Origin of the sequence: Muribacter muris (genome assembly GCF_004569585.1) — a bacterium.
GTDB lineage: Bacteria > Pseudomonadota > Gammaproteobacteria > Enterobacterales > Pasteurellaceae > Muribacter > Muribacter muris.
This window is the reverse complement of the sequence record NZ_SPPA01000023.1, coordinates 1-50,033: the sequence shown is the minus strand read 5'-3', so window position 1 is coordinate 50,033 and position 50,033 is coordinate 1. Positions and strand designations below refer to the sequence as shown.

Sequence of the window (50,033 nt, the reverse complement as noted above, 5' to 3'; positions counted from 1 at the left end):
CCAAAATAAGAAAATAGTTTCGGCATACATTGCATTTTTTCGGCATACATTGCAAAATAGGCTAAATATCTATTTGAATTTAAATAGAAAATTCTCACCAAGAAAAACGAGTAATTTTTATGCAAAATCTAGAAAAGTGAGTATCTAAAAGGCTTGAACCGCTAAAAACGTGCCGAAAAAACAAGAGATTTCTATAAATTTCTCGTCTTTTTTATCAATAACTTACAAAAAGTTTCGGCACGTTTTTTCGAGATAAAACAGCTAAAAAGCCCTGCGTTACAGGGCTGATTTTAACTTTTTATTTCTTACAACAACACGCCTCGCAGTCGTCTTCTGTCGGGCAGCCGATGTCTTTGAAAGCGGCTTCGGTGAACTCCCATTTCACACACGCACCGGCAGGGAATGTTTTTGCTGCCGTGCCGTCTTTTCCTCTTTCAATTTTCACATCGTTGCCAAATACCGAGACTTTGACAATCTCTGCGCCGGTGCCGTCATTGATGACGAGATAGCTATGCTTGTTGCCCAATCGCTCCGCTAATTCCCTTGCGTTTGTGATAGGCAATAATCCGTCTGTGGCATTCAGTTTTTCGGTGAGGCTGGTACTAAAGCCGTTCAAAAATTTGTAGTTCATTTTAACACTCCAAGCATTCAGTTGAGGTAAAGTAGCCGTTTTCGCTGCTGCCTATTTCGCAAGTGCAGCTATCGACGTGAATCGGTACGCACATTGGTTTGCACCCTGCGATACGGATAATCCCTTGATAACGTCCTTTGCGTGCCGTGTAGATTGCCTCGTCCCACATAAAGGTTACTTGATTTTCATCGCTTTCAAAGGCAGGGTAAGTGATGGTGGTATCGCCGCCGACACGGGTCAGCTCGATAGTGATATTGTCTGTGTTGCCACAGTTATCAATTTGAAAGGTGGTTTTCGCCACTTTTCTATTGATGAGTATTGGTCGCATTGTTGCTCCTTATTAAATGAAAAAACCGCTTACATTGCTGCAAGCGGTCGGTTGGGTTAAAGTTTTTGCGATTGGCAGGTTTTGCCGTCGCAGTCGTGGGTTAAATCAAGATAGTACGCCGAAACAACCACAAAGCCGAGCAGGATATATTTGAGCATTTTTCGTTCCTTTTGCTGAATTTAGGGTGCAACAATCCCCTGCCGGATTTCCTAGGAAATAGCAGTCAGGGGTTTGGGGTTAAACTCTAACGATTGCCCCTAAGCCTTGCGGTTTGTAGTTCCGTAGGGTGTTGAGGGCTTTGTAGTAGTGAGGGTCTTCAAACGGATCGACATTGCAATCTGCTAGCATCGGCTCAACTATCCGTTTAAATACGCCTAATGTCGTTTTATATTCTGTGGAACACCCATAGGTTTGCGGGGCATAGGCTGAACCCAGTGCGTGAAGCGGTTTATACAGTTTAGAAAGTAGCTCCACGCAGTTATACAGGGCATACCACATACTGACTATTCTTAGCGACTGTTGTCTGTCAAGTGCCAACATCTGTACTTTCGGTTCATCAATAATCAACTCCCCTTCCAAGTACACTTTATGAACATACTCTACCGCCATTGGAATTTGTTCCGGCGTAAGTTCGTCAATGTGATTGACATTAAAACGCTGATGAACAAGAGCGTAAGCATCGGAATAGATTAAGCCTTTCTTGCTGACTAATTGACTGACTGCTTGGCGTAAGCCGGTACGTTCGTCCGTAGTGGTTTTGCGTTCGGCTTTGCCCTTAAACCAGTAATCCGCTAGAGCTTTGTAGCACTCTTTTTTGTACATTATCAACGTTTCTCGGATTTCGGGTTTTACCCGTTTCACATCAATGCCAAATAGCCAGCCGTTGAGATAGTCGATAGGGAGGCAAAGAGTTTGTTGTTCTCCACCATTTGAAGGTATGGTTATGATAACCATACCTTGAGAAAGCACTTCATCACGTTTAATTCTTGAGTATTGAGCTTTCCAATCCAAACCTATATTGTCGCAGATTGGCTTCATTGCGGTGTAGAAAATACCGTCTTTTTCAAACGTAACTAAAGATTGGTTATGAAATTGAATAGTAGATAGCTGAGTAGTCATTTTAGAGTTCCTTTTTGATAGGATTTTCCCCTAACTGAATAGGGTGATCGGCGGCTCAAAACTAGCTCTAAATCTAGCGGAGTTATTTCCTTACGGTATTATATTCCTCACACCGCCGACCATAGATTGAAATTATTTATTTTTTGGATCGCAATCTTTGGGTAAAAAGAGAAATTGCAGATACAAAAAAATCACGCTGACGGGGTGAATTTCCGTTTAGAGAAAAGGCTTTTGAGACCTTGGGGGCAAATACTACTCTCTAATTTTTGCTCTGTCAAATCCCCCAAGATAAATTTATCTTGTCTTGCTGTATCCAAAACTATACAATATGGCTAAATAAAAGAGGCGATTATGTATATCATTGAAGAAACCGATATATTTTCCAACTGGTTAGCAAATCTCACCGATGAACTGGCGATAGTAAATATTGTTGCCCGTATCGAGCGCGCCAAGCTAGGCAATTTCGGCGATCATAAATCCGTAGGCGATGGTGTATTTGAAATGCGCATCACAAAAGGAAAAGGTTATCGGCTGTATTATGCACGCAAAGGCGAAATTACTTATCTTTTGCTTTGTGGTGGTGATAAATCAACGCAAGATAAAGATATTTTACAAGCTAAGGCAATATGGACAGAACTCAAACAGGAGCTTAAAAATGACCATTAAAATCCAAGAATTTGATGCCGCACGTTATTTAAAAAATGAAAAAATGATGGCAGCTTATTTAGCAACCGTTCTTGAAGACGGTTCAACCGAAGAATTTATTCAAGCACTCAATACTGTTGCTCGTGCAAAAGGGATGACGGAATTAGCTGAAAAAACAGGTATTGGGCGAGAAAGCCTTTATAAAACGTTATCAAGCGAGAAACCACGCTTTGATAGCATTATGAAAATCATCAATGCACTGGGCTTAAATGTGTCTGTTACGCCTAAAACGATGAGTGCGTAAACAAAAAAGCCCCTTACAGTCAAGGGGCTTAGAAATAAAATTATTTCTTAGAGGATTTATAACTACAAACAGCTTTCAACATATTTTCACCAACAGAATCAGGAATTGGTTCGAAAAATCCAGTAGGATAATTTTGGTTTCTAGCTATAGAGCCATCTTCCTGATAATCTGTACTTTGAACTACATTTAATAAATCATTTTTACAATCTGTTTTAACTTTATATATTGAGTAAGATGTTTTTTCTATATCACCTTGAAGATAAATTGGCTGAGGATAAACATATCTTATCCAAATACCTTGATTAGTAACCCTACCAATATAGACACCAGGGTACTTACTAGGAATCCAATTCGTAGCCATTGAAGCAGAAGAAATACACAATAAAAAACATACTAATAACTTTTTCATAATTAACCTCAACTAATAGCAACCATTCTTCTTACGACAAGGCTTTACACCATAGGAGTCAAATTTTTGTCCTCTAGAGTTTGTACCGTAATAATGAGTTGAGTTACCTTGCCTAACCATTGTTTCATTCCAAGAGTTACCTTTTTTCGATCTGCCTGTGGCATATGTGGTATTACCATAGGTAGAATAGTTAGATGACCATCTAGCCCCTGTTCTACTATTGTAACTACTGACATTTGTATAGTTGCCACTTTTATTAACATAGTGAGTATTTCCATTATTGCTATAACAAACCTTATTAGATTTTGTTCCATAGCATTTTGCATTGGCAATACTTGATAATAAAATGACAGTTAATCCTAAAATTAATTTTTTCATATTAAACTCCCAATAGAATAAGACCTATCTCTATTCTACACCAAGATCCGAAAATAATCGCTAGGGTTGGCAAACAAAATACTTGTATTACAATAAATACATTCTTATAATTTATCAACAATACAGAGAGGATAACATTATGGCATTAACGGTAAGATTACCTAACGAACTTCAACAGCGTTTAGATTATTTAGCTACACAAACAGGGCGAGCCAAATCTTTCTATGTTAAACAAGCATTAGAAGCCTATTTGGAAGATTTGGAAGATTTACTCTTAGCCAATGCGGTTTTAGAGCGAGTTCGTGCAGGTAAAGAAAAAGTATATAGCCTAGAGGACGTTGAAAATGAGCTTAATTTGGGCAATACAGCTCGCTGATACAGCCAAAAAACAACTGACAAAATTAGCAAAGAAAAATCCTCAACAAGCCCAACGTATTCTGAATTACCTGAAAGAACTCCAATCACTCGAAAATCCACGAGACCGAGGCAAAGGCTTAGTCGGCGAACTCTCCGGAATGTGGCGTTATCGTGTCGGTGATTACCGTATTATTTGCCATATTGATAACGGCAAGTTACTCATCACCGCATTAGAACTAGGACATCGGCGAGAGATTTATCACTAATGCCCTCTTGCCTACGTCCACAAATTGTTCGCAAATGCCGGTATGTGGTGGGAATTTAAAGCCCCAAACTGCGCCATATTCATATTGCCTAACGCTGCCCCAATATTACTCAATCCGCCGACGGCATTCGACCAACCTTCATACGGGTTGATTGAACCGGCTGCGGCGGCTGCCTGTTGAGCTGTATGCAAGGCATTAAGGCTATCGGCAATCCGCCCTTGGAACATTGCATTCCATTTGTACATCTCCTCCCGATATTGGCTTTCACGTTGATGTTTGCGTTCTTCCTCCATTCGGATCGCTTGATTGGTTGCCAAGACCGCCGCTCTCGCTTCCGCAGCGTGTAATTGCCGCAATGCAGTGCGGGTTGCACCGACACAGTGGATATGGCTTTCCCGCCGCACCTTATCCCTTGCCCGTGAAAACTCACTGCGGGCGGTCGCAATCGCCCGATTTTTTGCCGTCTCGTAGTCAATTTGGTAGCCCCGTTGTTCACGCTCACTGGCATCATTTAACATTCGGATTTCAATCGGACGGCTGTTGTCGTACCAATGGTTGAAAAATTTATCCGATTTGTCTTTTTGGTTATGCCAAATTTCATCGAACCGACTCTGTGCTTGTTTCGCCACATCGTGCTGTTTGTCGGCAAGGTAAAATGCCGCCGCTTGTTGAATCAGGGCGATAATGAGGTTGTTGCGGGCATTGATTTTCGCCGATTCAAAATATTTACAGGCATAATCCGCCATTGCCTGTGCTCGCATATGTGCCGAACCATCTGACAATTTGGTCTTATCGCCTTGGAATTTAATTTCCTTGCATTGCACGTTATCAAATGCATCCGTTCCCCATAAAATTGCTGCCCCCGCTGCAATCGTGCCAGCGGCGGCAATCAATCCTTCGTCTGCCATCATTCACTCCTTATGTTGTCCTTAATGGTCTTTAATTTTCATTGAAATGGTGTTGGTAGAGATACTCTGCTTTCTCTTTATATTCCATCATTTGGTGAATCAATTCCTCCACAAACTTATCACGTTGTGGAATGGTCTGTTTTTTGTATGCCTGATAAAGCAGCTTTTTGCTGCCGTCTTTATCGGATTGGTCTTTGAGCTTATCAATGACCGGTTTAAACGGGTTTGCCATAAACCTCCTTTGCAAAATTTGGGTAAGAAAAAACCGCTTGCAGTTACCCACAAGCGGTTTTCCATATAAATTTCAATTTACTTTTTATCTCTTCGTAAAAAGGCGACAGCTAGAGAGCCTAGACCTACTGTGGCAATCGCAGTTGCTAGCGTTTCAAAACCTTGCATTGCTGCATAGATTGCCCCAGTTATACTGCCTGCACCGATCAATGTACCCAGTAATAATGCCCCGATACGTTCAATAAAAGTATAATTAATCATCCGGCTATCTTGCTTACGACGATGTTCAGCCTCTTTCTTGGTTTGTTCTACAACAAAATCAACAATATCAGGTCTAAATTGTTGTAAGTGCTCCAAAGACTTCACATCAAGAAGCGGAGTATCCACTTGGCTATGTGAAAGGTGAATTTCGCTACCGGCATTACGAGCCTTAATTTGCGTATTCTTTCCCATAAATTCTCACATTTCGATTAATACCACGTACAACCTCATTACATCCTTTGCAAAGATTTTGGCGATCACGCTCAAAACCGTGGCTAATATCAGGATAATCTGCCGGACTTCTTAAGACGGAAGAAACAATGCTTAAATTAGTTAGCTTTTTCAGTAACGATAACATTTCTATTCCCCTTTTCTTCTAGAACGTGGAACATAGTAAAGTCAAAGGTATTACTTGTCAAATAACCTCTTTTTTGAGCTGTAGCATTTCTACCACAACATCTAACGTAAAGAATATATCTTTTCTGTGCTCTAAAGCAATTTGACCAGAGCTGGTTAAACTCTGTTTAACAGACGACAACAACTCAATCATGTCTTGCACTTTATCTTTTACTTCATCATTAGAGGCTAACGGTAAAATTAATGTACGAACAACCATATCCAAGCCAAGTACACGGTTAAATAAAGCATCATAACGCTGTTCATTACTTTTTAAGAAGTGATTAAATTCAGCTCGTGTAATGTAGTTTTCACCCAATTTCATTTCTGGCATATATAGCTCCTTTGATTTCATATTCTGCAATATATGAACTAAGTTGTAAAGAGACAACCGCACCCGAAGGTGCGGTCTCGGTTACGGCGTTCTGACCGTATGCAAGTCTTGTTGTTTACGCCACTCATAAACCATTTTGCGATGAATACGCTCAATGTTTTGGTTGTAGCGTTGTAAGCGGGTTGCGTAGGTTTCATCACTGATTTTGCCTTTGTCTTTGTTCAACTTCGCTTTCAATTTGCGAAACCGGTTAATTTCACTGTCCGCTTTTTGATTCCACAACACCGCCCGCATTTTTTCCGGTGTCCGCCATTGTGCTAATGTGCCGTTTTCTTTGTGATAGTTAAATTCCTTCATCAATTCCTGTGCTTCGCCTTTATATTCGTAGTACAGGTTAGATGCGCGGTTTTCGCCTTTAATCCCAAAGAAATCCTGCACAATCGGCATTATCGTGCTTTTGCCGTGCATTTCGCGATTAGGATTTTCAATCACTGCACTGGCAAAATCCCCCAATACCCCCATCATTCCCCGATAAGAATCAAAGATATGTTTGTAGGCTTCGGGGTGAGCATCAAAACCGAGATTGTCTTGCATCCATTTTGCCGTCTCCTGCCAAAATTCCGCCGTGGTTGATTTCGATTGCTGTGAGAGCAATTTATCGCCTTGAACAAAGCTCGGTTTAATGCGGTTACCAAACGCATTCCGATCCATCACCCATTGCGTGAGCGATTTAAACATTGTCGGCGTGAGTGTATCCGCCAGCTTCTCAAGCGGGTATTTCGAGGCAGAAATCTCACTCGGTGAAACAGGCATTACACTTTTCGCATTATGCGCCACAATATTGGCAAACGCATCAGCAGCGGTAATCTGATTGTTCATCAATGCAACAAGATTGACGGCTAAGTTATTCACCACCTGCGGTGCACCATAGCCGACCGGCACACGAATATAACGGTCTTTTTCTCCTGTTGGAATCAGTATCTCACGAGACAAATCCCCATTTGCAAACATTCGCTTGCCGGTTTCTTCGTCCTCGTCGTCTAACGACATCAACAGCGACCACACTGCCATTGCCATTGTGGTTCTGCCGGCAAGGTAAAGCCAACCTTGTTTGGTACTCATCATTTGGACAATGTTTTTCCCGCCTTGTAGGGTCGGATTCAAGAACATATACAGCGGTTTGAAGTGTTTCGCCGCCCAACCTTGCTTACGGAAATTGGACAGGTTCAACACTATCGCCGCCGCCCGCTCTGCCGACACACCTTCGGCTTTTAAGGCTCGATAAGCAGCAAGAGAAGAGACATAGTCAAATGTTCCGTTCCACAATGCCACTAAATGCTTCGCACCTTCCACAAAACGCCCTCGCGGGTTGTTGAGCTTCTCAATTTCCGAGACCAAATCCTTTTCGGTACGGGCAAGGTAGGTACTGTAATTCGACACGCCGCCAAGTTTAATCAGCTCTTTCAAATCCCGTTGATATTCATCTTTTGTATTAAGATTTTCCGTATCCCCTTTTGCCAATGCCTTGGTTGCTTTCATCAAGCGGGCCGTTTCTTTCAGGTTATACAGTGCCGAAAAGGTTTTCCGCCCAATCCGATTTTTCGCTTTTTGGGATAAATCCTTACCGTCTGCGCCGATAATTTCACGGGTCGTCAGCAACGCAGATTTTTCCCACACATCACGAATCATATTTTTCGGAGCAAACATCGGTTTGAATTGTGTTACACCTTGAGCGTAGAGTCCCGTCAGGGTTTTAATGCCCGTCAGCGCAAAGAATTTCCCCAATTTATAATCGGTTTCGTTCCGCTGGCTGCCCTTTAAGGCTGTAATCACCGCCTCCGGTAAACGATACTCATAATAGACATTGCCGTATTTGCGAATAAGTACATCATCACTCGGACGGGTTGTGCCTTTGAAAATTGCCCGCTCAATCCCCGTGCGCGCCGCAACGGCTTTCTTTGCCTGTTCATCGGATTTCCCCGCGTCTTTTTCTTCCGATAGTGCCTGCTCGTACACCTCATTGACTTTATTTTTAAACGGCTGCCACGCATAGTTGGCGATGGTTTTATCCAACATCTTATACACCGCGTCAATCGCCCCTTCGGCTTCCGAATTGGTGCGCCCTTTCTGCGCTTTATCCCGTGCGGTATTTACTCCACGCTGACTTGCGCCGCCGATGAAATCATCGTTATCCGCACGGTCAGGGTCGCCGGTCAGCGGTACATAATCCGGGTGTTTACGGTATTCCGCCGCTTGTTCCGCCGTAATTCGGTTGGCCTCCACATTTTTGGCAATGTTCCACGATACCGCTTGGCGAATCGGTTTCGCCGCCTGCTCCATTTCTTGTGCAGAAAAGTGCTTTTCGGCTTCCGCCATAATCGCTTGTGCGTGTGGAATCGACCAGCCCGCCACCCCGACTTTACGTTTTACCACAAAATCGCCGTGTTCATCGGTTTCCCAGTTCTTCAGCTCAATATCGTGTTTTCGGTCAAGGTAACGGCGTTCGGCCCGGCGATAGGCTCGGGTCGCTTCGGCGTAGCGTTTATCACTGCCTTCCTCTGCTAATAAGGCTTCACGCTGCGCCACCTCCATTGCCGTTTTAGCCTCCTCCATCGCCTTTTGTTCACGGGCTAAAATCTGTCGGTTACGGGTAATTGACCATTTCGCCGAAATATAGCTTTCAACAACGTGCTTCGTCCAATCCACCTCTTTTTTATGTTTCTTGGCCAGTGCCGCAATATTTTGCTGCAACGGTTTCAAAAAGCGTTGGCTCACTGTAGCATTTAAGGCGTGCCGAATACCATCTGCGCGGTCTAACTCCGACAATATATCCACCTGCTCCGCCCGACTTAAATCGAGCCCATTCACCCACTCAACAACCGGACGGGTTTCATCGGTCAGCAAGAAGTCAGCATTGCGAGTAAGCGTTTTCCACGCCTCGCTAAAGTTGCCCGATTTGATATTACCGAAAATGGTCGGATCGTCATTATGCTCAATCTTACCGGCTTTGATGGTATCAAGGGTTGATTGCTTACGGGAATAACGAATGTCGCCCTCATTTTCGGCGGTTGAATTTTCCTTACGGCTATTGAAATTTTTAATCTGTTGGATTAGACTTTCAACATTAGCTCTGTGAAGCCCGACGAGAGTTCGTTCGTCTTGAACGGAAGCCGTCAATTCTGGCACAGAGCTTTTTTGATCACCAATTTCAATTGTTTCTACCGAATAAATTCGGTTTCCAGAATTATCTTTAAATTCCTTAACAGTCAATTTTGCCAGCTTTATCACACCATCAATATTTAGTGGTGCAAACATCTTATGTACACCAGCGATACTCGTGTTATCAACAGATTTAGCAGGCTCAATCCAACCATCAATTGCGTTTTCAAATAGCTGATCAATATTGGCTACTGCCATTAAATGATCGTGCGTACTTGATGATTTATGAGACGCTTTACCACTTACTAATTTATCTAATGAGCGTTTAGAGATTGTCGCAATCATTCCCGTTTCTTTATTTACTAAAGGCTCACCTAACAATTCTGTTACTGCTGCACGAGCTTCATCGAAACTACTCGCCATACGTTTTGGCACAGCATTAGCAAACTCACTATCTGGGTTTTCATTTAAGGAATAGCGACTTTCTACATTGCTCTCACCATTGTAAGCGGTCGGTTCTGCCTGATTTTGTGCAATATCCGCAATACCTTGTTTAATCCCGCTTAATGTGTCAAACACTTGGCCGGTCGTCATTGTTTGGCTCACATCACGGCGGATCACCCCACCGATCAGACGGCGGAACAGGTTGGCGATTTTAGCGAGAAAATCCCGTACGTTATCCTTACCTTTTTTCCAGCTTGGGGCAATCCGCATATGGTAACGACTTTCCAATGCCGCCCAGTTGCCTGTTTCGGTCGTCGCATAGAGTTCAGCCATTGCCTCTTCAATAGCCACTTCACGGGAAAGCGTCTCACCCAATTTCGCACGTTCAGCTTGAATACGGCGAGCTAATACGCTAACGACGGGATTTTTGCCTGCACTGGATAACAGATTTTTCAGTGCTCGTCCGTATTTCATTCGCACACCGGCGTGTGCCAATTCGTGCCACGCCACCCACGCCAACCGTTCATCTCGCGAGAGTGTCTCGGTTTCAGTGATATTGTCGCTAATCAGATAGAGTTTTTGGCTGCCAATATCGAACCAACCTTCTATCCCCTCTTCCGCCAGTTTTTTCACATTGTGTCCGGTCGGAATTTCAGTGTTACTATCGACTATATAAACGTGGCGAGCCGTCTCTTCACCTAAAATGCGTGATAGGGTTTGTTGGTCTTGTTCAACTTGATTGACAACGTTGTCATAATTGGCTAAATTAACGCCGTTCTCTGCAACCACGCCCCTGCCTCTTTGTGAGTGAGCGTGCGTATCGTTCAGTTGGCTGGTGTTAGTCGGTCGCCCGAGTTCAAGGGCGGTGTCATTCGACAAGCCGTTAGGATTAGCGAACTGTTCCGAATCAGAAGCCACGTTTGAAGCACCTGCCTCATCACGCTGGAGAGTACGATGAGTGTCAGTAGGGCTAGTTGTAATGAATTGCGGTCTAGTCGCATCTTCAAACACTTCATACCCCGTTAATACCCACGCATTACTTCCCTTATTTTTTGTCAAAATAGCTCTATGCGTTTTCTGATCTGTTGGGCGAGTATAATTTAGCTGCAACCGTTCCGAATTATCTTTCATTACCTTTTTAGAACCCGTTCCTCTTGCAATCGTATCCACAATATCATTTGTGAGCATTTGCGTAGCTTGATCTTCAGTCAATCCATCCTTACGCATACGGGCTTCAATAACGTGAGAAATCCCTCTACCTCTTGGTTCTCCAAAACGATTTTTGCCTTTCGTTACACCATCATCACCCCATACAAAATCCACCCAGCCGAATTCGCCGTGATACATTCCCCGTTTAACGTCTGCCTTATCCAAAATTGCTTTTGTCATTCTCTCACGTCCACGGGCTATGTTGGCTTCAACCGATTTCATCGGTGAACGGGAAAATAGCACTTGCTGTTCATTATCCTCTTGCTCTCTGCGGTAGAGTTCTTCTGCCAACGTATTATGGTCGGGGAAACGTTCTACAATCCGGCTGTAACGAGCAACAACACCTTGTTCAGATAAATTTTCTGCTTTGCGTTGAGCAAGCAATTCATTCACTTCAGTACGATATTGTTGCAGGCGTTCTTCATTTAATTTGGGCTGTTCAACGGTCTGTTGTTCGCTATTTGCAAAATCTTGCTCGGTTTCGACCGCTTGTGTCGGTTGAGCTTCAGATTGTACCTGCCCTGTTTGAGCTAAATACGCACGGGCAAAATCACGGTATTGGGTATCGCCATAATCTTCCGCTGCCCGTTCGTGGATTTTGCCGTCTAAAATATCCGATTTTAGTTCGTCATACATTTCCTTGTAGTCGGCTTCTTCCGCCTGATTTTTGTAATCAGTCAGTACGGTTTCAAGGGCTTTTTCGTCCACCGATTGCGGGGTAGTTTGAGCGGTGTCGGTTGGTTGTGGTTGGACAGAAGATTTGGTAATGTCGTTTTCAATTTGCGGTTTATCGGTACTCGTTTGGCTTTCTGGTTCACTTCTCAGTTGCGAAGCTGCCGAAATCGTCCCTGACCCTATTCCCAATAATCCACCGACTGCCGCCGAACTCTGCACATTTTCAGTGATATTTTGGTTAGGATCGATTTGAGCATAACCTAGATTTTGGTTAAGTTGAGCAAGGGCTTCTTGCCCTGCTTGTAAAACCGGCTCTTTGATTAGCGTTTTGACTGCACCGCCTAGACCTAATTTACTGCCTAATTTTCCAACGCCCGTCATACTTTCCAATGCGCCAATCCCTGCCGCAGCCGCCGTCCCTACGGCGTGATCGGAAAAGTCGGTCGCATAATCCGCTTTGGCTTGTTCAAAGGTCATTCCGCTTTGCAAACGGGATTGAATTTCCGGCAATGCCATTAGTTGCTCTTTCGACATTGCGTTGATTTTCTCTTGCATACCTAAACGGTATGCGCCCGCTTCCGTGAATGCGCCCGTGCCGCCCATTACCGCCGGCGCAAATGCAAGTGATGCCCCGCCGGTAAAGGGTGCAGCAACCGCTGCCGCCGCACCGGTAGCAAGATAGGGGGTTAATTCTTCTGCCGCTGTGCCGATTAAGGCTCTCGGATTATTCACAAAAGACTTTACCGTTGCGCCAAATTCACTGCTGCCGTTTTGTTGTAAGGCTTGTTGCTCTTGCTGTTGCAGATATTGTGAGATTTGCGCATTTGCCCCGCTTTGCTTGCGGTGTTCTTCGGCAGCCTTGATATTATCTTCCGCCCATTCGGGATTAAATGCAGCTTGGATATTACCCGCAAACTTTTCAAACCCTGCACCGATTTGATGCCCAAAGCCTTTTAGTTGATCTACAAAACCTTCTTGATTGCGTGGGTCGGCTAAGCTATTAAATTCAGCATTGATTTTAGCTATCTGCTCACTGGAGTAGCCATTTCTGATATATTGTTCATTCCAATCATTTTTGAAATTTTCAAAGGCTTGAAATCTTTGTATAGGTGTAACATTCGGAAAAGCCGCCATTTGACGATTAAAATCCTCTGCCTGCTTTATTCCAAACCCCGTAACATCTTCTGTTGGCTTTGCCATAAGATCAAAATAGGCTTTCTGTTCCGGTGTCATTGAAAAATTCTGAAATTCATTGAGCTGAATAGTATCTGACATAAGGTATCCTTAAATTTTAGGTATAAAAAAACCGCCTGTCTTGCGACAAGCGGTCAGGTTTCATTGCATTTTTGCAAATTAGAAATTGGCAATCCGTTTTGGCTTCGGCTCTTCAAGCAAGCTTAACATTCCTTTGACGAACATTATCCGTTCGCTCTTAGCGTGAATGTATTTTTTGGCTTTATCAAGAGCGTTTTTTGCGGGGTGGTTCAGATTATGCAACAAATGCCCACCTAGCTCTTTATCAATACTCTGCTTTAGCCAGCGGTGATCGACATCGTGTGCCAGTACGGAAAACTCGTGAGCTTCACTCAAGCTGTGAAACAGATTAACGATAATGTGTAATGCTTCTTCGTCTGCTTCCACCTCCGCAAGCGGTAGGTTCGGCTGCAGATTTTGCAAACGTTCGGCTTTGCCCTTAAACCAGTAATCCGCTAGGGCTTGGTAGCACTCTTTTTTGTACATTATCAGTGTTTCTCGGATTTCAGGTTTTACCCGTTTAACATCAATGCCAAATAGCCAGCCGTTGAGATAGTCGATAGGGAGGCAAATCATTTCTCGTTTCTTACCATCTTCTGCAACTATGATCATCACGATCATAGTTGAACCTAACACTTCATCACGCTTCAAACGTGCTAATTGTGCCTCCCAAGCTAAACCGATATTCTCGCAAATTGGCTTCATTGCCGTATAGAAAATACCGTCTTTTTCAAACGTAACTAAAGATTGGTTATGGAATTGGATTGTTGAGATTTGTGTAGTCATTTTGTTGTTCCTTTTTGATAGGATTTCCCCTAATTTAATAGGGCGGTCGAGAGCTCAAAACTCGCAACAAATCGAGCGGACTTATTCCCTTAAAGGTATTGTATTAGTCGCACTCTCGACCATAGATTGAAAATTATTTATTTTTGGATCGCAATCTTATGGGTAAAAAGAGAAATTGCAGATACAAAAAAATCACGCTGACGGGGTGAATTTCCGTTTGTTGTTAGGCTTTTGAGACCTGTGTTAAGATGGTAATCAAAAAGCCCCTTACGGTCAAGGGGCTATTTAACTATTTTAAAATCTCTTTCGCATATTCGCCGTAAGGATTAGCGTATTTAGTAAATGCCGCTATATATTTTGCATTGAATTTCTTCTTTTCTTTTTCCTGAATTTTTGAATGATATACATTGTACATCACTCCTAGTGCCTTTCCTCTGTTAAGAGCTAAGAAATCTGTCGCCACATCAAATCCGGCAAGACGATCAGGATCTTGTTCTTTACTGCGGTATTTCTCAACAACCCCTTTGTCGAGCGGATAAATTGCCATAGAAAATTCTAGGCTAATTCTCTCGATTTGTTCAGTAGAATAGCCTTGTTGTAAATATGTTCTATTCCAATCATTTTTGAAATTTTCAAAGGCTTGAAATCTTTGTATAGGTGTAACATTCGGAAAAGCCGCCATTTGACGATTAAAATCCTCTGCCTGCTTTATTCCAAACCCCGTAACATCTTCTGTTGGCTTTGCCATAAGATCAAAATAGGCTTTTTGTTCCGGTGTCATTGAAATGCTATTATTAACAGAATATGCCTTTATAATAAATGAATATAAAAAAAGAAATATAATCCACTTTTTCACAACAAATCCTCTCGTAAATAACTTTTCCTAATTCTATATGACAATGCTACACTTTGCACTTATTTTCGAGAATAAAAAACGCACAGAATGTATGTGCGTCCTAACTATTAACGAAAATAACCTCTGACACCTATTCCGTAGTCATCTAATATCTCTAAACCACGTTGTTGCATTTGAGCAACTTTCGGATCTGCCAGTAATGCCCTATTCCGTGCTAACGCTTTCTCTCGCTCAATCCGCTTCGTTAGTATATTAAGCGTCTGTTCCGGAGAGAAAGTCCCATTTTGTCTATACTGAAACAGAGTTTGTGAAATGTCCTTAAGGGCATCATCTACCGCAATACCTTTGGCTTGTGCATATTGATTAACTAGTGCCAAATCGCCGTCTGTTAGGTTGTACTGTTTAATGTAGTCCACAGGTACTGGCGTAGCTTGCGTAGTATTGGTAGGCATATCTCCCAATGCATAAGGTACTTGTATATTAGCTTGAGTGTTAGCTTCCGAAGATACCGGCATACCGGGAAATCGCACACTTAACGATTGTAATGATGTTTGAGTAGAAGGCTGACTACTAGATTGGGGTTGCATTACGTTATTATGCCCCATTCCTAGCGACTGATAACGAGATAAAATACGTTGCCCTGCTTTCAACTTCTCCTCCGGAGACATTACCGTATCAGTCTCAAGTGCCGCAATCTCTTTGTTATATTCCAATATCAAATCCTGTCGGAATTTTGAGTTATCTTTCGGCTGTGGTGGTTGTGTCCCTGTTGCATAATAGCCAAGTACCTCTTTCGGCACAGTGCCAATAACCCTGCCACTTAACGTATCCACTACTTGCCCCTCATTGTTTAAAGTTGTGTCCGAAAGCCCCGCTGCCGCTCGTATTTCACTCGCATGTTGAGGACTAATGGCAGCAATATTATTCGCCTTATCTTGAGCAAATTTCTGTGCAGGATCTAAAAATTGATACATCAACGCAGGATTACTTTGTGCAATACCTTGTCGAAGAGCCGTTATTTTCGCTTGCTCTGGGGTGATAATTTCTCCCGTTAAAGGGTCAATCATATTTTTGCCTTGCCAATTAATATAATCTAACTCGCTCTGCGCTTTCGTCCCTTGTAAGTTATGCGTTGCCGTATCAGAAAAATAACCTGCTATCTGTGCTGCTCGCCGTTGTTTTTCATTTGCGACAATATCTCCATAACGAGAAATATCATATGCGGCTTGTGCAGGAAGTGTCGCAATGTCATACTTGGCTTTGGCAATACCCGCTTTAGTTTCATAAGGGGCGAGTTCAATGTTCTTCTTGTTAAGGGCATTCATTGCATCGACCCGATACGCCGAAGTCGCTAGGTTCTCCCTGTTCGCCCGATGTTTTTCGGACGTTTCGGCAAAACTGTTGGCTATCTTAAACGCATCTTGCCAGTTGGTTTGGTCGTTGAATTTGTCGTTGAGGTTGTACGACTGTTGAATTTTAAAGATGTCTGCAATGGACATAATAGTCTCCTAAGCGGTTTGATCGTAAATCGATTTAATCATCTCGCCGAAATAATCGGGGATTTTGCCTTGTGTACTTGGGGCAATGCCAAATGCCGAGGCTAATTGCTTAGAATAATCCGGCTTCTCGGCTGGTGGCACTTCTGCTAAGGTCGGTTCTGCCTGCGGTGCAAAGGCATCTAATGTACCGCTAAGCTGGTTAAAGCTGTCGGTGAAAGCTGTGAAAGAATCGATGGCATTTTTCGCATTAGCTTGCGGTGATAATGATGTTGGTTGCTCAAACGAAGCTGTTGATACTGAATTAGCAAGGGTATCAGGGGAAAAATCTTGCATTGGTGATTGCCACTGTCGATCTTGCTGGGGTGTTGATTGCATTTCATAAATATTGGTTGCATTTGGATCGTTCATTAATTGCAACCATTTCCGATTGATATCAGAATAAGATTTTTGGCTTTGGTGCGGACTTTTATTATCCGGTAAACTTGCCCAAATATTACGAAGTTTATAATTCGCTTTGGCAATATCACCGTTAAGAATATCTTGCATTGCGCCTTTTTCCGCAATCAACGCTAGGGCGGCTAAATCCTGAGAACGCTCGCCAAAGTCTTTAAAGCCAAACTGGTCTTGTAATCTTTTCCACGTTGAGGCTGTAAATTGATAACGTCCTGTCGCTGTTGTTGCCCCATCTCCTGTTCGCCCCCAAACTTTATTAGGATGTTGAGATAAATCATCTATTCGCTTATTGCCATAAGTTGTATGGTAGCCGTGCCGAACGCCCTCCGCATAAGCTAATAAGTCAAGATAAGCACGACTATTCTTGTGTTGATAAAATTTTTCTAAATCTGCTAACGTGATTTTTGCCATTATTTACTCCAAAAAATAAAGCCTGTTATCACTAACAGGCTTATTCAGTTACATTCAATTAAAAGGGAGAACGCACGGGCTTATCCCACTTATCATCCAATTCATCATAACTTTCCACTAAATCGGTCGCATATTGCCCGACCTTATCGCAGGCATTTTTGCCTTTTAACGTGGTCGTTTTTGCATACTTTTTCAATGCTATTTGATATTGTTTATCTAATTCATCAGGCAATTCACCGGACAAAAAATCTTCCGCGAGAGATTGTGGCATCACATTTTGAGCTAATCGCATTTTCAATTTTAAATAATGAGAACGTTTTAACCGCCCGTTATTTTCGACATCGTCCCACCATCTATCTAATACGGTAATACCACGGTCTGATGATCGATAAATTTCAGGGAATAAGCATTTATTTAAATTATTATCTTGAATAACAAAGTTTTTAAATATGCCAGCGGTGTCTTTATTCGCTATCAATACCGACATTTCAGCATTGGCAAAACCCGTAATCAATCCCAATAAAATAAGTAGCCGTTTTTTCATATTATTTTATTCTCCATTTCTACTAGGCCTATTTACGTTATTTGATTGGACGACAGCTAAAATCGTATGGGTCATCTGCATTCAACTGTTCTGCCCATTTAATGCTGTCGGTACACAGTTTTCCTGTTTTCTTATTAACTTCATAGCTCATCAGTCTCGGTGCAGTATCCGGATCACCGCCGCAATTTTCTGTGTGATTTTCTCGCACATCAATGCCCCAATAGACATCGGTTGAGCCATTTTCCATCAAGAAAACACAGGCTTTCGGTATATTAAGCAAGCGGTTTTTCTCCACCGATGTCATCACTAAATCCATTGCCTGATCAGCCGTTTTAACCGATTTTGCCATTGTCGCAGAACACGCCAATAAACCAAATAGCAACGGTAATTGTGAGAGTGTTATACTAAACCAATCTCGATTGTGCTTTATCATATACATTGCTCCTTTCCCGTTTACCTACTGCGATGACTTTTACCACAATACGTTCATCAAGGACTTGATAAACTAATCGATAGCCTGAATTGCGTAACTTAATTTTATAACAATCCTTCATTCCCCTTAATTTTGCACTTTCAATACGAGGGTTTTCTGCTCGTTCCCGCAATTTTTCTGCAAACTGTTTGCGCAAATCAATATCTAATTTACGAAATTCCTTTTCGGAAGAGGGAATAAATTCTATCGTATAAGTCATTTGAGTAAATCCGCTAAATCTACCTCATAACTTTGCTCGTGTTGCCGCTCTTCGACTATTCGGGTCAGCTCGGCATCATCTGCCAGCTCCATTAAATACTCGTAAACACGCGGCGGAACACAATAAAATGCCGGTTCATTACGATTTAAAATCGCAATCGCTTCTCCACCAGCAGCATTGAATGTTGCCATTGGATTTGTTTTAAGTTCAGTAATACTGGCAACGGTATTCGTTAAAATGAGACTTGGCATAAATAACACTCCTCTTTTTAGAGTGCTATTTATCGCTCTTTTTCTCGGTTTTGTCAATCCAATTTACAGACTCTCCAGCACAATGTTCACATACTCATCAAACCCTTTATCCCCGTGGGTTAAATCAATAAAACGGTTAATAAACGGCTTGGCAACAAACAAAGGATTGTCCTGCACCAGTGCCATTACACACCCGCAGATTTTGCCGTTATTCCGTGCAGTAAACACTTTGATTTGAGTGTAGGGCGTTTGCCCCGACCAGACTTGGAAAAAGTGCTGCCAGCCGGTACGAAGCTGGGCGGTTTGGTCATAATGTTCGCCCACATAACTAAACAGCTCTGCCAGAAGTGTTTGAGACTGGGCAAGGTTTTCAAGACGTTCTAGTTGATATTGCATTTTTACCACCATCTGATTGCATTGACTAAAGGCGTTACTGCTAACATCAAGACAGCTAAAGATACGGTGATAATTGCGATACCGATCGCAACTTTTACAAAAGGACTGGCGTAAGTTTCCATTTCTAATCCCTCTTTTGGATGTATTTTCAGTTTGGTTTTGCTATAATGACTCAAATTTTGTTCCTTTTAAATCTCGCTTAATTGGAATAAAAAAGCCGAGAACTTGCGATTCTCGGCTTTTATTTTTTCGTTTTTTACTCTATCCCTAACTCCGCCACGCTGGTGGCAATGTGGTATTCCGACACCTCTCCCGTGCCGCTGATTTCCACCTCAAATTGCAAGGTCGCATAGCCGCCCTTTAAGCGATGCGGGCGACTGTCCGTGATGATTTTATCGCCGAGGATAACCGGTTCTGGCACCAATTCGCCCCGATGGCGTTTGTAAGCGGTGTGTTTCACGCGATTTTCGGCAAAGTCTTGCACCAGTTTATAAGCGGTCATTGCCGTATAACCGGGTAAGGTATTTAGCCGTCCAACCCAGCGGAACGGTTTCCAATCCTTGCCTGCGTTCCATTGGTATATGCCGTCTTGGGTAGCAAAGAATAATCCGTCTTGGTCGCTACGCCATACTGCGCGCGGACGAATAGACAAAGTCGTGAGAGTGTCAATTTGGGTCTCCTCAAAAATACTGTCAGGTACTTTAAAGCGGACACTGTGGGTTTCAGTAAAGCCGAAATAATAGCCGTCGTGAACCACGCCAAGCATCGTCCAAGGGGCGAGGGCCTGCCATTGGTCTTGGGTATAAAGGGTGGCGGTAATCACTTTCGATTGATTGCCGGCAAGCATCGCAATCCCGTCTTTGGTCGCATAAAAGCACGCACCGTTGTACAGACAAGCTGACTGATAGCTGATAATCGGGTGCGGTTCTTCCAACACCGAAATCTGCCGGCAACCTGGCGACCGGCACGGGCTTTCCATTTCAATCACGGCTGGGTAGCTGTCCGTTAAAATATAACCTGCCCGTTCGCCGCACAAAAAACGCATCGGCTTCCCGTTAAAGCGTCCGTAGCGGTAGGCTTCGGGGAACGCGTGGGGTTTGAGCGGCTCGGACAACCACAATTCATTGCCCACCAAGCCGCCGATTTGACCGTTGCCGCAATATTGTAAATCACTGATACAGTCGTGCGGCGCTTCGTACTCTTCTGTCAAACACTCTTCGCCATAGACAGTATGGGGCTGATGAAGATAACTGCCTGTGCCAAAATTGATTTCGTCCACAAACAAGAAATGAGCGTCATACTCCGCTTTCGGGTCGCCATAATCTAACGGCGTTACAGCACAATATACCCGCACCTTTGCAATGTTGTATGTGGGGAAATTTGTAGGAAAGCCGCTTAACATCACCGCTTGGTCATTGTGGGCGTAAATCGGCTCGCTCGGCAAACTCGGTGCAGATTCAAAGCCGAACTCGTCCACCAACGTATAAATATATTGGCGTAACTCTTGGTTGAAATCTTGGCTTAATGTGCCGAGAAACTGGGCCTGCGGCGCAGGTAATTCGACCGGAAACCCCAGCCGCTGCCATTCCCCTTCGCACCCTTTGCGAATGACCGGATAATCCTCTACCCCGCTGGCGATAAGGTAGCAACAGTCGGTCTCAATACGGGAAAATGACGCTTGGCAATTCTCACTGGCTAAATAGCAACACTGATCCACAAAAATGGATTTGCCGGTTTTCTCGGACACTTTCTTATCCGTTCGCCACGGCCGTAATGTGCCACGGGACAAATCCACATCTTCCGCCACCTGCGCCATTGCTTGATGCAGGTTTTGCGGTGAACGACGTGGCGCAATACCGCCGAATTGGGTGAGTTTTAAACTAGGCATTTTTTATCCTTAGTGAAAAAACTTGATTTTTGTAGCCAAACGATTACACTCATTCCAAAGGAGAATGCAATGAATATCATTGAAACAACTGTAATCTTTGATGAATGGCTTAACAGCCTAAAAGATTTACGAGCCAAAATGCAGGTTGTTACCCGCATCCGCCGTGCTGAAAATGGTAATTTTGGCGATCATAAACCGTTGCCTAATACTGGTGGTATAAGCGAGATGCGATTAGATATTGGTAAAGGTTATCGCATTTATTATGGGCAAATTGGTGAAATCACTTATATCTTAACCAATGGTGGCGATAAAAGTAGCCAACACACTGACATTGAAAAAGCAAAAGCACTATTCGCTCAACTGAAACAACAAAAGGAGCAACAAAATGATCGAAACTAACCGCTTTGATATTGTGAAATACCTAGACAGCGACGAAGCGATCGCACTCTATCTTAATGAAATTGCAGAAACTGGCGACACTAATGATTTTATTGTCGCTCTTGGTGATGTCGCTCGAGCAAAAGGCATTGCCGATATTGCACATAAAACAGGGCTTGCCAGAGAGAGTATCTACAAAGCATTAACCAGTGGCTCAAAACCTCGCTTCGATACGGTTATGCGAATTATGCAAGCTCTCAATCTTAAACCACATTATGCAACCGCATAATAGTTAAGGATAAACCGCTTTCAGCAATTCAAAATGCGGACCGTCATAGAATGTCTCATCATCGGAACGCCCGTTTCTGTTCCAGTCTCCCCCCCAACGGATTGGGATTTTTAATTGGCGACTGGCTTCAAACATTACTTTAGCCAGCTCGCCAAAGGCCGTTTTATCATGCCAATCCAGCGGATACGGCACGATATCAATGGCGTGCCCGGTTAAATGACGGCTGTTGAGCGTTTTAGTCGCCCCTTGCCTCAAGAGCTGTTGCTGACGGGCTGGGGTACGCAATCCCTCAATAACGGTAAAATCCCGTTTGCTCAAGGTTAAGGCAAGGCGAACCACTTTCACTAAATCGGGGTGGACACCTTGCAGGTTATCTTCGCTACGGCGGCTGAATTTAAAGTTGGTCATCGGGCATTACCCCCTTTTTGCGTAAGTATTTGAAAATAATTTGGCGAATAATACTGGTGCCGAACATACCGATCACTGTCCCAATCGGGATAATCAATTCGTTGGGCAAGCCATAGTGCTTTAACATCGGATTGACCGAATAGACAATCAGGCTACACAAGCAGGCTTCCACCAATACCCGCCGCCACGTGTCCTTTTTATCGTACAAAAACGACTTAAACAGGGACGAAAAAAAAGCGACCAACACACCGCAAATGACAATGTCGTGGGTCGCTATTCGGGCATAAATGATAGCCCAAATATCAGGGGTTTTATCCGGCATTCTCTGCCTCCTTTTTACACTCGCATCGTTCGCACCGGGTTGCCAGTTCGACAATCTGTCGTTCAATTACCCGTTCAGCCGGTCTGTGTTTGGCTAATTTTTCACTTAATCCGCCCGCTTGCGTTTGGCTGCATCGGCAGGGCTTGCATTTTTCAAGCACTTTACAACGGCTTGATGGGCTCATAGTAATCCTCCATAGGCTAATTTTTGTGTGCCGGTTTCAAACTGACGCATTGTGTCAATTTTGGCTTGAGCAATGCCTTGTTTAAAACGGGTTTCGTAGAACATTGCCATCTGCGGGTCGGCAAACTCATACTGTCGCATTAACAACAAATTCGCTAATGCCCCATTGACCACCACTTCGTGGTAGCGGTCAAACAACAACTTATCCACTTCACACGCATTTTGGGTGGGCATTGCAACATACTGTACAAACAACCGGTCTTCTCCGTCTGCTTTGGGGGCTTTCGTCAAAATCACTTTATCCGGCGGTTCAAAACTGAATACATTCGAGCGGCAGGCTTTCAATGCCACAAAGCAAGACGATGACGCACAACCACAGCGGTCTGCCCCTTTGCCATACTGCACTGAATGGATTAAATGCACCTGCTCATTATCGCCTGCGTGAAGATAGTAATCTCGTACCCCCGCCTGTACATCTAAGTGTAGCTCACGTTTGAGTAGTCGGCTTTCACGGGCAAGGGTCATTGCCGCCTGACGCAGATATTCCAACGCAACATCGTCCGGCACACCTTTTGCGACAAGGGTTACTCGAGGTAAGAACTCATCTAAGCCGATAAACTCTACGTCCCGTCCGTCATTGTCGGCACAGGAAAACACCGCAGCCTGTTGTGTGCCGCATTTAGGTTTAATGCAGTTGCAGCTCATCGCTTACCTCCATTACTGTTCACCGGTTGATGCAAGACCGCCTGTCGCCGAATCTGTTCCTTCAACATCACATTACCCTGAAATTGTTTAAAGTACATCGCCGCTTTTTGTTGGCTGGTCGCACTTTCGGTTTCAGCACTAAACAGGCGGTACAACACATAATCCAGTAGGGCGGCATAATGCCGATCGTCAATCTCACTGTTTTCATCAAACGGTTCAGGCTTGACCGCACAGGTTAAACGCAGATAGACCGTTTCATTCGGGCTGACCGGCGGCTTCACGATAAATTGATTGGCGCTGTCTTTCACACGAGAATACGCACGGCTATCCGATTTTTTGCGCTTGCAATTTTTCTTGCCAAACGCCCCGCTTGCCTCGCTGTTTTCTTCTTTCGTTTCTGCCTTGAAGTTCCCGTGTGCATCGGTTACAGCATCGACGGAATAGAGAATATCGCAACAGCACGGTTGTTGTAGATCGCTTTCATCTAACTTTGCCACCACGCTTTTGACAAACGCCCTTGGGTTTAAAGCATAGAGTTCGGTTTGTGCTTCGTTGAGATAATCTAAAATCAACGGGTCTTCTACTCGGTCTGCATCAATATCGTTGTAGTCATAACGTACACGCAGAATAAAATCGGCGACATTCATTTAAACAATCTCTTGTTCGTTATCGGTTTTGCCTTTAGCCGTTTTAGATTTGCTCCCGCTCTCAAAGGCAACAAAGGCCGTTTTTTCAGGATTTTTCATCATATGATCGGTCATTGGATCATTGACCGTCATTTTTAAGCCGTTTTCTTTTGAGACGGCCACACTCGGCGTGTATGTGTTCATCACGATTTCCTTTAATCAAAAAGGGCGAACATCTCACTATTCGCCCTGTAGGTTTTACATCATATAGCCTTCTTGCTCAAAGCGGCGGGCGAACAAAATTTTCGCGTCTTGTAATGCCGTTTTGGCTTTCGGCAAGGCTTTAATCACCAAGACCACTGCATCAACTTTGGCGCTGTAACCTTTATCAATCAGCATTGTCCACTGGGTACGCTCTTGTGCCGTGTCGGTATCAACCGTTTCCGCAGCTTGCGATTGTTCAATCTGATGACGTTCGGTGTAGGTCGAAAGATATTGTTCGCCCGATAAATCCAAGCCGTTGACCGTTTTCAGCTCAAACTTAAAGCCAGCAAACCCTTCACGTAGATCGACAAACAACGATTTTAAATGACTGTGGTTAGGCTGTAAGAAGAGCATCAGTTCATCGCCCACGTTCAGATCTTCTGCCGTTTTACCGTAGCGTAAATCCAGCATTTTGAGATACTGTTTCCATTCCACTTTATCACGGTAGCCATAGCCGCCGTCTGAACGTTGATCCGGCTGTAACCAAAGCGGTAAGCCGTTTTCATCAATATCGCAACAGTCTGTACACCCTTTGCCGAATTCAGGGGCGTAACCGCCCCGTGCTAAATTATAACGTGCCATTTATACCTCCTTAGTCAGTAACAACCGCTGCCACAGCGATAGATTTGTTGGTGAGTGCCGCCACGTCAAAACGGTAGTTACCCAATAAGTAAATATCGTTTAAGTTTTTATCCCACTCTAAATAATCCAGTGAGATTGGGGCGGCAATGTGTTTCGGATTGACCATTAATACATAGTTAACGGTTTTACCGTCTGCCCGCTTGTAACTTGGCAAATTCAGGGTGGCATAAATATCCATACCTAGCACTGGGTGAGTAATACCGGAAATCATCGGGTTGCTTGGTAAGCAACAGCCTGCCCCTAATGCCGATTGTTCACTGCGGATTTTATTTAAGAACGCGGGGGTAACGACTACTTTCAACTGATTACCGCCACAGGTCGAGCCGTTTTCTTGAATGGTCTGCTCCATCAATGACAGCAGTTCCATTGCAGAGACCCCACTTTTACCGATATTGACCGGATTAACGGTATCGCCCAGCATAATGTTTCCACTGACCGCACCGGCTTTATTGCCTGTATTCAGCTTGTGAGCCGACGCCACTAACATCGCAAAGCCGTAACGTTCGGTATGACGGGTCAGAGAGTTAGCGATAGAGCTTTCATAGCCTGTCTGAATCATACCTTCCCAACGTGAACAGTGCGCAATGGCTTCATCACGTGAGAATTTCTTTTTGATTTTGACTTGTTGGCACATTTTGATCGTGCCGGAACGGAACGGATCGTCAGGCTCCCACTCTTCACCGTTCCATTGTCCACCGGTAAAATCGCCGATCTCAATATCGGTTAAGATATGGTAATGGGCTTGTTGGGCACAGTTTAAGCCTAAGTTATCAATATCGTATTCTTGATTGACGATATGTTGTAACACAGAACAACGGGTGGCTTCACTGATAACAATATCCGTTGCACTGTCGGGGATATACAATCCCTGTCCTACACCGCCGTAGTCGGCGGTACGAGTAATGGATGCCATTGGTTTTCTCCATAAAAAAACCGCTTGCAGTTTGCAAGCGGTTAGCTGTGATCAAATTTTTGCAAAAAGGCAATCATCTCATCGGTCTTGCCCTGTCGTTTGAGCATTTCCTTATGTCGAATGTCTTTTGCCGTCATCTTCGGTTTTGCCCCGCTTGTTTTGACTGCCGCACCTTTATTAGGTGGTGCGGTAGTCGTTTGTTGGGGCGGTTGTTTAGATTGATTAAACTCATCCAGTAGCGCACGGATTTTCGGCACCAGTGCCACGTTTTGGGCTTGACCGGCTTGGCTGATCAATGTCATCGCATTGTTGCCGAGATAATCCACTTCTTTCCCGTATGCCCAATCGGTAAATTGCGCATCTTGCAATAAGCCGTGAATATCGGGCAGTTGTTCTTGTACCGCTTGTTGCCATTGTTGGGTTTTCAGTTGAGCGGCGTTTTGGGCTTGATGTTGCTCAAACTTTTCTGCCACGACTTTATTCACATCGGGCATTGATTGCGGTTGCCCTTTGAGATAGCGGGCGAGTTTATTGCCAAGCTCGCCACCAATGAACGAGGAAAGCTCCTCTAGCTCGTTATCACTCCATTGTTCCGCCGTTGCCGTTGGCAGTGGGGCGGGCTTTGAGGGTGCTGTCTGCGAGGCTGTTTGTTTGGCTTTCAATTCAGCCAACTCGGCTTCGGCTCTTTGGCGTGCTTCAACTTCAGCCAGCAAGCGATCATTCGTCTGTCGATGATGTTCTTGCTCTTTGCGTAGCCGTCCTTTCCATTCGTTGCCCTCCTCTTTCTTAGCCGGCTCTGACGAGCCGGTTTGCGAGGGTTCGGTAGGCTCAGTTTGAGTCTCGTCCTTATCCACTTCCCCTTGGGAATTTTCGACTGCCGGTTCTGCTTCGCTTGGTTGCGTGTCCTCTTTTGCAGTGGCAAGCCGTTTACGCAGATAGGCAGGTAAATAAGGGTTATGCGGGTCTGTTGAGTTCGTGATTTCTTCCATTGGTCATTTCCTTAAATGAGGTGGAAATCTCCCCTCTCCTGCTTGTTAGTCAGTAGGAAATAAAAACATTAAGGGGAGATGTACCGAGCGTTAAAGCCTTGGGCTTTCCGTTGTCGGCTGAGGTTGTGGGGCAAAGAGTTTGCCCAGTAATTCGGTTAAGGTGTGTGCGGCGTGCTGATAGTCAGAACGGAGTTCGGTATCTAATTCAATTCTCGCCTTGGCGTTCATTACCTGCACTTCCGCACATAAAAAGGCTTCCAGACAGAATGAAAAGCGGTCGTGTTGAGAAAGCATTGCTCTGAGTTCAATTAACTCTTCTCGACTGGACGGCTGATAAATCTGTCGCCATTTCGGTTGGTCTTGCTGTTTCATCAGCGACTGCAATCCGAACAGTTCGTTGGTTTTTGACCGGTTTTGTTCGTCATACTGCCGCCGAACATTTGCCCGCCGACACTGGCGGTGGAATCACGGAAACGCACTTGCCCGTTTTGCCCAAAGCCTGTTTGGGCATTGACTTTATGCTTAGCGTTCGCCGTTGGTTTTAAGGTTGCCATTGTGTTTCTCCTCTAAAAAAGCGGCTTACTTTCGCTCGCCGCAGGGTTTTCTTAACACCGGATCGTCATAATGTTCCAGTGTGATTTCGTGATTGCCGTGATACTCAAAATAATAAACCCCGGCATCGTCAATATGGATAGCGGGGTCTTCATCTGTGAGTATCACAACTTGGTGACACCGTTTGTACGGCATATGGTGTGCATTCACCACCGGATCAGGCTCAAGAATGCAAGGGCAGCATTCCTCATCACGCAATGCCCAGTTCGGATTACCGAGGGATTGTGTGCGTGCCATATGTACCGACACGGTTTCACCGGGCATTAGTCCCCACGCAATCACCCGTTTTGGGTATTTGCGAACATCGATATTGGTCGAAATCGGGAATAATGTATTGAGGGTGAAACGGGGTTCGATGGCAGTTTGAGGCTGTTGGGTAGTAATGCGGGTGTGGGTGCGGATATTGCCCATTGTTCTCCTTGATTGAAGTAAAAAATAGGTTAAGTCTATTATCAGGTATTACCCTCTGTAACCATTGAATAGGAAATATCGGTTGTAGGGGCTAATACCACTCTGTCTGTGGCATCAGTTACCCACTGATATACTTTATCTACAACCCATTGTCTTTCAGTAGGGGTTAAGGCAAGTAAACTCAATGTTTTACTTGCCAGCATACCTGTATTCCAACCAGATGGCGAAATAACATATTCTTCAAAGGTTAAGTTTGTATGGTATAACCGGCTTAATGTAATAGCCCCTCCTGACTGAGAGTGCATACCAAAGATACCTGTTCGATATAATCCTTTTGCATCTTTTGCTTCAAGTAAGTTTACCGAGCCATTAGTTCGAGATCTCACATAATTTAATGACTGTCCATCCGTGTCTGTAACAGTCGGACGATTTCTTGTTTCTAAAGTAAAAGCAGTAACCGTCAACGTCCCCGAACCGCCTACATTGATTCGATTTTGAGCCATCTCTGCCAAATCTCTCTTTTGTGCTTCCATATTCTCAAGAGAAATAGAGAACCCTAAATCATCTACAAAGTGGATACCATCGAAGACCACATTCGTATTATCTCCAATAAATATGACTGATTTATCATAAAGATTTACCTGAGGTCTACCTGACATCTCTTGATGAGGAAATTTAAATGGTTTAATACCTTTAAAAACAATCTTTGCAGAACGTTTCTCTTCGACCGCATATCGTCTTGCCCATTGAGCATCTACTACTCTAGGGTCTTCGTTAAGCGATCTGTCTATTTTCTCCCCGTAAGGGTAAACCCTAATGGTACCGGTTTTAAATACAATTTCTTCTTTGCTTCTATCTACAATATGTTCTACTTCCTCTTTAAGGTAAATAGAGACTATAGTATTAGCATCGTTACGGGAAAGGGCTTCTTGAATAGTTTTTAAAGGTTTCGCTCTTGTACCAATATTTTCGTCAGAGCCATTCTCATAATCCACAAACAAACTAGGATACTTCGCTTTCTGTGTTACAGCTAATCCCTCATCGGTAACCTTTAATAAATTATCCGCCGCAGGACTGACTTTTACTTTTAAGAGGGCTGAACCACCATTACCCACAATGGTTTTTTGGTCGGTCGCGACAACAGAATCTCGAATATTCTCTGTTGAACCATCAGTATAGGTAATAGTTACCGAGCCATCAGGATTCGCTGTCATCGCCTTGACTTGTTTACCCGGCCGAGTATTCGCATTAGCCAACACTTTAGCGACAATCGTGTTAAACACCTCATCACTCACGCCCGAGCCTTTCAACTTCAAAAGAGCCTCTGATAAGTCATTTTTACCGGCAATTAAATCACCCTGTAAACCATCAATCTGTGCTTCCAGTTCTTTAATCCGTCTATAATTACCCTCTTTATCTGCTTGAGCTTTAGCCAATAATGCGTCTTGCAGGGCTTTTAATTTAGCATTATGCGCCTCTAATGCACGTTGTAATTCTGCCTCATTGCTGGCAATTTTCGTATTTTGAAAATCCTGCAAGGGCTTCAATTGCGCACACGTTACAAATGCCATATTTTTCTCCTATAAAAAAGCCCCTAATGAAAGGGGCTGTATGTTACACGTATCCGGGCTCATCTCCAGAAGATGGAGGTGGCGTTAATTCGGGATATACTACATCATACATTGCTGAATCTAGCCACCCTACTCGTTGGTGAGACTCATCAACAAGGGTTATTGTAAAGTGTTCCATTTGTCTGTCATAACCTTCACGAGAGAAATCCCCCTCACCCACCGCTGTGTATGTGTAATTACCGTTTGCATCTACATCGTTTAATACTAAACGTAAATCTGTCGCATTACCCTCTACTGCAACAAAAAAATGGCTCGGTAAAGTGGATTGTTTCACGTCTTTGCTAACAGTCATTTTCAAACCACTGTCGTTTTTCACCTTGAAGGTACCTAGAACTTTATTTGGAGAGCTACCTTCGGAGAAGGATGATGTAAACACAAGCCCAGAAAGATTCGGCTGTTCAAGAATATAATGATAACTAAAAGACGGGCGATTAGCCTCATAAGCTAAATCTTGCTTAAAGGCATTAATCTTCGCTTCATCAAATTGGAATACATACCAATTTGTTCCTTTGATACGACCTAAATTTGTCGGTTTCAGCGTTTTCGTAGAATCTGTAGAAGAAATCTCCATATTGAATTGGACATTTTGTGTTTCACTAAAGATCGGCTCAATATCCAGTTTAAAGATTTCCGCTGCCGGTACACGCAATTCATTGTCTTCTTCGCCCTCTTTGCGAGTGGTTAGCACAAGTTCATTTGTTGTCTCATCAAAGCGAGCGTCTGCTAAAAAGCGGTCTGCCATTGTTGCCGGAATAAACTCGGCAATATCAATTTCAGCCGTTTTATCTCCCAGTGAAACGCTGAGTTTTGTCCCGTTACGAGATAAATCAATATCAGTTGTGTCGTTATCGTGTGTTGCGACACGAATTTTAATTCCCGCCATTATTTTATTCTCCTGTGGTTAATGGAAAGGCTTTGAACAGTGCTTCATCTTCTAATGAATGCACGGTGATTAACTCGGATTTACCCACCTTATCCGCTAATGCGGCTTGTAAGGTTTGAATTTCTGTAGTTTGTGCGCTAACTTTTTGCGCTAGTGCCTCAACTTGTTGCATAAGCTCAGTCGGCACTGGTGAGCTTGAGCTGCTACACCCCATTTCGTTTAAGTAATTTTCATAAATCGGTTTAACTGCCATTTTTACACCCCGTCAGTAATTGTGGTGCGGTCGCAGAGTTATTGACGGCATAACCGACAATATCGCCGCCGCATTCTTGAATCGGTAACGTATGCCCGTCTCCCGCTTGTGGGTACGCATAACCGTGTAGCACACCCTCACAATCTCGGATTTCAACGGTCGCATCCGGATCACGGGGTTCACTCGGGTGGAATAAATACCCCATAAATTGCGAACCGCAACACGCCTCGTCATCAAGGGTAATCGGTAACGGCACGCTGGCATAGTAGCCACACCGTTTCGCTGTTCGCGTCCAACGCACATTGCCGCAGTTAGAGATTTCCTCTTGCTCGACAAAATGCTGGTTGCAACGCTCTGCACCTGTGGTTTCCCACGTTTCATCAAGGCAAACGCCGCAGGGTTCAATCCCCTTTTCCTTATCGTCAAAGTGTGTGCCGTCCACCGGCTCAACCTGTACGACTAAGTCTGCACTTTCACTGCCATTAACAACCGGAATGTAACTGCCGGCGTAAGGCATAATGATCGTGTTACGCTTCAATGTCAGACTTGGGTTGCACTCACCGATTTGATAATCGACCGCACTCGAAAGATGAGCAGGTTCGGGGACAAACAAACAACACCCGTCCCGCATATAATTCGGTTGCTTGCTGCAATATTGCACTCGTCTAAACGTTACCGTATCTTTGCCGGATAAACCAAAGGCAGTTACTCGAACTGCCTTTGAAACGGAAAACCCGCTAACATCTGCGGATTGCAGGTTCACAATCGTGATGACATTTGGCTGACAACTCATCGCTCACCTCCGAATAATTGCTGATGTAAACCGTCCACAATGTGCAAAAAATGACGGTAATCAACCCGCTTGCGTGGAGTAAAAATCATCGGCGGCTGCCACCACAGCACTTTATAACCATTGTGCATTCCGCCTTCGGTAAAAGTTTGCGGGCGTTGCGACTCACCAAACTGCACATCACATACCCCTTTTTGTACCCGAATCACCGTACCGTAGCCGTAGCGGTCGTGCCACACTTGATCGCCTTGTTTGACTTCATCTAAATCAATCTTCACATTAGCCTAAGCTCCTCTTATCTACCAGCCCGTCTGTCGGGCTGACCATTGGATTGGGATTAACCTGCATATTGCCGCCCGACAGATATTTGTCGGTATCAATCCCCTGTGTTTTGAAATACTGCGCCACAATATCCGCATACATCTGTGGTGGTATTCCCCCTTGTTGTGCAATTTGACTTGCTTGCGGCACAAGCCCTGCAAGTTGTTTTGCTTTATCCAACTCAGCTTTCAAGCCCAAAAGCCCCGTTGGGATAATTTTGGCATCGGCTTTCACACTGTCATCATCACCGACTAAATTGCGGGCGTATAACAGCGTTACCGCCGGACGTAAGAAAAATTCATCAATGTTATAGGCACAATCTTCCAAACCAAGCACGGCATTGTCGGTCATCATTGCCAGACCGCCTAATGTTTGCCCCGCCCCCTGTAAACCCGCATTGCCGTTTAAGAAAGACGGCAAACCGCACTCGTCATCGGCAAGGCGGATTTCATTGGTCATCTGATTGAATAACAATTGGAATGTCGGCTGAATATGGTGCTGGCGAATCCCACTATATGCCGGATTTTCACGATGAGGATTGGAATACACCCTCGTATAAGGGGTCATCACCACTTCATCAGGATTGTCAAACGCCCCCGCATCAATTTCCAGCATCGGGCCGGCAGAATACTGCGTATTTAACATCATTGCGTATTGGGTGCGGTTAATCGAAAGCTGACGGTCGTAAATCATCATACCGACACTCACCCCGTAGGGTTCGCCGGCAATCCGCTTGTAACCGGCAGAAAAGTAAGTCCGCTCGCCTTTTGGATGAGCAACAATCTGACAACGGATCACCCGACTATTACAGACCTCAATATCCGCATTGAAATAGTCGTACTGCTCACTCGCTTTGAGCTTTACGCCGTACTCTATCAAGTCCGCCCCGCTCACGAGCATTTGGCAACGCAGAATAGCAACTTCATCATCGTGTAAATCGGTCAGAATGGTCGTGTTGTCTAATACCGTCCCGAGCCAGTTATCATCGCCCTGCTCAAGAATGTCTTTCAGCACCTCATCAAGATAACCGAGCTGTGCATTACCGATGAAGCCGGCAAGCTGTGCCTTGCTGCGTTTGGCAAGCTCAATAAAGTACGCCCCGTCTTGTGCCGAACTACTGTCGGGTGCAAAGTAGGCATTTTTCGGGTGGATACGGCGGAAAGTCGGGCGGATAGTCGTCTCTTTCACAAACTTGTTTTTCTGCCACACATAATCCGTGACCGCTTCATTCTCATAGCCCAATACCATTACCGGATAAAGTGCCACATCAAAAATGGCTTCGGCGATCGCTGAACTAAACCCTCCGTCCACTAACTGATCTTTAATGAGCGTTTTCATCTTTTCAGTTGCATCTGCGGCAATCGTGTTTTCCACTTCCCGCAGTTTTGCTTTTGCATTTTTGGCAAGCTGTCCGACCGCTTGCGCGACTTGCGGCAATAAAAAACCGTTTGAGCCAATTAAGGCATCAAACGGCAAATTATGGCTAATCAGCGTATTTAGCAGCTCGGCTCTCACCCTTTCCAAGCCTTCTTCCTGCTTATCTTGCGGCAATTCAACAATCGGTGTCGGCGCAATGTTAAACGGCGGTGATTGCGGATTCACATATTTAGACCGCAAATAACTTGCCGTCATATTGGTTTTATTCTGAATCAAGCCAAAATAAGAGCGCATATTCTCACGCCCTTTCAACTCTTCGGCTTCGTGGATCTTATGATAGGCATTATCCAAACGGTTTAGCCAACTCTCCACACTTTTCCCCAAGACTTTGTGCGAGCTGCGGAAATCTTTTGCTTGACGGAAATTCGCCAACACCCGCTCGGCTAATTCATCATAGACCGCTTCACGCTCATCTTCATCTTGGGGTAAATCAATCTGTTCATTTTCCATTAGACATTCCCTACTAATGCACTCCCGCCACCGGTTGCCACCCGCCGTAAGCCTTCGTACTCTTTAGGTTGCTCGGCTTTCGGCATAATATGATTAAGGGCAAAGGTAAAAGACAGTGCATCGGCTAAATCTGGCGAACTGTTTAAGTTCGCTTTGCTCTGCATTTTCAGCCGCCGAGCACTGTCGTATTCCGCTTTCAGCATCAGCAAATCGCTTTCAAAAATATCACTATCAGGAATATCTGCCCCGTTATCCAGCCATTCGCTCATTCTGTCCCACATTTCCGCCCGCTTGTTGAAGTAGGCTTCCGAGTTATCGGCTTTACGGCTGGCTTTTACATCCATTACCCGATCTTTATAGCCCAATTCAACCAAGCGATCATAAATGCCTAAACCTAACCCCACAGCATCGACAAACATCATATCGACTTTATATTCATTCAACACATCGACACAACGCCCGACAATTTCCATCGTATCCGGACGTTTAAACCGCCACGCTTTCAACACTTTACGCCCCTGCCGTAACACGATCGCCGTACTGTCTTTACCACCGGCAGCAGGATCAACGCCACAGACTAACGCCCCGACACCGCCCATTGTCGCTTTACGGGCTGCACGCACGGCATTGACATCAATAAACGCATTATCAGAGGAGCGAAACGCCTCTTCCGCCACAATCGGATACTGTTCGGCAAATTGGGCGGTTCGCTCTTCAGGTGAGCCTTTAAAGCCCTTAATCTTCATCTGCCGCCACGCAAGCTGTTCATCATCAATACCGTGTAACCGTTGGTATTCCCGTTCTTCCGCTGAAAATTCAACGCCTGTCGTATCAGCACGGTATTCCTGCATCGCCGTCCACGGATAGAAAATCGGGACAAACTCGTTTTCACCCCGCACCGCTTCTTGCCACGTTTGGTAAAAATATTCGCCGATACCGTTTGCGGTACTCTCAAGAATAATCATCGAGCCATCGCCGGTCGGTACAGTTTGCATTACCCCAAGCGTCATCTCTTCTTGGTAGCGGGAGCGGGAGACTTCCGACCAATGTAAGCATTGAATCGTTGAGCCGTGTCCGACATTCTTACTCCCCGCCGTCGCCGTTTTCATTGCACTGGAAATAGATGTGAAAGCAAGCTCATTGGCATTATCGCGACTCGCCTTTGGTTTAAATTCATCAGGGCAATGATCGTAGTAACAACGGCTCATCTCAAACAGTTCTCGTGTCGCACTGTCTAAGTGGGTCAACACCATTGATTTTGTACCGGGGTAGAATGTTGAACGATGAAAGAAACGGGCATTGACGAACGTGCTAATCCCCATTTGTCGGGCCTTCAAAATAATAAAACGGACTTTGCCCTTCATTCGTAGCGCATCTTCAATTCGCTCATTCAAATCAAGCTGAACGGAATTCAGCAGAAAGGGTTGCAGACCTTGCGTCTTCGTGCGGATTTTCAAGCATTTCGCCGCATAAAACGGGAAATTTAGCCGAAATTCATATCTCAGCTTATCAATGACCTCACCCTGTCCCATTGTTTAAATTCTCCAACCAATCGCTGAAATCACTTACTGCTTTCGTGGCTTGATTTTCGGTACTTGCTCCTAAAGCCAACCGTGCAATCGCTTGCGTATCTTTCATTGCACCGGTTAAGGCTTTCAGAGCCATTGGGCTGTCAATTTGATGTAAGAACTCTCGTGCCTTTTGCCTAAACTCATCAGCCAGACTGACACAATCATCATCAAATTTTGCTAATGTTGCCGCACGGTTATTGACAATATACTCGGTCGTTTTCGATCTCACTTCGATCTTAAGGCGATCTCGTTCTTCCACCCATTTCCCTAGCGAAACTTGTCTGCGTAACGTACCAACAGGGATCGCATTTTGTTTTGCAAATTCCTCAATCGATAAAGTCGATGTAATGAATTGCGTTTTAATCGTTTCCCAGTCGTATTTCGCCATTCACCTTACCCCAGTAGATAACCGACGATACCGCCAAGCAGTAAACCGCCCATAATCCGATACCCTAGGCAACATTGGCAGTCAGTACCATAGGCAAACAATAAGGCAGCCTTTTTCAACTGCTTAAAAGGAAACGGTAATTCATCAACCGGTCTTGCACAAATCCACGCAATCTGCTGCCCGTCAAACTTGTTCTCGGCTTCTTGCACTTCAAGGATTTCTTCATAGTCATTAGCATAATGCAAATCAGCCCGAATACTTTCCGCTAAGGCTTTCGCTTCTCGTACACTGCCTGCCCGAATAGGGCAAGAATGCACCTGCCCCTCGTGAATAAACTTAAATAGAAAGTGATACTGTTTCATTTTAACTTTCTCCCATAATAAAAAACCGCCTGCAAGGTTGCCCTTACAAGCGGTGAGATGATTAAACTTTTTTACACATTAAATTGAACTGCGTAATTCCCCCTGACGCAACTCGTGGAGAACATTGTTCCAATTATTTATATCCCATTTATCCGTTTCAATAGTCGCTGTTTCCCGAACGATAATCTTGCGAGCTTGCTCAAGTGTCCGCTTATATTCCGTTACCGAGCCATAGACTGCCCCCGAGAATTTTGACCCCATCAGCTCAACAGGTTTGTAAAGCACCGCTAAGATATTCCGCATACGCTCTGCTGCTTTCCATAACCACGCTAGTGAACGTAATTCATCTTCCGTCAGCGTTATATTGAATGTCTTTTCAGGATTAGGTAATGCTAACTGATGTTGAGCGACTTCCCCACGGTGCATCGCAATAAACGCCCGCAACACCACTAAATGGAATTTAGGGCTGATCCAAGTCGCATAGGCAAGGGCGAGTTCTTCGCAAGCGTATGTGCCTTGAATGTTTTTACCTCGTTTAATTTGGAACACCAAATCTGGTGTTCCAAAATCCTTTTGAATTTCACTAATCAATTCTTGAGTTTGTTCATTCCGCATAAAACGGAATGGAGCGTGCTTATCTTCAGAACCACTTACACGGTGAAGATCGTTTAAAGAATAAAGATTGTCTAATTGACGAACGGAAGTGTTTAGGATAGTTAAATCTGACATACTGATTTCCTTCTGAAAGAAGCCCTAATTTTGAGTTAGGGTGATCGACAGCTCAAAACTGGTCAGTATTCCAGCGGAGTTATTCCCTTGCGGTGTTGTATTCCTCACACTGTCGATCATTGATAAATTATCTATCTCTTTTTCTGCCTGCAATAAACTTGATAATGGCGGTCAAGCCTACTGGATTTCAGGTACAAAAAAATCACACTAACGGGGTGAGTTGAGATAACCGATACTGATAATGCTTTTTGAGAGCAAAGGAATAGTAATACAAAAGCCCTACTGATTGCAATAGGGCTTTATACTTAAAATTAAATTTCCTAATAATTACTTATTGCCTTTCTTTCGATTAGCCGTCTTCGATAACACCTGCAAATTACTACGGGCGTTAGAGCCACCTTTAGATAACGGCTTTTTGTGATCGACCTCTTTTCCTTTCAACGCCGATTTACCGACTTCCTTTTCCATTACTCGCCGAGCTTTGTTTCGAGCAGAGCGATTAGCAATCTGTTCCGGTGTACCGTGATAGGTGCGGTATTCTTTGTCGTAATCACGATCACGAGCAGGCTTTGTTGATTTCTTTTTTTGACATAAAAATCCCAATAAAAAAGCCCCAAGCATTTCTGCTCAGGGCGGTAAATTCGCTTTGTTGAACATCACTTACACGACGACCAACATTGCTGATATATTAGGTTATTTACCTACCGATTTCAAGAGAAATTTTTAGTTAAAAGTAAATTTCTTTAATTTTGCTGCATTTTGATGATTTTTAAGTGCAATATCGAGAAATTTAGCGATAATCCACTCTGATGCTTGAATACTTTCCCTCACTCTTTTTTGCCAAGTTTTAAATTTAACAGACTTATCTCTCGTCCAATGATACTTCGCAATCGCATATACTGAACACCCAAAAACATATTTTGCCTCCAAATATTTATAATCCTGCGGACACGGATTTTTGATACAGTAACCAATCACCGAGCTCATCACCAAACCTAACTCATCACAACACATCTCACGTTCCGGCAATGTAATACGTTCAGGGTCGGCAGACATCATCAGTTTTGCAATCATATTCATACGGCTTTCAAAATCCAGTCCGCTGAATACCCAAGCTCCCCACTGTTCTAAATGATTGACTACCCACGCCTGCTTAGGTTCTTCCAATAGTTTAGCCACCCTGCAACTCCTTTACCTTCGCTTTGTAAACATTGATCAAATCCTTAATCTCGTCCACCGTCAGCTTCAACGGCGGGTGGTCGTGCCGCTCCAGCCATTCCACTTTATCCAAACCAATTTTAGCGATGAGATTTGGGCGGTACATCGGAATATTCCCACTCAAATAATCATTGCACTGGCTACATTGCTTGTGTACATTCAGCTCGTTAAATCGGAGTTCCGGTGCAGCTTTAGTTGTCCGGTAATGCCCTGCGTGCCATTGCACCACATTAAAACGCCCGCACGAAATACACGGCAAATCGGCATCACGCAAGCGGATAAACTGATTAAAGACTTTCTGTAAATCTTTCAACCACTCGCTACGAGTTTTCAGTTTCTGCAACCGCTCCCGTTTCTGCAATCGCTCGGCTTTTTCTTGCTTTCTTCGCTTTTCTTCCGCCTTTTTCTTACCCATTGCCATTGCACACTTCACCGAGCAGACCTGCTGTGTGCTTTGAAACTTCGTATAGTAATCACCGCATACTTTGCATTTATGCTGCTTCGGCGGCTTATTCTTTCGTCCGATCATCAAATCACCCCATTCACCAAGCCGACAGCGATTAGCACAAGTGCCAACCAACCTTTTAATTCATCCTTAATCATTTCTCTCCTCTTGCGTTGCATTACAAATCGCATTACAATACACCATCATTTAATCACCAAAAGGATGACACAATGGCAACCATCAACGTCCGCCTAGATAACGAACTCAAACAACAAACCTACGCCGTCTTAGCTGACCTTAACATCTCACCAAGTGAAGCTATTCGCCTTTATTTCCAGTACATAGCAGACAATCGCCGTTTACCCGTTAAACAGGTTGTACTTGATGATGAAGATGCAGAGTTAATCCGCATCGCTAAACATCGCCTTGAAAACCCTCAAGGCTTCGTTGAGGTCAGCCTAGATGACTTATAAACTCGTTTTTGAAAAACAAGCGCTTAAAGAATGGCAGAAACTCGACCACACCATACAAGCACAATTTAAGAAAAAGCTCGTCAAAGTATTAGAAAATCCCGAGATCCCCGCTAATCGCCTCCGAGAAATTCCCAACGGCTATAAAATTAAGCTAAGAACCTCAGGCTATCGCTTAATTTATCAGGTTGAAAATTCACAAATAAAAGTCATCGTATTAGCTATCGGCAAACGAGAACGCTCGCAAGCCTACGAAACGGCAAAAAGCCGATTAACTTAATCCCTACGCTTGACAAGCTCCACTGTTGAGCGTAGGATTATTTCCAAGTTTTAAAGGGGTCGTAGCCTTTACTACTTGTCACTTACAAAAGCGGTATCAATTCACCACCGTAAGCGTGATTTTTTTGTATCTATTTTTTATCAATGCCGAGTGGGCGACGAATAAAAGACCCGAAAGGGGAATAAGTCCAGCTGTTTCTTTTGTGCAGCCTACGAACCACTTGGCAACCCTATCTAATCTCGTAGATTAAACACAAAAGGAGTAGACTTATGTCTCAATTAACTTTCCAATCAACCACACTTCAAACTATCAACCGTAATAACCAAACTTACATTTATGCTACAGATCTAGCAAAAGCTCTTAAATACGCTGATACAAGCTCCGTATTGCGAATTTACAGCCGTTATGAAGATGAATTTACCGCTGATATGTCATTCTCGGTCAATTTGACCGTGAACGGAATTAACGATAGCCAACGTCAAATTCAACAACGCATTTTCTCCCTTCGTGGTGCTCACTTAATCGCAATGTTTGCCAGAACACCCGTAGCAAAAGAATTCCGAAAATGGGTACTGGATATTCTCGACAGAGAAACGGCACAACTGCCAATACCCCAACCCGAACCGACTTACTCCCTTGAGATCACCAAAGACGACATCCACGATCTCGTCTGGCTTCTGTTCTCCCACGAACAAATGCGACAACTACTCGGCTCACTGATTAAGCCACTCGAAATGCTAGGCTCTCGCTATTCAGGTCCGGTCTATGGCAACTACACCGAATACAAACGCTGTTACAAAGACTGCCTCCCCCTTATCAAACGTTGCCTTGAACCGCTTAAAACCACTCAGCCGATTGAATGGGAACGGCTTAACCAACGTCTTGCAAATTTCTAACCTCAAACGACCGCTTGCAAACCGCAGGCGGTTTATTTCTCCCTCAAAAAAAGCTCATTAACCGATTGTAAATCATCGGGTCATCACACCCTTTGAATACGGTTCGCAATGCCGCATTGATTAACGCCTTATAGCACTGCTCAAATTCATCTTGTTCCATATTGCCGTAGCTGAGGCTTTGGGCTTCAACCCGCAGGCTTCCGTCTAATTTGTAAGTTACCTCTTTATAGCCGGCAAGCACCGTCAGATTTTTACGGAACGTCTCGAACTGCTTACGCTCGTCAAAGTATTTCCACTGCGTTTTATCCGCCGACCAATGCTCGAAACAGAAATTGAAGAAGGCGAAGACCTTGCGATGAAAGGCAGGATTGCGGACCTGCTTAATCTCAACTTCATACTGTTCACCGTTACGGAATTTTTGTAAGGCATCGGCTTCCATCTCCATTGCCGGCACAAAGGTGCCACCGGCTAATTTCATCATTTGGAATTTAGCCATTACGCCTCACCGCACTGTTTCACAAAATCCAACTCCACCTGCCGTGTGATAAATCCTTGCATATACGGATCGAACACGGCAACCATTGAGCCTTTGTTATTGCCTTTTACTTCGTTGCCGTCTGGGTCGAGAAAGTTAATCCGACCACCGATGATGTCGATGACTTCGGTAGCGTGTTGCTGAATTACGCCATACCATTTTGTACTTTTATCCGCCGGTAGTAGCATCACCACCAAATAGCCTTGTTGTTTTAGCTCTGCCGCCCGTTTCACAAACGGCAACGGGTTTGAATAAGGTGGATTGACGAAGTAGGCAATATCCTCATCGGTAAACTCCGCCACAATACTTAACGGGTTGAAATCTAAGAAATCGGGAAACAGTGCCATTACGCCATTGCCGATATAGCTCTCAAATACCGCATTATCTTCACTCGCACAGCCATCAATCCAGTTATGCCACCAGCCTTGTCGGCGGCGTAGCCAATTCACGAAGTACGGCGGTGTGCGGTAAGTATCTTTGTCAAAACTCATTTTTGCTTGCCTCCCAACTGTTTCAGCAATCCGCCGAAAAATGCACTCACCTTGTCTTTATCAATCACACGCACCTGTTCAGGTAGCGTAATTTTCGGTTCGGGGATTGGCTCACATCGTTTGAGGCGACCTGCCATTTTGTCTAATGCCTTTCCAATCTCGGATCTTAACGTTTTCTCGCTCCACTCCCCCGCTCGGCAACGCACATACAAGTCCGTAATCAGCCAATACTCAGCGTTGCTTTCAAACTTAAACTGCCCGATTTCTTCAATGCCAAACCGCATAAATGCGTGTAATCGGCGATAGAGTTTATCTTCGTCCGGTAAGCCAAGAGCTTGGTAATCTTCCGCTAAGCACCATTCGATAAACTGCCCAATAGACGGTAAAAAGGGGCTTTTCGATTGCTTGCAACGCTCTAGTCCCCGTGCAAGCAGTTTCCAGTTACGGATTTTGGCGTTAATCAGCTCCTCAAGCCAAAATGCCTTAAACTCGGCAATAGACGTTTCAGTCGGCAAAGCACTTCGCCACGCGGGGAAAATCAATGTCAGCCGTTGGAATAATTTATCCATTACCTCGTGAGCCTGTGGCGTAATTTCTACCGCTTTTGTCGGCAGGTGGTAGTTCGGCTCGCTGCCGACTAAGGGCTTGTTTGATAAGTCGGTAACGGATTTCATAGTGCGTCCTCCCGAACATAAATCATCCGCCCTTTCGCCCAATTGCCGGAATTGTCAAACGGGTCTGGCGAATTACAAGCGGGACGATTAGACGGATTTTTGGCAAATCCCTGAGTGTTCGACATACATCGCCCATACCAGTCGGCATTAAAGCCTTGCCAGTTACGCTCAATCGAAATTGCGATAGCTTGTTGAATAGGAATTCCTGCCTTGTCAGCTTCCCGCTGAAATCCATCAAGGGCAGTTTTAGTGATGGCTGCTCGTTTGGCTTTTCGGTGGGCAATGAAATCGATTGCCAATTGTTCGGTAATTCCAAACTGTTCAAGCAGAGCCAACGCTGAAGTTTTTTGCGTAGTTTTTTTAGGTTCATTGACTGGTTCAAAAGAGTGACTGGTTATGGGTGCAGATTTTTCACTACCCCCTAGTGCAGAATTTTCACTAGGGTGGTGCAGATTTTTCACTCCCCCTAGTGCAGAATTTTCACTAGGCTTATCAAGGTGTAATTGATACAAATTCGAGCTAGAACCGTCTTTGTTCTTACGTTCTTTTTTAGAAACAAACCCCATTTCAACCAACGTATCAATATGGTTGATCGCACTACGGCGAGAGATTTCACACTGGTCAGCAATGTATTGATAGCTCGGAAAGCACACGCCATCATCGTTAGCGTTGTCAGCTAATTTCAATAACACCAATTTGCGAGCAGGATTGCCAATTTTGCATTGCATCGCTTTGACCATTAACAACATACTCATTCTGCCACCTCAATAAAATACTGCTTCACACGCTTGCCGCTTGGCACTGTGATAAATTCATCACAGACCGCATAGCCACGATCACGCAAATCTTTAATGCGTGCCGAAAGTCGTAAGCAAGCAAATTTCTCTAATGCCTCAAGCGAAGTAATCCGCCCGCCGTTTTGCATAAATGCCAAAATTTGAGCATTTTGGCTTTGACTTTGTTTTTCATTCGGGTTAATATTTTCCATAGATTCGAAAATCTCCTTGTGAGTGTAATTAGCCACCGTGTCAGCGGTGGTTTTTTATTGCTCAATCGCCGGTCTTTATTTAGGCTTGCACCGGCTTCAAGCACCTTCTTGTCACCACAACTCAAAGGATTTATACTTTTCCTAACCACAACTCAAAAACAGGATTAGGATATGAAAAAACTTTCTCGTGCTGATGCACTAAAACTCGCAGCTTCTATCTTGCCTAAAGAAGAAATCATCAAAGCACTCAAACAAGAAAAAAGCGTTGTACATATTGATGATATTTATGATCGGCTCACCTCAGAGCTATTTTCTCTGGCAAAAATTATTAACGCCCAATATGAGTTGCTATATAGCCATACATCAGATGATAATGATGAGGTTTCGCCAGACCCCATTACTGATTTTGTTTCCCCTTAAATACCGCTAACTCCCGATAATAGCGGGGCTTTCTTTCAATCAAATCAGATTCAAGGTTAAGTGCCGCTACTTCTTTTTTCATATACTCCAAAAATTTTTGGAACGTATCGAAAGGGCTTACTTCACCTTCTGGATGGCGGACTTTGATGTCGTAATATTCACGAAAGTCCATTCCATCAATTTTCATTTTCAATTCATAAGTCACATTTAGCATTATGTTCTCCTTATTATTTAATTACCGATAAGCAATGGTTTTTTATTGTCCCAGTTCCCATTTCAGGCACTGCACGCTGTCTTGCAAGCGGTTTAAAATGTCTAATAATTCGTGAATTTCCTTTCGTGAGAGGTTTTCACCTAGTTCAGAGTCCGGCGAAATCGAACGGCTGTATTTCCCGCATAACTGCCCTGCCTGAGAAGATAAATTCAGCACTTCTCTAAGCTGATCAACAGAATTATGCTGGCACGTCGGCATTGGTAACAATGTGCAACCGACCTCACGGGCCATCATCTCAACAACGTTTCGGCTTTCTGTCAGTACAATCAACTGCACGGCATCCATAAAACCGAGCTTATTCTGCTCTACGTTGATATTGAGTTCGTTAGCCAGTTTCTTCTCACACTTGCCCAGCCCTAATGCCAGCGATGAAATCCCGCCACGAGCCGTTTTACACCGTAGCTGCAATGTCTGCTGTATTGGTGCAAAGCTGTGATCGCTCTGTAATTCGTTCATAAAAAATTCCTGTGTTTTCTTGAAGATTTCAGAAGGGGAAATCGGGTAAATTAGCTGCCAGTAATACGATACAAACTCTCATTCACTTTTAATTTGTTACCTGTGAGAGTTTGTAAGCGGTAAGCATTCTTTTCGGGGATCACCTCTCCCCATTGAGAAACAGCTGCCACTGTAATGCCTAGAACTTTTGCGACTTCGCTCATTTTTTTGAAGTGTTCTAAAACATCTCTTTTATACATAAGCATTCCTTTTATTTAAGAATTCTTAAAATAATAACACTAAAGGAAACTTTAGTAAATAAGAGTTAAGATAACTTAACAAATTCATTGAGGTTTATAATGGAACTAGATACGATAGGGCAACGTATTAGAGCCCGTAGGAAAGAATTGAAACTTACACAAAAAGATGTGGCTAAAGCGATTAAAGGGGTTTCTCACGTTGCTATTTCACAGTGGGAGTCTGATACAACTAAGCCAAACGCAGAAAATATCTTTGATCTAGCGATCGCTCTTGAATGTGAATTAACGTGGCTACTTAAAGGTGAAGGCAATGTATCGAAAGCAACGCCAGCAACGCAAGGTACAAAAGTGCCGATTATTAGCTATGTACAAGCAGGGATGTGGACGGATATTTGCGACAGATTTAATTCTACAGGCTATGAATACCTAATGACTGATCTTGAAATTTCAGAATATGGATTTGCCCTTGAAATAACCGGCGACTCAATGGAACCAGATTTCAAGGAAAGTGATTATATTATTGTTGATCCTGAAGAAAAACCCGCAACAGGTGAATTTGTTGTCGCTATCAATGGTGATTATGAAGCGACATTTAAGAAATACCGCGAAACTGGAGAGGTCGATGAGCTTGGCAGAGTACACTTTGAACTCATTCCACTAAACCCTGATTACCCCAAAATGTATTCCAATAAGCAGGAAATCCGCATCATCGGAACAATGATAGAACACCGGATTTATCGGAGAAAACGCTAGTAACAGCAATGCAACAGAAAATCCAACAAGCTCAAGATAACTACGGGCGATTACTCGAATTACAGAAAAAGCTGGCAGATAGCCTAAAAGATTGGCAAGAGGCTACTAAATTAGCCAAAGAGCTTGAAACCTTTTACCAACAGCCCGAATGGATAGAGTTACACGATAACTCAGAAAAATATACCTTCGACACCAAAGGTAATTACAGCGTATTGTCAGAAGATACGATTTGGAATGCCTTGTGGGAGCAGAAGGAGCTGGCAGGTGAAGTAGCCGACATCGCAATCAATATCTTACGAAATAAATAGAGAAAAATATTGATTATGCATAGAGCAGAAGCTGGATTTTTGGTATAGAGACAAGAAAAGGGATAATTTTATTACCTCAACGCCAGAAGTTAAATTTTGGGGAGATTATTTTAATAAGGTTCTTGTAATGAGTATTTTATATAGTGATGACAGACGTTTTACTTATTCTTGTGAAGTAAAAATAAGTTCAAAAGATGATATTAGTTTTTATATTCCAATTTCCGAAATTGTGAATTATCTAAAAGCTAATTTCAAACAAATTGTATATAAAAGAGATAATGGCAACTCAATTTATCGCATTCTTCAAGCAAAGCTTATTCAAGATAGATATTTAGTCTTATTTCTACAATATATAAATAGAAATGCTTCAGACCCTGCGTTCGCAGATACTATTACAGGAAAATCTCGCATTGTGAAGAAAAATACGAATGAAGGGGGAGCTTGTGCTGCCCACTTGGTAATTGATACAAACACACTAAATACACTATTTCCAAACTGTTTTACTGCTTCACTTGAGGAAATGCAAGGTTTGAGTAGAGGTGCAGTCGAAGATTTATTAAATTACGCAATTCGAAACATTGCTTATCAAGATCCTAACGATAAAAATAAAACGCATAAACCACAAATAAATATTACTTTCCTTGCTGCAAATAATTTTGAAGAGCAGCTGGTAACAGGGAAAATTAAATCTGTTACAGCATTTAAATATGAGGCTTTTCAATCAGGAGCGTTAGATCCTGATGAAGATGAAGAAACAAGAATTCAGTATAAAGAAACCCATAGATTAGAATTCGGGAAAGTAAATACAGGAATAATAAATGAAACGTTTAATAAATTAGCAAAGCTTGCAAAATTTTCAAAAAGTAAGGGTTACGACAGATTAAAAGTAACTCACGAAGTTGATCACAAAACTCAAAGCAGTGATTATAATCTAGATAAGGTTGAACAATTAACCAACGAACAGACAGCACAGGATATCAGAGTATCTCCATTCGCAATGAAACAGCGAATTTTGCTTGATAAACCTATTTATCTATGCGACCATAAGTGGCACAGTGAACTTATCAGAAAAATGATTGAATTTATTTAAAATATGAGAAAGCTATTAGCACCTCTAAATTATTTGAGAATTTTTCATAAGGAAAAATTCTATTTTGATGTGCTATTACCAATCATTCTAACTTCTTTGATTGTGGTGGCAAACTACTACCTGCCTCAAAAGCTTAGTTTGCTTGGAGATAAAGGATTTGTAGCCATTGTGAATGGAATATTGCAAATCCTAACAGGTTTTTATATTGCCTCACTAGCAGCAATATCTACTGCCTCTCTGCCTCGGTTAGACGAAGAAATGAGAGGGGAAAAGCCAATTTATCTTTGGGGAAAGGAAAAACCTATAACAAGGAGAAGATTTTTAACTAGTTTGTTTGGCTACCTCTCTTTTGTAAGTCTAATTACTTATTTTATCGGCGGATTAGCACAAATAGCTGAACCTAATATCATAAATTTAATAAGTAAATATGAAGTAAGCTGGATTTTTAGTGGTCTAAAAATCACTTACTTACTAATTATTTGTAATCTTCTTTTCGTAACTATATTAGGCTTATTCTTTATGATTGAAGATAATATCAATAAACCAACCTTACCCCATTAAGCTGCCCTCTACGGGCGGTTTTCTTTACCCTCTCCCCATTACTTTAACCCCAAACTTAATTCCCAAAGGGCAAAATCTTGCCCTTTTTCACCGATTTCAGCCTCAAGCGTTCCCACAAAGCTCAAAAAACAAGCAATCAAGTAAATAACAAAAAAAGTAACTCTTTGATAAATAAAGTATTCTTAAAATAAGTTAAGAAATATTAAAATTTTAGCTTGTCATTTAATTTAAGATAACTTAAATTACACCCATCAAAACAAACAACCCAGCAGGCGAAAGCCGAGAGACAGCAGAGACGGTGGTTTGAATGTTCTTTAAAAATTGAGTGTATGGGTGAGTGTAATAACCAAGAGGAAAAATTATGCAAACTCAAAATGACGACGATGTAAGAATTGTTCCAACAGAGCATAAGTTCAAACTAACCTTTTCTTGTCAAATTGATGATGAAGTACTTGTCAATAAAACAGTCGAGTTTAGCGATTCACGAACGTATATGATTAAACATCAAGCTGCTGAAATCATCAAACAGCTTGAAATGTTGAAGTTAAATAATGAACTTGATGAAGTCTTTGATTTTAAAGGTATTAGCTCTGCCGGTATTAGGTAAATAACCTCGCTAATTCATCAGATTTTTTGCCTTGCAAGATCCACGCAGTATCTTCTGTGAGTTCTGTGGCGATGATTTCATCATTTTCATCAAGATACTCTTTTAAATAAGAAGTTATCTCAAACGCAGATGATGATGTTTGTATGACGAAAACAGAATCGAGAATTTTCAAAGCACTGCGATAGGTTTTAATGGCTTTAATAAGGTCTGAATAATCCTTATCGAAGTTATTCAAATCATAGCTGATTAAGTAATTTTTCATAGTGTGAACCTTTTAGTTGTGTTTAAGGAAATCACATTATACCCCTGCCTTTCGGGGTAAAGAAAGGCACTCTCACCCATACACTCAATTTTAGACAATTCAGAAATAAAAACATCCCAAGCGGTTATCAAGTGCGATTGCTTAAACAGGCAGATAAAAAGCCCTGCCAGCTTGATAAACGTTTAGTCTTACGTGAAAAATCGCCGTGAGGGCGAATTGGCAACGGAACCATTGGGGTGACAAGTAGGCGTACAGTTCGGCAACGGCAGTGAATCGTGAAGCATAGTGCGACTTACTTAAACGACCGCAGGATTGTGTCGGTCAAGCACAATCACCGTGAAAACGACTGCGGTCGCCATTCAAAACAGCATTGACAGAGAACCTGCGACCTTGTTCGTCAAAGCGGATTTATCGGCTACGACCGACAATCTCAACGGGAAATGCAAAGTGCTGTTCTGAATGGACACGTGAAAGCCCACGAAAAGCAGGCTTGACGCAGCAGAGCTGAATTAGCCCCACCGATTAGGTGGATATGATTCATTACCCTCAATTAAGTTCCCACCGAAAACAAATAATCGGTGCTGCAATGAGGGGCAGGTGCAAGTTAAAAAGTAAGGAAAATTAGGTTAGTAAATTCGTGCGTGCGTTCCCCTGTATGTGCGTGATACAGGGGACATTCCCAACCGCACTTTTTCAGTCGGTTTTGTTTGCACTAAGTTGGGTTTTACGACTGATTGAGTGCGGTTGCGGAATGGTAAAAAGAGAAATCGACATAGTCGATAGCCCACTCCGCTGCCCACTTTAACAAGTGGGCTTTTTATGTATCTCTGTTCGATATTTATTAAAAATAAAAGCTCGAAATGAAGCCGTAAGCAAATACGAATTAAACATAGGATGAAATAACTTCACACTAATAATACCCTTAGAAACTAAATTTATCGCTTGAGCGTTTTTTAATTCTAAGGGTGCACCGTCTTGGCTTACCAATTTTTCGACAATTGCTAACTCTTCTGGAGAAAGTGTTGCATAAATCTTTTCCCACGCACGAAATGCTTTCCACCGCTTAAAACGTGGATAACAATAATTTTCTATTACTCTACAGAAAAGAAATACTCCACTAGAACACACAAATAAAAAGCCCCAATAAATTCCCATAGGTAATATTCTTGGTGCAAGGTAATAAGCAGCCATCTCATAAGGAATAGCGAACCATAACAGACCAAAAGTCAAGGTAAAGAGGAACATAGCAGTTAATGAAACCTTATCAATCAAGTGAATAACTATCTTAGAAAATGAATCCCACATACTGAAATCTCCTGTTTTGATGAATGATAATTAGGCACTACCATTCTAGCACAGGATAGGGGATTTCAGTATGTAGGATATTGACACCACCGCCCTTTGTTCTAGACTATATCCAATTTCAACAGAAAGTCAGCAAGCCACAATTATGTGGCTTCTTTTGTATCTATTGCAATATTAACGGGCTTTCCCCAACGAAATGGGAAATGTTCAGATTTAAATAATAATCTCATCGAATAAATCGGTTTTTGATAGCCTTTTAAATCAATAAAAAATTCAATGATAGGTTCTTTTTCTAATTGCTGGTAACAAGATTGAATAACAATCCCCAGATTTTCCTTATTCAGTTCATCAATCAGCTGAACATCACCTCGTCCAAGAATATCAACGCCTTTAAACTGAGCGTATAACGGATAACTTGACTGAATGTTTTCAAGCAAATAAACGTGCTTTATCCGCTTTGGATAAAGTGTAACACGATAAATCCGAGATGAAAGAACCCTAAATACAGTAAAATGGCACGCTGGCATTCTTGATTGAATAATATTATTCATCCAAACCACAAAACCCCCAATAACCCCAAGCACAGCACAAACCGCTGTCACTACACTCGATATTTCGGACATAGCAATCTCCTTGCTGTAAAAAATAATGATTAGACACCACTATTCTAGCACTGGGAGATTGCTTTTAATAGGAAGGCAAAATGAATCCCCTAAACCTCGGCAAACTCATCGCTATTTTGATGACACTCATTATCTTAATTATTAGCATTTTCCAACCGACTAATTTAATTCACGCTGTCATCACAATGCTAATGGCGATTTTCCTTGCGATTGAAGACAACAAAAAAATCAACCTGCATATTCACTACCACGAAAAGCGGGATAAATCTCATTGACAAAAACTAAAAACCGCTCTACGATATTGTCGCTTTCAACAGAAAGTCAGTAGCCACATTAAGTGGCTTTTTTTGTATCTAATGAGGTGAGATGTCAATGATCTTCCAAAATTGAACCACAAAGATCCTTTAAAAGTGATCCACTTTTATTATTTCTTAATTACGATGTTTAAATCGATAAGATTCATTACCCGTTTCTAAAATATGGCAATGGTGAATTAA

General features: G+C 43.2%; 75 protein-coding genes. 17 read left to right on the top strand and 58 right to left on the bottom strand.

Annotated elements, in window-relative coordinates:
* Nucleotides 1-298 precede the first annotated feature (298 nt).
* The 3 genes from E4T80_RS10080 to E4T80_RS10070 all read right to left on the bottom strand — a co-directional run bounded on the left by E4T80_RS10080 (nt 299) and on the right by E4T80_RS10070 (nt 2,078).
* Nucleotides 299-631: a hypothetical protein gene (locus E4T80_RS10080; RefSeq protein WP_135058034.1), complete on the bottom strand. Its 333-nt coding sequence runs from the start codon at nt 629-631 to the stop codon at nt 299-301.
* Nucleotide 632: 1 nt separating this feature from the next.
* A complete protein-coding gene (locus E4T80_RS10075) occupies nt 633-959 on the bottom strand; it encodes a hypothetical protein (RefSeq protein ID WP_135058032.1) in 327 nt (108 codons plus the stop codon).
* 237 nt (nt 960-1,196) lie between these two features.
* Entirely contained in the window at nt 1,197-2,078 is an 882-nt protein-coding gene (locus E4T80_RS10070) for a phage antirepressor N-terminal domain-containing protein (protein ID WP_135058030.1), read from the bottom strand.
* A gap of 351 nt (nt 2,079-2,429) precedes the next feature.
* On the opposite strand from E4T80_RS10070, the gene E4T80_RS10065 reads away from it, so the two are divergent.
* Nucleotides 2,430-2,744 (top strand): type II toxin-antitoxin system RelE/ParE family toxin, encoded by a 315-nt coding sequence (locus E4T80_RS10065; RefSeq protein ID WP_135058028.1) that lies wholly within the window; start codon nt 2,430-2,432, stop codon nt 2,742-2,744.
* Nucleotides 2,734-3,027, top strand: a complete 294-nt coding sequence (locus E4T80_RS10060) for an addiction module antidote protein (RefSeq protein ID WP_077463886.1) — start codon at nt 2,734-2,736, stop codon at nt 3,025-3,027. Before E4T80_RS10065 ends, E4T80_RS10060 begins: the two co-directional genes overlap by 11 nt.
* Before the next feature lie 40 nt (nt 3,028-3,067).
* Here the strand turns inward: E4T80_RS10060 and E4T80_RS10055 are convergent, their stop codons facing one another.
* Both E4T80_RS10055 and E4T80_RS10050 read right to left on the bottom strand, forming a co-directional pair.
* On the bottom strand, nt 3,068-3,436 hold the full coding sequence (locus E4T80_RS10055; RefSeq protein ID WP_135058026.1) for a surface-adhesin E family protein: 369 nt from the start codon (nt 3,434-3,436) through the stop codon (nt 3,068-3,070).
* Between the two features lie 12 nt (nt 3,437-3,448).
* The gene (locus E4T80_RS10050; protein ID WP_135058024.1) at nt 3,449-3,814 is read right to left on the bottom strand and encodes a hypothetical protein; all 366 of its coding nucleotides are present in this window, start codon (nt 3,812-3,814) and stop codon (nt 3,449-3,451) included.
* 139 nt (nt 3,815-3,953) lie between these two features.
* On the opposite strand from E4T80_RS10050, the gene relB reads away from it, so the two are divergent.
* Both relB and E4T80_RS10040 read left to right on the top strand, forming a co-directional pair.
* Nucleotides 3,954-4,190, top strand: a complete 237-nt coding sequence (relB, locus tag E4T80_RS10045) for a type II toxin-antitoxin system RelB family antitoxin (RefSeq protein WP_135058022.1) — start codon at nt 3,954-3,956, stop codon at nt 4,188-4,190.
* Nucleotides 4,159-4,437 (top strand): type II toxin-antitoxin system RelE family toxin, encoded by a 279-nt coding sequence (locus E4T80_RS10040; protein ID WP_135058020.1) that lies wholly within the window; start codon nt 4,159-4,161, stop codon nt 4,435-4,437. Before relB ends, E4T80_RS10040 begins: the two co-directional genes overlap by 32 nt.
* 11 nt (nt 4,438-4,448) lie before the next feature.
* Here E4T80_RS10040 and E4T80_RS10035 read toward each other — a convergent pair whose 3' ends face one another.
* The 17 genes from E4T80_RS10035 to E4T80_RS09960 all read right to left on the bottom strand — a co-directional run bounded on the left by E4T80_RS10035 (nt 4,449) and on the right by E4T80_RS09960 (nt 21,084).
* Complete coding sequence (locus E4T80_RS10035) at nt 4,449-5,345, bottom strand: hypothetical protein (protein WP_135058018.1); 897 nt, start codon at nt 5,343-5,345, stop codon at nt 4,449-4,451.
* A gap of 31 nt (nt 5,346-5,376) precedes the next feature.
* Complete coding sequence (locus tag E4T80_RS10030; protein ID WP_135058016.1) at nt 5,377-5,577, bottom strand: hypothetical protein; 201 nt, start codon at nt 5,575-5,577, stop codon at nt 5,377-5,379.
* A 77-nt stretch (nt 5,578-5,654) separates the two neighbouring features.
* Nucleotides 5,655-6,029: a hypothetical protein gene (locus E4T80_RS10025; RefSeq protein WP_135058014.1), complete on the bottom strand. Its 375-nt coding sequence runs from the start codon at nt 6,027-6,029 to the stop codon at nt 5,655-5,657.
* The gene (locus tag E4T80_RS10020) at nt 6,007-6,195 is read right to left on the bottom strand and encodes a hypothetical protein (protein WP_135058012.1); all 189 of its coding nucleotides are present in this window, start codon (nt 6,193-6,195) and stop codon (nt 6,007-6,009) included. Before E4T80_RS10020 ends, E4T80_RS10025 begins: the two co-directional genes overlap by 23 nt.
* 57 nt (nt 6,196-6,252) lie before the next feature.
* Entirely contained in the window at nt 6,253-6,567 is a 315-nt protein-coding gene (locus tag E4T80_RS10015; RefSeq protein WP_135058010.1) for a hypothetical protein, read from the bottom strand.
* A gap of 81 nt (nt 6,568-6,648) precedes the next feature.
* Nucleotides 6,649-13,329 carry an LPD3 domain-containing protein gene (locus tag E4T80_RS10010; protein WP_135058008.1) on the bottom strand — a complete coding sequence of 2,227 codons (6,681 nt, stop codon included), beginning with the start codon at nt 13,327-13,329 and terminating at the stop codon, nt 6,649-6,651.
* 78 nt (nt 13,330-13,407) lie between these two features.
* Entirely contained in the window at nt 13,408-14,094 is a 687-nt protein-coding gene (locus E4T80_RS10005; protein WP_135058006.1) for a phage antirepressor N-terminal domain-containing protein, read from the bottom strand.
* A gap of 289 nt (nt 14,095-14,383) precedes the next feature.
* The gene (locus tag E4T80_RS10000) at nt 14,384-14,950 is read right to left on the bottom strand and encodes a hypothetical protein (RefSeq protein ID WP_135058004.1); all 567 of its coding nucleotides are present in this window, start codon (nt 14,948-14,950) and stop codon (nt 14,384-14,386) included.
* Nucleotides 14,951-15,057: 107 nt separating this feature from the next.
* Entirely contained in the window at nt 15,058-16,449 is a 1,392-nt protein-coding gene (locus E4T80_RS09995) for a hypothetical protein (protein ID WP_135058002.1), read from the bottom strand.
* 9 nt (nt 16,450-16,458) lie between these two features.
* Nucleotides 16,459-17,313: a glycoside hydrolase family 24 protein gene (locus E4T80_RS09990; protein WP_135058001.1), complete on the bottom strand. Its 855-nt coding sequence runs from the start codon at nt 17,311-17,313 to the stop codon at nt 16,459-16,461.
* A gap of 58 nt (nt 17,314-17,371) precedes the next feature.
* Nucleotides 17,372-17,857, bottom strand: coding sequence for a hypothetical protein (locus tag E4T80_RS09985; protein ID WP_135057999.1), 486 nt, complete (start codon nt 17,855-17,857; stop codon nt 17,372-17,374).
* Nucleotides 17,858-17,894: 37 nt separating this feature from the next.
* A complete protein-coding gene (locus tag E4T80_RS09980) occupies nt 17,895-18,290 on the bottom strand; it encodes a hypothetical protein (protein WP_135057997.1) in 396 nt (131 codons plus the stop codon).
* Nucleotides 18,262-18,549 carry a type II toxin-antitoxin system RelE family toxin gene (locus E4T80_RS09975; RefSeq protein WP_135057995.1) on the bottom strand — a complete coding sequence of 96 codons (288 nt, stop codon included), beginning with the start codon at nt 18,547-18,549 and terminating at the stop codon, nt 18,262-18,264. Before E4T80_RS09975 ends, E4T80_RS09980 begins: the two co-directional genes overlap by 29 nt.
* Nucleotides 18,546-18,800, bottom strand: a complete 255-nt coding sequence (locus tag E4T80_RS09970) for a type II toxin-antitoxin system Phd/YefM family antitoxin (protein WP_135057993.1) — start codon at nt 18,798-18,800, stop codon at nt 18,546-18,548. Before E4T80_RS09970 ends, E4T80_RS09975 begins: the two co-directional genes overlap by 4 nt.
* 63 nt (nt 18,801-18,863) lie before the next feature.
* Entirely contained in the window at nt 18,864-19,196 is a 333-nt protein-coding gene (locus E4T80_RS09965; protein WP_135057991.1) for a hypothetical protein, read from the bottom strand.
* A 2-nt stretch (nt 19,197-19,198) separates the two neighbouring features.
* Nucleotides 19,199-19,372 (bottom strand): hypothetical protein, encoded by a 174-nt coding sequence (locus E4T80_RS12815; RefSeq protein ID WP_167740718.1) that lies wholly within the window; start codon nt 19,370-19,372, stop codon nt 19,199-19,201.
* Nucleotides 19,373-19,452: 80 nt separating this feature from the next.
* On the bottom strand, nt 19,453-21,084 hold the full coding sequence (locus E4T80_RS09960; RefSeq protein WP_135057989.1) for a hypothetical protein: 1,632 nt from the start codon (nt 21,082-21,084) through the stop codon (nt 19,453-19,455).
* 69 nt (nt 21,085-21,153) lie between these two features.
* Here E4T80_RS09960 and E4T80_RS09955 point away from each other — a divergent pair, with 69 nt between their 5' ends.
* Together E4T80_RS09955 and E4T80_RS09950 are read left to right on the top strand one after the other, a co-directional pair.
* Nucleotides 21,154-21,483, top strand: coding sequence for a type II toxin-antitoxin system RelE/ParE family toxin (locus E4T80_RS09955; protein WP_135057988.1), 330 nt, complete (start codon nt 21,154-21,156; stop codon nt 21,481-21,483).
* Nucleotides 21,470-21,751, top strand: a complete 282-nt coding sequence (locus E4T80_RS09950; RefSeq protein WP_135057986.1) for an addiction module antidote protein — start codon at nt 21,470-21,472, stop codon at nt 21,749-21,751. Before E4T80_RS09955 ends, E4T80_RS09950 begins: the two co-directional genes overlap by 14 nt.
* Nucleotides 21,752-21,754: 3 nt before the next feature.
* Here E4T80_RS09950 and E4T80_RS09945 read toward each other — a convergent pair whose 3' ends face one another.
* The 25 genes from E4T80_RS09945 to E4T80_RS09825 form a co-directional block, all read right to left on the bottom strand.
* A complete protein-coding gene (locus tag E4T80_RS09945; RefSeq protein ID WP_135057984.1) occupies nt 21,755-22,159 on the bottom strand; it encodes a M15 family metallopeptidase in 405 nt (134 codons plus the stop codon).
* Nucleotides 22,146-22,481 carry a phage holin, lambda family gene (locus tag E4T80_RS09940; protein ID WP_135057982.1) on the bottom strand — a complete coding sequence of 112 codons (336 nt, stop codon included), beginning with the start codon at nt 22,479-22,481 and terminating at the stop codon, nt 22,146-22,148. Before E4T80_RS09940 ends, E4T80_RS09945 begins: the two co-directional genes overlap by 14 nt.
* Nucleotides 22,471-22,665, bottom strand: coding sequence for a hypothetical protein (locus tag E4T80_RS09935; protein WP_135057980.1), 195 nt, complete (start codon nt 22,663-22,665; stop codon nt 22,471-22,473). Before E4T80_RS09935 ends, E4T80_RS09940 begins: the two co-directional genes overlap by 11 nt.
* On the bottom strand, nt 22,662-23,369 hold the full coding sequence (locus tag E4T80_RS09930; protein WP_135057978.1) for a phage adaptor protein: 708 nt from the start codon (nt 23,367-23,369) through the stop codon (nt 22,662-22,664). Before E4T80_RS09930 ends, E4T80_RS09935 begins: the two co-directional genes overlap by 4 nt.
* Nucleotides 23,366-24,016, bottom strand: a complete 651-nt coding sequence (locus E4T80_RS09925) for a phage adaptor protein (protein ID WP_135057976.1) — start codon at nt 24,014-24,016, stop codon at nt 23,366-23,368. Before E4T80_RS09925 ends, E4T80_RS09930 begins: the two co-directional genes overlap by 4 nt.
* Nucleotides 24,017-24,199: a hypothetical protein gene (locus tag E4T80_RS09920; protein WP_135057974.1), complete on the bottom strand. Its 183-nt coding sequence runs from the start codon at nt 24,197-24,199 to the stop codon at nt 24,017-24,019.
* 54 nt (nt 24,200-24,253) lie between these two features.
* Complete coding sequence (locus tag E4T80_RS09915; protein ID WP_135057972.1) at nt 24,254-24,841, bottom strand: hypothetical protein; 588 nt, start codon at nt 24,839-24,841, stop codon at nt 24,254-24,256.
* 10 nt (nt 24,842-24,851) lie between these two features.
* Nucleotides 24,852-25,814: a hypothetical protein gene (locus tag E4T80_RS09910; RefSeq protein ID WP_135057970.1), complete on the bottom strand. Its 963-nt coding sequence runs from the start codon at nt 25,812-25,814 to the stop codon at nt 24,852-24,854.
* 41 nt (nt 25,815-25,855) lie between these two features.
* Nucleotides 25,856-26,803 (bottom strand): hypothetical protein, encoded by a 948-nt coding sequence (locus E4T80_RS09905; protein WP_135057968.1) that lies wholly within the window; start codon nt 26,801-26,803, stop codon nt 25,856-25,858.
* Nucleotides 26,804-26,893: 90 nt separating this feature from the next.
* The gene (locus E4T80_RS09900; protein WP_135057966.1) at nt 26,894-27,175 is read right to left on the bottom strand and encodes a hypothetical protein; all 282 of its coding nucleotides are present in this window, start codon (nt 27,173-27,175) and stop codon (nt 26,894-26,896) included.
* Nucleotides 27,175-27,357: a hypothetical protein gene (locus tag E4T80_RS09895; protein ID WP_135057964.1), complete on the bottom strand. Its 183-nt coding sequence runs from the start codon at nt 27,355-27,357 to the stop codon at nt 27,175-27,177. Before E4T80_RS09895 ends, E4T80_RS09900 begins: the two co-directional genes overlap by 1 nt.
* A gap of 25 nt (nt 27,358-27,382) precedes the next feature.
* Nucleotides 27,383-27,826 carry a hypothetical protein gene (locus E4T80_RS09890; protein ID WP_135057962.1) on the bottom strand — a complete coding sequence of 148 codons (444 nt, stop codon included), beginning with the start codon at nt 27,824-27,826 and terminating at the stop codon, nt 27,383-27,385.
* 41 nt (nt 27,827-27,867) lie between these two features.
* Nucleotides 27,868-29,397 carry a hypothetical protein gene (locus E4T80_RS09885; protein ID WP_135057960.1) on the bottom strand — a complete coding sequence of 510 codons (1,530 nt, stop codon included), beginning with the start codon at nt 29,395-29,397 and terminating at the stop codon, nt 27,868-27,870.
* A 43-nt stretch (nt 29,398-29,440) separates the two neighbouring features.
* A complete protein-coding gene (locus E4T80_RS09880) occupies nt 29,441-30,340 on the bottom strand; it encodes a hypothetical protein (protein ID WP_135057958.1) in 900 nt (299 codons plus the stop codon).
* Between the two features lie 4 nt (nt 30,341-30,344).
* The gene (locus E4T80_RS09875; protein ID WP_135057956.1) at nt 30,345-30,593 is read right to left on the bottom strand and encodes a hypothetical protein; all 249 of its coding nucleotides are present in this window, start codon (nt 30,591-30,593) and stop codon (nt 30,345-30,347) included.
* Nucleotides 30,583-31,386 carry a hypothetical protein gene (locus E4T80_RS09870; RefSeq protein WP_135057954.1) on the bottom strand — a complete coding sequence of 268 codons (804 nt, stop codon included), beginning with the start codon at nt 31,384-31,386 and terminating at the stop codon, nt 30,583-30,585. The genes E4T80_RS09875 and E4T80_RS09870 overlap by 11 nt, the downstream gene beginning before the upstream one ends.
* Nucleotides 31,383-31,661, bottom strand: coding sequence for a hypothetical protein (locus E4T80_RS09865; protein WP_135057952.1), 279 nt, complete (start codon nt 31,659-31,661; stop codon nt 31,383-31,385). Before E4T80_RS09865 ends, E4T80_RS09870 begins: the two co-directional genes overlap by 4 nt.
* 1 nt (nt 31,662) lies before the next feature.
* Nucleotides 31,663-33,591, bottom strand: coding sequence for a hypothetical protein (locus E4T80_RS09860; RefSeq protein WP_135057950.1), 1,929 nt, complete (start codon nt 33,589-33,591; stop codon nt 31,663-31,665).
* A complete protein-coding gene (locus E4T80_RS09855) occupies nt 33,591-35,123 on the bottom strand; it encodes a hypothetical protein (RefSeq protein ID WP_135057948.1) in 1,533 nt (510 codons plus the stop codon). Before E4T80_RS09855 ends, E4T80_RS09860 begins: the two co-directional genes overlap by 1 nt.
* Nucleotides 35,110-35,550, bottom strand: a complete 441-nt coding sequence (locus E4T80_RS09850) for a hypothetical protein (RefSeq protein ID WP_135057946.1) — start codon at nt 35,548-35,550, stop codon at nt 35,110-35,112. The genes E4T80_RS09855 and E4T80_RS09850 overlap by 14 nt, the downstream gene beginning before the upstream one ends.
* 5 nt (nt 35,551-35,555) lie before the next feature.
* Nucleotides 35,556-35,912, bottom strand: a complete 357-nt coding sequence (locus E4T80_RS09845; RefSeq protein WP_135057944.1) for a hypothetical protein — start codon at nt 35,910-35,912, stop codon at nt 35,556-35,558.
* Between the two features lie 78 nt (nt 35,913-35,990).
* Nucleotides 35,991-36,641 (bottom strand): KilA-N domain-containing protein, encoded by a 651-nt coding sequence (locus E4T80_RS09840; protein WP_135057942.1) that lies wholly within the window; start codon nt 36,639-36,641, stop codon nt 35,991-35,993.
* A 327-nt stretch (nt 36,642-36,968) separates the two neighbouring features.
* On the bottom strand, nt 36,969-37,244 hold the full coding sequence (locus E4T80_RS09835; RefSeq protein WP_209304376.1) for an HNH endonuclease signature motif containing protein: 276 nt from the start codon (nt 37,242-37,244) through the stop codon (nt 36,969-36,971).
* A 120-nt stretch (nt 37,245-37,364) separates the two neighbouring features.
* Nucleotides 37,365-37,820 carry an antiterminator Q family protein gene (locus tag E4T80_RS09830; RefSeq protein WP_135057938.1) on the bottom strand — a complete coding sequence of 152 codons (456 nt, stop codon included), beginning with the start codon at nt 37,818-37,820 and terminating at the stop codon, nt 37,365-37,367.
* Nucleotides 37,813-38,388 carry a recombination protein NinG gene (locus E4T80_RS09825; protein WP_135057936.1) on the bottom strand — a complete coding sequence of 192 codons (576 nt, stop codon included), beginning with the start codon at nt 38,386-38,388 and terminating at the stop codon, nt 37,813-37,815. The genes E4T80_RS09830 and E4T80_RS09825 overlap by 8 nt, the downstream gene beginning before the upstream one ends.
* A 146-nt stretch (nt 38,389-38,534) precedes the next feature.
* On the opposite strand from E4T80_RS09825, the gene E4T80_RS09820 reads away from it, so the two are divergent.
* The 3 genes from E4T80_RS09820 to E4T80_RS09810 all read left to right on the top strand — a co-directional run bounded on the left by E4T80_RS09820 (nt 38,535) and on the right by E4T80_RS09810 (nt 39,950).
* Entirely contained in the window at nt 38,535-38,777 is a 243-nt protein-coding gene (locus tag E4T80_RS09820; RefSeq protein WP_135057934.1) for a type II toxin-antitoxin system RelB/DinJ family antitoxin, read from the top strand.
* The gene (locus E4T80_RS09815) at nt 38,767-39,054 is read left to right on the top strand and encodes a type II toxin-antitoxin system RelE family toxin (RefSeq protein WP_135057932.1); all 288 of its coding nucleotides are present in this window, start codon (nt 38,767-38,769) and stop codon (nt 39,052-39,054) included. Before E4T80_RS09820 ends, E4T80_RS09815 begins: the two co-directional genes overlap by 11 nt.
* Nucleotides 39,055-39,323: 269 nt before the next feature.
* Entirely contained in the window at nt 39,324-39,950 is a 627-nt protein-coding gene (locus E4T80_RS09810; protein WP_135057930.1) for a P22AR C-terminal domain-containing protein, read from the top strand.
* Nucleotides 39,951-39,993: 43 nt separating this feature from the next.
* On the opposite strand, the gene E4T80_RS09805 is transcribed toward E4T80_RS09810, so the two are convergent.
* From E4T80_RS09805 to E4T80_RS09785, 5 genes are read right to left on the bottom strand one after another with little or no spacing between them, the layout of a single operon-like run.
* A complete protein-coding gene (locus E4T80_RS09805; RefSeq protein ID WP_228064884.1) occupies nt 39,994-40,446 on the bottom strand; it encodes a DUF1367 family protein in 453 nt (150 codons plus the stop codon).
* Nucleotides 40,446-40,976 carry a DNA N-6-adenine-methyltransferase gene (locus E4T80_RS09800; RefSeq protein WP_135057928.1) on the bottom strand — a complete coding sequence of 177 codons (531 nt, stop codon included), beginning with the start codon at nt 40,974-40,976 and terminating at the stop codon, nt 40,446-40,448. Before E4T80_RS09800 ends, E4T80_RS09805 begins: the two co-directional genes overlap by 1 nt.
* Nucleotides 40,973-41,650, bottom strand: a complete 678-nt coding sequence (locus tag E4T80_RS09795) for a replication protein P (RefSeq protein WP_135057926.1) — start codon at nt 41,648-41,650, stop codon at nt 40,973-40,975. The genes E4T80_RS09800 and E4T80_RS09795 overlap by 4 nt, the downstream gene beginning before the upstream one ends.
* Nucleotides 41,647-42,405: a helix-turn-helix domain-containing protein gene (locus E4T80_RS09790; protein ID WP_135057924.1), complete on the bottom strand. Its 759-nt coding sequence runs from the start codon at nt 42,403-42,405 to the stop codon at nt 41,647-41,649. The genes E4T80_RS09795 and E4T80_RS09790 overlap by 4 nt, the downstream gene beginning before the upstream one ends.
* Nucleotides 42,402-42,638, bottom strand: coding sequence for a helix-turn-helix domain-containing protein (locus E4T80_RS09785; protein WP_135057923.1), 237 nt, complete (start codon nt 42,636-42,638; stop codon nt 42,402-42,404). The genes E4T80_RS09790 and E4T80_RS09785 overlap by 4 nt, the downstream gene beginning before the upstream one ends.
* Before the next feature lie 171 nt (nt 42,639-42,809).
* Between E4T80_RS09785 and E4T80_RS09780 the strand changes: the two genes are divergently transcribed.
* On the top strand, nt 42,810-43,058 hold the full coding sequence (locus E4T80_RS09780) for a hypothetical protein (RefSeq protein WP_135057921.1): 249 nt from the start codon (nt 42,810-42,812) through the stop codon (nt 43,056-43,058).
* On the opposite strand, the gene E4T80_RS09775 is transcribed toward E4T80_RS09780, so the two are convergent.
* The 3 genes from E4T80_RS09775 to E4T80_RS09765 are packed head-to-tail and all read right to left on the bottom strand — an operon-like array spanning nt 43,036 to nt 44,027.
* A complete protein-coding gene (locus E4T80_RS09775; protein ID WP_135057919.1) occupies nt 43,036-43,272 on the bottom strand; it encodes a hypothetical protein in 237 nt (78 codons plus the stop codon). The genes E4T80_RS09780 and E4T80_RS09775 overlap by 23 nt on opposite strands.
* 42 nt (nt 43,273-43,314) lie before the next feature.
* A complete protein-coding gene (locus E4T80_RS09770) occupies nt 43,315-43,788 on the bottom strand; it encodes a phage regulatory CII family protein (protein WP_135057917.1) in 474 nt (157 codons plus the stop codon).
* Between the two features lie 50 nt (nt 43,789-43,838).
* Nucleotides 43,839-44,027, bottom strand: a complete 189-nt coding sequence (locus E4T80_RS09765) for a Cro/CI family transcriptional regulator (RefSeq protein ID WP_135057915.1) — start codon at nt 44,025-44,027, stop codon at nt 43,839-43,841.
* A gap of 99 nt (nt 44,028-44,126) precedes the next feature.
* On the opposite strand from E4T80_RS09765, the gene E4T80_RS09760 reads away from it, so the two are divergent.
* The 5 genes from E4T80_RS09760 to E4T80_RS09740 all read left to right on the top strand — a co-directional run bounded on the left by E4T80_RS09760 (nt 44,127) and on the right by E4T80_RS09740 (nt 47,346).
* On the top strand, nt 44,127-44,780 hold the full coding sequence (locus tag E4T80_RS09760; RefSeq protein ID WP_135057913.1) for a LexA family protein: 654 nt from the start codon (nt 44,127-44,129) through the stop codon (nt 44,778-44,780).
* Between the two features lie 8 nt (nt 44,781-44,788).
* Nucleotides 44,789-45,088: a DUF4298 domain-containing protein gene (locus tag E4T80_RS09755; protein WP_135057911.1), complete on the top strand. Its 300-nt coding sequence runs from the start codon at nt 44,789-44,791 to the stop codon at nt 45,086-45,088.
* Nucleotides 45,089-45,215: 127 nt separating this feature from the next.
* On the top strand, nt 45,216-46,178 hold the full coding sequence (locus tag E4T80_RS09750) for a hypothetical protein (RefSeq protein ID WP_135057909.1): 963 nt from the start codon (nt 45,216-45,218) through the stop codon (nt 46,176-46,178).
* 3 nt (nt 46,179-46,181) lie between these two features.
* Nucleotides 46,182-46,739 carry a hypothetical protein gene (locus E4T80_RS09745; protein WP_167740717.1) on the top strand — a complete coding sequence of 186 codons (558 nt, stop codon included), beginning with the start codon at nt 46,182-46,184 and terminating at the stop codon, nt 46,737-46,739.
* A 361-nt stretch (nt 46,740-47,100) separates the two neighbouring features.
* Nucleotides 47,101-47,346, top strand: a complete 246-nt coding sequence (locus E4T80_RS09740; RefSeq protein ID WP_135057905.1) for a hypothetical protein — start codon at nt 47,101-47,103, stop codon at nt 47,344-47,346.
* Here E4T80_RS09740 and E4T80_RS09735 read toward each other — a convergent pair.
* Complete coding sequence (locus tag E4T80_RS09735) at nt 47,339-47,608, bottom strand: CRISPR-associated protein Cas2 (protein WP_135057903.1); 270 nt, start codon at nt 47,606-47,608, stop codon at nt 47,339-47,341. The two genes, E4T80_RS09740 and E4T80_RS09735, sit on opposite strands and share 8 nt — an antisense overlap.
* Before the next feature lie 336 nt (nt 47,609-47,944).
* Here E4T80_RS09735 and E4T80_RS13270 point away from each other — a divergent pair, with 336 nt between their 5' ends.
* Nucleotides 47,945-48,067, top strand: coding sequence for a hypothetical protein (locus tag E4T80_RS13270; protein ID WP_265588431.1), 123 nt, complete (start codon nt 47,945-47,947; stop codon nt 48,065-48,067).
* A gap of 342 nt (nt 48,068-48,409) precedes the next feature.
* Here the strand turns inward: E4T80_RS13270 and E4T80_RS09730 are convergent, their stop codons facing one another.
* The gene (locus tag E4T80_RS09730; protein WP_135057901.1) at nt 48,410-48,913 is read right to left on the bottom strand and encodes a PH domain-containing protein; all 504 of its coding nucleotides are present in this window, start codon (nt 48,911-48,913) and stop codon (nt 48,410-48,412) included.
* A 143-nt stretch (nt 48,914-49,056) separates the two neighbouring features.
* On the bottom strand, nt 49,057-49,536 hold the full coding sequence (locus tag E4T80_RS09725) for a hypothetical protein (RefSeq protein ID WP_135057899.1): 480 nt from the start codon (nt 49,534-49,536) through the stop codon (nt 49,057-49,059).
* Between the two features lie 80 nt (nt 49,537-49,616).
* On the opposite strand from E4T80_RS09725, the gene E4T80_RS09720 reads away from it, so the two are divergent.
* Nucleotides 49,617-49,811 (top strand): hypothetical protein, encoded by a 195-nt coding sequence (locus tag E4T80_RS09720; protein WP_135057897.1) that lies wholly within the window; start codon nt 49,617-49,619, stop codon nt 49,809-49,811.
* Nucleotides 49,812-50,033 lie beyond the last annotated feature (222 nt).

What these genes read in the sequence shown, in the direction of transcription:
- E4T80_RS10080 (WP_135058034.1), bottom strand. Translation starts at nt 631, where the DNA reads ATGAACTACAAATTTTTGAACGGCTTTAGTACCAGCCTCACCGAAAAA.
- E4T80_RS10075 (WP_135058032.1), bottom strand. Translation starts at nt 959, where the DNA reads ATGCGACCAATACTCATCAATAGAAAAGTGGCGAAAACCACCTTTCAA.
- E4T80_RS10070 (WP_135058030.1), bottom strand. Translation starts at nt 2,078, where the DNA reads ATGACTACTCAGCTATCTACTATTCAATTTCATAACCAATCTTTAGTT.
- E4T80_RS10065 (WP_135058028.1), top strand. Translation starts at nt 2,430, where the DNA reads ATGTATATCATTGAAGAAACCGATATATTTTCCAACTGGTTAGCAAAT.
- E4T80_RS10060 (WP_077463886.1), top strand. Translation starts at nt 2,734, where the DNA reads ATGACCATTAAAATCCAAGAATTTGATGCCGCACGTTATTTAAAAAAT.
- E4T80_RS10055 (WP_135058026.1), bottom strand. Translation starts at nt 3,436, where the DNA reads ATGAAAAAGTTATTAGTATGTTTTTTATTGTGTATTTCTTCTGCTTCA.
- E4T80_RS10050 (WP_135058024.1), bottom strand. Translation starts at nt 3,814, where the DNA reads ATGAAAAAATTAATTTTAGGATTAACTGTCATTTTATTATCAAGTATT.
- relB (WP_135058022.1), top strand. Translation starts at nt 3,954, where the DNA reads ATGGCATTAACGGTAAGATTACCTAACGAACTTCAACAGCGTTTAGAT.
- E4T80_RS10040 (WP_135058020.1), top strand. Translation starts at nt 4,159, where the DNA reads ATGAGCTTAATTTGGGCAATACAGCTCGCTGATACAGCCAAAAAACAA.
- E4T80_RS10035 (WP_135058018.1), bottom strand. Translation starts at nt 5,345, where the DNA reads ATGGCAGACGAAGGATTGATTGCCGCCGCTGGCACGATTGCAGCGGGG.
- E4T80_RS10030 (WP_135058016.1), bottom strand. Translation starts at nt 5,577, where the DNA reads ATGGCAAACCCGTTTAAACCGGTCATTGATAAGCTCAAAGACCAATCC.
- E4T80_RS10025 (WP_135058014.1), bottom strand. Translation starts at nt 6,029, where the DNA reads ATGGGAAAGAATACGCAAATTAAGGCTCGTAATGCCGGTAGCGAAATT.
- E4T80_RS10020 (WP_135058012.1), bottom strand. Translation starts at nt 6,195, where the DNA reads ATGTTATCGTTACTGAAAAAGCTAACTAATTTAAGCATTGTTTCTTCC.
- E4T80_RS10015 (WP_135058010.1), bottom strand. Translation starts at nt 6,567, where the DNA reads ATGCCAGAAATGAAATTGGGTGAAAACTACATTACACGAGCTGAATTT.
- E4T80_RS10010 (WP_135058008.1), bottom strand. Translation starts at nt 13,329, where the DNA reads ATGTCAGATACTATTCAGCTCAATGAATTTCAGAATTTTTCAATGACA.
- E4T80_RS10005 (WP_135058006.1), bottom strand. Translation starts at nt 14,094, where the DNA reads ATGACTACACAAATCTCAACAATCCAATTCCATAACCAATCTTTAGTT.
- E4T80_RS09995 (WP_135058002.1), bottom strand. Translation starts at nt 16,449, where the DNA reads ATGTCCATTGCAGACATCTTTAAAATTCAACAGTCGTACAACCTCAAC.
- E4T80_RS09990 (WP_135058001.1), bottom strand. Translation starts at nt 17,313, where the DNA reads ATGGCAAAAATCACGTTAGCAGATTTAGAAAAATTTTATCAACACAAG.
- E4T80_RS09985 (WP_135057999.1), bottom strand. Translation starts at nt 17,857, where the DNA reads ATGAAAAAACGGCTACTTATTTTATTGGGATTGATTACGGGTTTTGCC.
- E4T80_RS09980 (WP_135057997.1), bottom strand. Translation starts at nt 18,290, where the DNA reads ATGATAAAGCACAATCGAGATTGGTTTAGTATAACACTCTCACAATTA.
- E4T80_RS09975 (WP_135057995.1), bottom strand. Translation starts at nt 18,549, where the DNA reads ATGACTTATACGATAGAATTTATTCCCTCTTCCGAAAAGGAATTTCGT.
- E4T80_RS09970 (WP_135057993.1), bottom strand. Translation starts at nt 18,800, where the DNA reads ATGCCAAGTCTCATTTTAACGAATACCGTTGCCAGTATTACTGAACTT.
- E4T80_RS09965 (WP_135057991.1), bottom strand. Translation starts at nt 19,196, where the DNA reads ATGCAATATCAACTAGAACGTCTTGAAAACCTTGCCCAGTCTCAAACA.
- E4T80_RS09960 (WP_135057989.1), bottom strand. Translation starts at nt 21,084, where the DNA reads ATGCCTAGTTTAAAACTCACCCAATTCGGCGGTATTGCGCCACGTCGT.
- E4T80_RS09955 (WP_135057988.1), top strand. Translation starts at nt 21,154, where the DNA reads ATGAATATCATTGAAACAACTGTAATCTTTGATGAATGGCTTAACAGC.
- E4T80_RS09950 (WP_135057986.1), top strand. Translation starts at nt 21,470, where the DNA reads ATGATCGAAACTAACCGCTTTGATATTGTGAAATACCTAGACAGCGAC.
- E4T80_RS09945 (WP_135057984.1), bottom strand. Translation starts at nt 22,159, where the DNA reads ATGACCAACTTTAAATTCAGCCGCCGTAGCGAAGATAACCTGCAAGGT.
- E4T80_RS09940 (WP_135057982.1), bottom strand. Translation starts at nt 22,481, where the DNA reads ATGCCGGATAAAACCCCTGATATTTGGGCTATCATTTATGCCCGAATA.
- E4T80_RS09935 (WP_135057980.1), bottom strand. Translation starts at nt 22,665, where the DNA reads ATGAGCCCATCAAGCCGTTGTAAAGTGCTTGAAAAATGCAAGCCCTGC.
- E4T80_RS09930 (WP_135057978.1), bottom strand. Translation starts at nt 23,369, where the DNA reads ATGAGCTGCAACTGCATTAAACCTAAATGCGGCACACAACAGGCTGCG.
- E4T80_RS09925 (WP_135057976.1), bottom strand. Translation starts at nt 24,016, where the DNA reads ATGAATGTCGCCGATTTTATTCTGCGTGTACGTTATGACTACAACGAT.
- E4T80_RS09920 (WP_135057974.1), bottom strand. Translation starts at nt 24,199, where the DNA reads ATGAACACATACACGCCGAGTGTGGCCGTCTCAAAAGAAAACGGCTTA.
- E4T80_RS09915 (WP_135057972.1), bottom strand. Translation starts at nt 24,841, where the DNA reads ATGGCACGTTATAATTTAGCACGGGGCGGTTACGCCCCTGAATTCGGC.
- E4T80_RS09910 (WP_135057970.1), bottom strand. Translation starts at nt 25,814, where the DNA reads ATGGCATCCATTACTCGTACCGCCGACTACGGCGGTGTAGGACAGGGA.
- E4T80_RS09905 (WP_135057968.1), bottom strand. Translation starts at nt 26,803, where the DNA reads ATGGAAGAAATCACGAACTCAACAGACCCGCATAACCCTTATTTACCT.
- E4T80_RS09900 (WP_135057966.1), bottom strand. Translation starts at nt 27,175, where the DNA reads ATGAAACAGCAAGACCAACCGAAATGGCGACAGATTTATCAGCCGTCC.
- E4T80_RS09895 (WP_135057964.1), bottom strand. Translation starts at nt 27,357, where the DNA reads ATGGCAACCTTAAAACCAACGGCGAACGCTAAGCATAAAGTCAATGCC.
- E4T80_RS09890 (WP_135057962.1), bottom strand. Translation starts at nt 27,826, where the DNA reads ATGGGCAATATCCGCACCCACACCCGCATTACTACCCAACAGCCTCAA.
- E4T80_RS09885 (WP_135057960.1), bottom strand. Translation starts at nt 29,397, where the DNA reads ATGGCATTTGTAACGTGTGCGCAATTGAAGCCCTTGCAGGATTTTCAA.
- E4T80_RS09880 (WP_135057958.1), bottom strand. Translation starts at nt 30,340, where the DNA reads ATGGCGGGAATTAAAATTCGTGTCGCAACACACGATAACGACACAACT.
- E4T80_RS09875 (WP_135057956.1), bottom strand. Translation starts at nt 30,593, where the DNA reads ATGGCAGTTAAACCGATTTATGAAAATTACTTAAACGAAATGGGGTGT.
- E4T80_RS09870 (WP_135057954.1), bottom strand. Translation starts at nt 31,386, where the DNA reads ATGAGTTGTCAGCCAAATGTCATCACGATTGTGAACCTGCAATCCGCA.
- E4T80_RS09860 (WP_135057950.1), bottom strand. Translation starts at nt 33,591, where the DNA reads ATGGAAAATGAACAGATTGATTTACCCCAAGATGAAGATGAGCGTGAA.
- E4T80_RS09855 (WP_135057948.1), bottom strand. Translation starts at nt 35,123, where the DNA reads ATGGGACAGGGTGAGGTCATTGATAAGCTGAGATATGAATTTCGGCTA.
- E4T80_RS09850 (WP_135057946.1), bottom strand. Translation starts at nt 35,550, where the DNA reads ATGGCGAAATACGACTGGGAAACGATTAAAACGCAATTCATTACATCG.
- E4T80_RS09845 (WP_135057944.1), bottom strand. Translation starts at nt 35,912, where the DNA reads ATGAAACAGTATCACTTTCTATTTAAGTTTATTCACGAGGGGCAGGTG.
- E4T80_RS09840 (WP_135057942.1), bottom strand. Translation starts at nt 36,641, where the DNA reads ATGTCAGATTTAACTATCCTAAACACTTCCGTTCGTCAATTAGACAAT.
- E4T80_RS09825 (WP_135057936.1), bottom strand. Translation starts at nt 38,388, where the DNA reads ATGATCGGACGAAAGAATAAGCCGCCGAAGCAGCATAAATGCAAAGTA.
- E4T80_RS09820 (WP_135057934.1), top strand. Translation starts at nt 38,535, where the DNA reads ATGGCAACCATCAACGTCCGCCTAGATAACGAACTCAAACAACAAACC.
- E4T80_RS09815 (WP_135057932.1), top strand. Translation starts at nt 38,767, where the DNA reads ATGACTTATAAACTCGTTTTTGAAAAACAAGCGCTTAAAGAATGGCAG.
- E4T80_RS09810 (WP_135057930.1), top strand. Translation starts at nt 39,324, where the DNA reads ATGTCTCAATTAACTTTCCAATCAACCACACTTCAAACTATCAACCGT.
- E4T80_RS09805 (WP_228064884.1), bottom strand. Translation starts at nt 40,446, where the DNA reads ATGGCTAAATTCCAAATGATGAAATTAGCCGGTGGCACCTTTGTGCCG.
- E4T80_RS09800 (WP_135057928.1), bottom strand. Translation starts at nt 40,976, where the DNA reads ATGAGTTTTGACAAAGATACTTACCGCACACCGCCGTACTTCGTGAAT.
- E4T80_RS09795 (WP_135057926.1), bottom strand. Translation starts at nt 41,650, where the DNA reads ATGAAATCCGTTACCGACTTATCAAACAAGCCCTTAGTCGGCAGCGAG.
- E4T80_RS09790 (WP_135057924.1), bottom strand. Translation starts at nt 42,405, where the DNA reads ATGAGTATGTTGTTAATGGTCAAAGCGATGCAATGCAAAATTGGCAAT.
- E4T80_RS09785 (WP_135057923.1), bottom strand. Translation starts at nt 42,638, where the DNA reads ATGGAAAATATTAACCCGAATGAAAAACAAAGTCAAAGCCAAAATGCT.
- E4T80_RS09780 (WP_135057921.1), top strand. Translation starts at nt 42,810, where the DNA reads ATGAAAAAACTTTCTCGTGCTGATGCACTAAAACTCGCAGCTTCTATC.
- E4T80_RS09775 (WP_135057919.1), bottom strand. Translation starts at nt 43,272, where the DNA reads ATGCTAAATGTGACTTATGAATTGAAAATGAAAATTGATGGAATGGAC.
- E4T80_RS09770 (WP_135057917.1), bottom strand. Translation starts at nt 43,788, where the DNA reads ATGAACGAATTACAGAGCGATCACAGCTTTGCACCAATACAGCAGACA.
- E4T80_RS09765 (WP_135057915.1), bottom strand. Translation starts at nt 44,027, where the DNA reads ATGTATAAAAGAGATGTTTTAGAACACTTCAAAAAAATGAGCGAAGTC.
- E4T80_RS09760 (WP_135057913.1), top strand. Translation starts at nt 44,127, where the DNA reads ATGGAACTAGATACGATAGGGCAACGTATTAGAGCCCGTAGGAAAGAA.
- E4T80_RS09755 (WP_135057911.1), top strand. Translation starts at nt 44,789, where the DNA reads ATGCAACAGAAAATCCAACAAGCTCAAGATAACTACGGGCGATTACTC.
- E4T80_RS09750 (WP_135057909.1), top strand. Translation starts at nt 45,216, where the DNA reads ATGAGTATTTTATATAGTGATGACAGACGTTTTACTTATTCTTGTGAA.
- E4T80_RS09745 (WP_167740717.1), top strand. Translation starts at nt 46,182, where the DNA reads ATGAGAAAGCTATTAGCACCTCTAAATTATTTGAGAATTTTTCATAAG.
- E4T80_RS09740 (WP_135057905.1), top strand. Translation starts at nt 47,101, where the DNA reads ATGCAAACTCAAAATGACGACGATGTAAGAATTGTTCCAACAGAGCAT.
- E4T80_RS09735 (WP_135057903.1), bottom strand. Translation starts at nt 47,608, where the DNA reads ATGAAAAATTACTTAATCAGCTATGATTTGAATAACTTCGATAAGGAT.
- E4T80_RS09730 (WP_135057901.1), bottom strand. Translation starts at nt 48,913, where the DNA reads ATGTGGGATTCATTTTCTAAGATAGTTATTCACTTGATTGATAAGGTT.
- E4T80_RS09725 (WP_135057899.1), bottom strand. Translation starts at nt 49,536, where the DNA reads ATGTCCGAAATATCGAGTGTAGTGACAGCGGTTTGTGCTGTGCTTGGG.
- E4T80_RS09720 (WP_135057897.1), top strand. Translation starts at nt 49,617, where the DNA reads ATGAATCCCCTAAACCTCGGCAAACTCATCGCTATTTTGATGACACTC.